This is a genomic window from Kitasatospora sp. NPDC058170 (assembly GCF_042883905.1).
Taxonomy (GTDB): domain Bacteria; phylum Actinomycetota; class Actinomycetes; order Streptomycetales; family Streptomycetaceae; genus Kitasatospora.
On record NZ_JBHVUV010000004.1, the window covers coordinates 170,550 to 225,119 of the forward strand.

Here is a 54,570-nt window from a genome sequence, read left to right on the forward strand (position 1 = left end):
CCGCAGTAGACGGAGGGATGGTCGAAGCCGCCGCCCTCATCGTCGTCCCGGTAGCGGTGGGCGTACAGACCGCCTCCGCAGGACCGCACGACGGGGCAGGTGCGGCAGGTCTCGCTCAGGCCGTCGAGCCCCGCCTGCCGGACGGCGATGCCGGGGTGCCGGGCGACCTGGTCGAGGCTGTGGGTGAAGACGTCGAAGCCGGTCGCGGGCGCGCCGTCGTAGGCGGTCTTGAGGCTGTCCGCCTGCTCGAAGGTGCCGTCCGTCTCCAGCACCACCAGGTCGGACGGCTCCAGGCCGAGCGACTCGGTGAGGCTGGACAGGCCGCGGAGCGTGCGGTGCACCGACTCGAACGTGCGGACGGCGAACGGACGGCCGTCGGCCTCCCACCGGTCGTAGACGGCCAGCAGCCAGTCCGCGTAGGGTGCCCGACCCGCCGTGGAGGGACGTTTCGGCGGTTCCTCCCAGGTGGCGTGCGGCAGCAGGAAGTCGACGGCCGGGGGCTGGAGTTCGGCCAGGGCGCGGTAGACCGCCACCGGGTCGTTCTCGACGTCGATGGTGCACAGCAGGCCGGCGAACAGGTGTCGGAACGCGGGTCGGCGCAGCAGCTCCACGGCCCGCAGCACCTGCGGGTGGCTGCTGCGGCCGTCGGCGTAGCGGCGGTGGCGGTCGTTGGCCGCGCGGTCGCCGTCCAGCGAGACGCCGACCTTCACCCCGAGTTCGTCGAAGAGTTCGCAGAACGCGCGGTCCAGCAGCACTCCGTTGGTGTGGATCCGCAGGTCGAGGGCGCAGTCGGGCGCGAGCGCGGCGCGGAACGCCTCGGCCGCGCGGCGCAACCGGTCCGGGCCGGCGAGCAGGGGCTCTCCCCCGTGCAGGACGACCCGGACGGCGGACAGCCGGTGCGTGGCCGCGTGCTCGCCGATGCGTTCGGCGGCCTTGGCCAGGACCTGGTCACCGATGACCTTGGGGCGCCCGCGCCAACTGGTGTCCGCGTGCTCGTAGACATAGCAGTGGTCGCAGGCGAGGTCGCAACGGCTGTGCATCTTGACCACGAATTGCGTCAATGGCAGCGGAATTCGCGTCATCACAGGATCTGATTCAGTTGGATTCGCTCCGGGGAAACCCGGCCCGGTAAATGGACGGGTCGATCAGATCGAGGAATTGAATGCCGCGACCGGCACCCGGCCGGAATCCGCGCCGGGGAGGGCGCGGTGCAGCCGGGCGGCGAGCTCCTGCGCGCCCAGCGCGGCCAGATCGGCGAGCGAGGGGCGGTCCAGCGAGATCTGAGGGTCCGTCAGTTCGCTGCCTGGCCTGGTGCTGGTTACCGGTGTCATATTCGTTCCTTCTGGCGCGGTTAGGCCCTGCCAAGGATGGGTAGCCTCGGGCGCCCCAATCTATCGCCAGCAAGGCCCGCGCGATGTCCATGCGCGGCACCTTCGCCCGGCAAGTTGGCATCCGCCCAGGAACTGGGCGCCTCGTCGCCCAAAATTCACTCGTTCAGCGGTCGCGCACTCGCCGTTTCACGCGCCGAGCGGCCCACCGGGCCCAGGATCGGACCCGGCGGACCTCTTGCTCAGTGCTGGCCGATGTACCCCCAGGCCGCGGTGGCGAGCTGGCTGCCCAGCGCGCCGGCGGCCCCGGCACAGGCCGCGATGACCATCGCGTCGCGGACCCGGCGCAGCAGCGCCGGTCGGCGCGGGTTGCCCGAAGGCTCCGGGGTCGGCTGGTCGTCGGCGCTTGTACCCTGTTCCATAGAGTGCCTTCCTGCAGAGATCGGTGCTCAGGGGGCCCTGTGACTGCCAGGCTGCAACCTGACCAGTCGTCAACAGGGCTCCCGCCCCTTTTCCCGAATGGAAAAGGACTGTCCTTTTTGCGGGTTCGCGGCGCCGCGTTCCTTCCCCAATTGTATTGCCACACAAGGGCCGCCGCCGCGGAGTCGGCCGCCGGCAGCCCCTTTTCACCCGAATTCGCGTACCGTCCGGGCGATCTCCTCGGTGAACTCCAGACCGCTCGGCGTGAGCTCACCGCACGCCGCCAAGGTACCCACCGCAGCACCCGTGTGCGCCCGCCATCGAACGTGCTCCCGCTCCGCCCGGGCCCCGCCCGGCGCCCCGGCGGCCAGCTCGCCCCGCCAGAAGTCGGCGACGCCCAGGTGCGCGTAGGTGCCCTGGAGCAGGGCGCCGACCGGGCGCAGGTCGGGGCGCCAGGGGGCGTGGTACACCGCGGCGCCGTTGGGGTGGTGCAGCGGCACGAGGTCCAGCAGGGCGCCCAGTTGGACGTGCAGGAACTCGTGCACCAGGGCCAGTGCCAGCAGCACCGGCTCGGCCGGGAGCGAGGTCGCGACCGCGCCGTACGCCCGGCGGGCCGCGGCGCTGACCGCCGATCCGTCCGGGGCCGGGTGCAGCGGCACGAGAGTGCTGACGCAGGCCGCCACCGCCTCCGCGTGCGGGCGGTGGCGGCGCACCAGGATCCGCCACGCCTGCGCCAACATCGCGTGCCACTGGGCCAGTTCGACCTCGCTCAGCGGTCCGGCGACCGGTCGGCCGTAGCCCGCCCGGCGCGGGCCGACGTGGTCGATCACCGGGGTCCAGTGCAGTCCGTCGCACTCCAGCGGCACGGGCTCCCCCGCCGGCCCGCCCCGGACGAACTCCCCCAGCACCGCGAGCGGCGCGGCCCGCCCGGCCGCCAGCGCGCGCAGGCAGTCGGCCGCCCAGGCGTCCAACTCCGGTCTCAGCAACACCTGTTCCCAGCCCGCCCGGTCGGTCGACCGCAGGGCACCGAGCTCGGCGTACGCCTCGGCGAAGGCCTTCTCACCGGCCGGCAGCGCCCGCCGCAGCGCCAGCAGCAGCAGCGCCCGTTTGCTCACCTGCCCGGCACGCAGCAGCCGTACGGCCCGCGGACCGCCGCGCGCCGCCGCGATCGCCCGGAAGACCTCCCGGTCCAGTCCGTGCCGCTGCAGCCCGTCCGCGGCTCTGGAGCCCGGCACCCCGGCCGCCACCGCCGCGCCCGCACCCGTGTCCACACCCATCGCCCACGCTCCTCAACCGGTCCCGAATCAGACCGAATCGGCCCGAATCAACCTGGATCAACCTGGATCAGTGGGGGTCGACCCGCCGCCTCCACCGCCGAGGCGGCGCCCAGCTCCGCGACGTCCGCCCGCAGCCGGGCCGCGATGTGGCGGATCAGCCGGTCCAGGTCCGCGCAGTACACCGACGGCTGGTCGAAGCGCCCGTCCCCGTACCGGTGGGCGTAGAGGCCGCCGCCGCACACGGCGGCCAGCGGGCAGGCCGCGCAGACCGGCCCGAGGCCCTCCAGGCCGCGCTGGCGGGCCTGGAAGGCAGGGTGGGCGGCGGCCTCCGCGAAGCCGTGCCGCCAGACGTCCAGGCCCGTCCCCGGCGCCCCGTCGTAGGCGGCCTTGAGGCTGTCGGCCTGCTCGATGACGCCGTCCGTCTCCACCACCACCAGGTCGACCGGTGCCAGCCCGACGGACTCGCTGGCGGCCCGGCCGCCGAGCAGCAGCACGGCCAGCTCCTCGAAGAGCCGGATGCCCGTCTCCCGGCGCGGGGCGCCGTACCAGCGGTCGAAGGCGGCGATCAGCCACTCCCCGTACGGGGCCGCCTCGGTGCCCGCCGGGGGCGCCGGCGGCGGTGAGCGCCGCACACCCGGCGGCTGGGCCTCCCACGTCCCGTGCGGCAGCAGCAGGTCGATCCGGGGCGGTGCGAACTCCAGCAGCGCCTCGTAGGTGGCGACCGGGTCCGCGGCGAGGTCCACCACGCACAGCAGCCCGGCGAACAGCTCCCGGTGCCCGGCCGAGCCCAGCAGCCGGACCGCCTCGGCCGTCCGCGCCCAGCTGCCGGCGCCGGACGGGAAGCGCCGGTGCCGGTCGTGGTCGGCGGCGGTGCCGTCCAGCGACACCCCCACCGCGACCCGGTACCGGTGCAGGACCTCCAGCAGCGCGGGCTCCTCCAGCAGCCGCAGCCCGTTGGTCTGCAGGCTGAACCGCACCCGGACCCCGGCGCCGTGGGCCAACTCGCCGAGCAGCGCGTCCAGATGGGCGGCGCCGACCAGCAGCGGCTCGCCGCCGTGCAGGATCACCCCGACCTCGTCGAGCCCGCACCGCTGCGCGTGCTCGGCGATCCGCCGGGCGGCCCGCCGGGCGGTGGCCAGCTCCATCCGCCGCGGCCGCCCGCGCCAACTCTGGTCCGCCGCCTCGTACATGTAGCAGTAGTCGCAGGCCAGGTTGCACCGACTGTGGATCTTCAGCAGATACTGCCGGAACGGCACCATGCCGGCGAGCCTAGCGCCCCCCTGACGGGCCGCCGGGGAGGCGTCGCGCGGACGCCTCCCCCTGGGCCGCGCAGGACCCGGCAGGACCTACACGGAGGGCGGTTCGATGTCCGAGTCCAGCCGCTGCCGCGCCTTCACCGCCACCGTGGTCGGGTGCTCCTCCCCCAGGGTCTGCCGGGCCCGCCGGACGCAGTCGGCGTGCAGCCTGGCCGAGCGCTCCCCCTCCCCCGCCGAGGCCAGCGAGAGGGCGAGGTTGGCGTTGATGCCGATGGTGTCGTAGTGGTCCGCGCCGAGCGTCGCGGCCATCATCGGCGCCCCCTGCTCCTCCAGCGCCAGCGCGGCCGGCCCCTCCCCCGCCAGCACCAGGTCGTTGGCGTGGTTCATCATCGCGATCGGGATGTACAGGTGGCTGTCGCCGAGGACCGCCCGGAACTGCCGCAGGGTGCGTGCGGACAGCTCGCGCGCCTCCACGATCCGCCCGGCCAGCCGTAGGTAGACGGAGAGGTTGTTGGCGCCGGCCAGGGTGACGGGGTGGTTCTCGCCGAGGTAGTCCCGGTAGCGGGCGAGGGCCCGCTCGGCGAGCTGGATGGCCCGGTCGGTGTCGCCGAGGGCGTTGAGGTCGCTGGCCAGGTTGGTCGCGGCGGCCAGGGTGTCGGGGTGCTCGGGCCCGTTGATGTCCAGGTACCGCTGGTAGATGTCCTCGTCGATCTCCAGCGCCTCGTTGTACCGGCCGGCCCGGCGCAGCGCGACGGCGAGGTTCTTGCGGGCGCGCAGGGTGTCGGTGTGGCCGTCGCCGATGGTCTGCTGGTAGATCCGGACGGTCTCCTCCAGCAGGTCCAGCGCCTCCCGCAGCCGCCCGGTCTCGCGCAGGTCGCGGGCGTAGTTGCTGGCCGAGGACAGCGCGTACAGGCTGTGCGCGCCCAGCGCGTCGCGCTGCTGGAGGTAGTTGCTGCGGTGCCGTTCGAGGGCGGCCCGGCGGTCCCCGGCGAGGTAGTCGGAGACGGCCAGGTTGTTGGTGATCATGAGGGTGCGCGGGTGGTCCGGGCCGAGGGTGCGCCGGGCGGCGTCCAGGGTCCTGCGGTCCATCGCCCTGGCCTCCTCGTAGCGGCCCAGGAAGCGCAGGTCGGCGCCGAGGCTGTTGGCGACGGCGAGGGTGTGCGAGTGCTCGGGCCCGAGGGTGGCGGTGAAGCGCTCCAGGATGTCCTCGTCCATCTCGTACGCCTCCTGGAGGGCGCCCTGGGAGCGGCGGATGTTGCTGAGCTGGGTGCGCAGCATCAGGGTCTGGGCGTCGTTCTCGACGTCGAAGCCGGAGCCGCCGTACCCGTCCTGGCGCCAGTGCTCCAGGGTGCGCTCGGCGAGCTCCCGGCCGGACTCGTGCAGGCTGCGCTTCCACTGGTAGCGGACCGAGTCGATGATCCACTGCCGGACGTCCTCGTCGCCGCTGCTGGCGGCGCCGGACGGCCAGAGGTGGGGCAGGAGTTCGGCGTACTGCGGCCAGTTGGCGGGGATGTCCGGGTCGCCGGGGTTGGCGGTGGCCAGCGCGGCGTGCACCACGGCGCGGATGTCGGCGCGCTGGCCGCCGCCGACCTGGTCCCGGAGCACGGCCTGGACCAGCCGGTGCACCGTGATGGTCTCGCTGCCCTGGTCGGTGCGGGCCAGCCCGTACCGGTTGATGGCGCGCAGGAACTCGCCGATCGCCAGCTTGTCGCGGGGCGCGCGCGGGGGCAGCCGCAGCGCGTGGGTGACGGCCCGGCTGTACAGCAGCCGCATCGGGATGGCGTCCGGGCCGAAGAAGGCGCAGATCTCCAGGATCTGGGCGGCGGGGGCGTTGACCCCGCGCAGCTCCTCGACCGAGATCCGCCAGGTCGCGGCGGCGGAGTGCGGGTACTCGGCGGGGCGCAGCCGGGTGCGTTCGAGCATCTCGGTGAGCGCGTCGTCGAGCAGTTCGAGGTAGGTGGAGACCGGCATGGAGGTCTCCTGCAGCCAGACGGCGGCCTGGCCGACGGCGAGCGGCAGGTCGCCGAGCCGGTCGGCGACCTGGTCGGCGTCGGCCTGGGCCAGGCCGGTGTTGAAGCGGCGCAGCAGCCGGATGCTCTCCTCGCGCAGGAAGACGTCGACCTCGACCAGGCCGGCGTGCTTGGACCAGCCCTGGTTGCGGGAGGTGATCAGCACGTGTCCGCCGGAGGAGCCGGCCGGCAGCCAGGGCGCCAGCTCGTCCGGGGTCCCGGCGTTGTCGTAGACCAGCAGCCAGCGCCGGTACGGGTGGCCGCGGCGCAGCGCGTCGAGCACGGCGGCCGCGGTGTGCGCGACGTCGTCGCTGCTCTGCACGCCGAGCCGGGGGGCGAGCTCGGCGAGCTTCTGCGGGATGTTGGCGGCCTCCTCGGCGGGCACCCACCAGACCACGTCGTAGGCGGCCTTGAAGCGGTGGGCGTACTCCGCGGCGATCTGCGACTTGCCGGCGCCGCCGAAGCCGTAGAGGACCTGGCTGAGCACGGCGGTGGGCCCGGCGGTGAAGCGGTTGCGGAGCAGTTCGAGCAGTCGGCCGCGCCCGGTGAAGGAGGCGTTGCGCGAGGGCGCGTCCTGGACCTGCGGGGCGGTGCCGGGGAACCGGGCCGGCGCAGCGAACTCGCCGCTCTCGTTGTCGGGTTGGCGGCTGGCTCCGGGCGGCGGGCCGAGTTCGCTGTAGAGCTGGGACTCGGCGAGGACGGCGGAGGAGCGGACCAGGTCGGGGGCGGCCGGGCCGATGAACGGGCGGGGCACCGGCTCGTCCGAGCCCTGCAGCCGCAGCGCGACCAGCAGCGGTGAGCCGCTGGTGAGTTCGTGCCCGCCCAGGAGCTGCCAGACCTCCGCGGCGCGGGGCAGCGCGGTGTACTCGGGCGAGAGCAGGGCGAGCACCCGGCCCTGGCCGTCGAGCGGCCCGGCGGCCTCGACGGGCAGGCCGCTGTGCGGTTCGGCGGCGTTGTGCAGCGAGGTCTGGTAGCCGAAGCCGGTGAGCGTGGCGGAGGCCCACTCGGCCCACATCCGGTCCTCGGGGGCGTAGCTGACGTACACCTGGCGGGGCATCGTGCGGGTGGCGCGCAGGTAGGCGCCGTACAGCCGGCGGCGGGCCTCTCCGCTGAGCGGCCGCAGCGCCCGGACCCGGCCGTCGGTGATCCACCCGGCCAGCCGTTCGAAGGCGTTGAGCAGGCTGCGCGCCTCCTGCGGCCGGTCGGCGACGGTGGCGGGCACCTCCTCGTAGGCGTAGAAGGGCTTGTACGGGACCTCGACGTCGCTCCAGTAGCCGGCCCGGCGGTCGGCGGGCAGCCAGCGGCCGAGGTAGGGGGCGAAGGCCTCGCGGGCGAAGTCCCGGCCGGCCTCCAGGCGCTCCTGCTCGGCGTCCTCGACCCGCATCGGGACGGGCATCACCCGGATGGCCCGCTCCTCGGCCTCGGCGATGGTGCGGGCGGCGTCGACGCCGCCGCGGATGTTCTGGGCGCTGAAGGTGAAGCAGTCGACGACGGTGTCGGGCATCAGCACGGTGCAGATCCCGGAGGTGTCGCTGACCCCGGTCCGGCTGTCGATCAGCACGTAGTCGTAGCTGCGGGCCCAGCGTTCGCGCAGCTCGCGCAGGAACTCCCCGCCGCGGATGTCCCGGCCGTGGTAGAAGCTGCGCCAGTTGAAGCTGGTGACGGCGGCGGAGTAGGCCGCGTTCTGCCGGCCGGCGGGCAGGAAGTCGAGCCGGCCGCCGGGCGGCAGGTCGAGGGCGAGGCCGCAGATGTAGCCGTCGAGGCGGCCGGGTTCGTCCAGCCAGGCGCCGGGGGTGACGCCGGAGGGCCCGGCGGCGGAGGGCAGCGCCTGCTTGACGTAGGAGCGCAGCAGGTCGATCAGGCCGTCGGTGGCGTGCAGCTCCGGGTCGACCAGCAGCGGGTGGTAGTAGCGGTGCAGGCCGGGCGCCTCCAGGTCCCAGTCGACCACCAGGACGCGCAGGCCGCGGCTGGCGAGGATCCAGCCGACGTTGGCCAGGGCCATCGTTCTGCCGGTGCCGCCCTTGAAGGAGTAGAAGGTGACGACCGAACCCGGTCCGGTCCGCTCCGACTCGACACCGGGCTCAGCGAACATCGTCCTGCTCTCCCCTCAGCGGCACGGCAGCGCCGTCCGGGCTGCGGCGCGGGCCTGGCGGCCACGCCGGGATGGCCAGCCCGGGCATCACCGGACCGGCTTCGTCACCGCCGGGGCCGAGGCCGAAGGCAGCGCCGTCGACATCGTCCCCCCAATCGAAGTTGTCGTCCATGAGCTTGTTCTGAGCAACCGTCACCATGATGGTGAGCTGGTCGTCGAAGCTCTCCCGGGGCACCGCGATGCGGAACAGGTGCTCCGGGTCGCTCCGGCGCAGCCAGTTGCGGCGGAACACGCCGCGCACGCCGGCCCACAGCGCGTCGCGCTCCGGACCGCCGGTCGGGTCGTCGCTGCCGGAGGGCACCATCACGCCGGTGACCGGGTGGTTCTGGTCGTCGTACTCGCGCAGCGCCGACCGGTAGCGCTCACTGCCGGCCATCCACGGGTCCACCAGCAGCACGCTGATCTGGTTGTCCTCGCGGGCCTGGTCGAGCTTCTCGCCGAGCCCGGTGCCGATCTCCTCCAGGGTGGTGGTGTGCCCGGCCGAGGTGATCACCTGCTGGGCGCGGACCACCAGGGACGGCTGGGTCGGCGGGTGGTAGGGCGCCCAGTGCCAGGGCTTGGGGCCGTACCAGCCCCCGCGGTGGGCGCAGCCGCCCTCCGGCGCGCCCGCGACGGCGGCGGGAGCGGCGGCCGGGGCGGGGACGACGGCCGCGGGGGCGGCCCCGGCAGGGGCGCGGCCGGCGGGCACGTCCGAGGCGCGGCCCGCCGCGACGAACAGCCGGACCATCCCGGCGGTGGGCGCGGGCCGCACCGGCGCGGCCACCGGGAAGTAGCCGCGGACCGCGCCGAGGTCGAAGTCGGGCAGCTCGGTGAGCCGGCGGGCGGCCGCGTCCCGGATGCGCTCGGCGACCACCCGGACGACCTGCCGGTACTCCGCCCCGAGCGGGTCGATCCGCAGCAGGTCGCGCAGTCCGGAGCGGACGTACGTCTCGCCCATCCCGAGCTGGACGTACTGGATCTTCAGGACCTCGTCGGGCAGTTCGTCCGGCAGGGACTCCCAGAGCACCGGGATCAGCGCCGGGACGATGTCCCCGGCCAGCTCCTGGTGGCGGCGGACCCGGCCGCGGAAGGCCGTCCACTCCTTGCCGCAGTACAGGCTGGCGAAGTACGCCGGGGAGTAGAGCGCGACCATCGTGCGGCAGCGGGCCAGCATCTGGGCCAGCTGCTGCTCCCAGTTGTCGCCCAGCCGCAGCCGCTCGGTGTCGCGGTACGCGAGCTCGTCGGCGCCGGCGGTGGGCTCGATCCGGCCGAGTTCGTCCCGCAGGTCGTTGAAGAACTGGTCGACGAAGGCGTCGCCCGCCTCGTAGTCCCGCCGCGCATAACTGAAGAAGAAGTACGGCCGCACTGCACCCCCCGGGCCCGTTCACGCTGCGACTGCGCTGCTGTCATACCCAGCATGTCGTGAACTCAGCCGGTCGCGCCGGGGAGTTGGCGAAGACCGTGGCCAGTGGCGCCGCGGGGCCCCCAGAAGGGGCCCAGACGGACGAGCCCTACAGGGCGGACTGGAACGCGGCGACCGGCTCGGCGCCGGGGACGAGGGCGTCGCCGACCACCCGGCGGAGCAGTTCGCCGAGGACGGTGTCGGGCAGCCCGTCGAGCTCGTCGAGGGGCAGCGCTGTGACGTCGACCAGGTCGGAGCCGAGCCCCGAGCAGGTTCCCGAGCCGATTTCCGCATCGGTGACGCCCATCAGTCCCTCACTCGGTCTCGCGGCCCAGCGGGCTCGGTTCGGATTCGGCCCGGTCCGCGACGCGCATCCTACACCTGACCGATCCTCAGAAGCCCTGTCACGCCGCGCTGCTGTCATCCGTCCAGCCGCCTGCGCCGCCGCCTCCGGGGGCGGGCTCACGGGCAGAGCCGTTCCACCCGCCAGCCCGTCGGGGAGGACGGGTCGGCGAGGTAGCGCAGCCGGTCGTGCAGCCGGTTCGCCCGGCCCTGCCAGAACTCCACGCTGGCCGGAACCACCCGGTAGCCGCCCCAGAACGGCGGCACCGGGACGCCCTCGCCCTCCGGGTAGCGCCGCTCCAGTTCGGCGTACCGCTGCTCCAGCACCTCGCGCCCGCCGACCGGGCTGGACTGCTCGCTCGCCCAGGCGCCGAGCTGCGAGCCGTGCGGGCGGGTACGGAAGTAGGCGGCGGTCTCGTCCCGGCCGACCTTCTCCACCCGGCCCTGGACGATCACCTGGCGGGCCAGCTCGATCCACGGGAAGAGCAGCGCGGCGTGCGGGTTGACGGCCAGCTCGGCGCCCTTGCGCGAGCCGTAGTTGGTGAAGAAGACGAAGCCGCGCGCGTCGAAGCCCTTCAGCAGGACGGTCCGCGAGCTGGGCCGCCCCTCGGCGTCCGCGGTGGAGAGCACCATCGCGTTGGGCTCCACCACCCCTGCGTCGTCCGCCTCGTGGAACCAGCGGGTGAACTGGCCGATCGGCTCGGCGGTGAGCTGCTCCTCCACCAAGCCCTCATGGCTGTAGTGCTCGCGCATGACGGTGAGGTCCGGCCCGGGCCGGACCTCGTCGGCCAGGTTCCGGGTGGCGGGGCTCAGGGGCGTCGGTTGGGCGCGTTCCGGGGTCTGCACGTCAACATCATCCCGTACGACAAGCAACCGGCACCGCTACGTCCGGACAAACCCCGGTGGGAGATAAGGTGTCTCGCCACCGCTCGACTGTCCGCCGTACGGTGAATTGTCCGGAAGCGAGCGTTTGGCTCCGGAGGATTCCCGGGCACGACCGGCCCTCGACGGAAAAGTCAAGCGGGCCCCGGGGAAACATCACCACGGTGGTGTATGGCGCAATGCACCCCGTGCCTGTCACTCTGGCACCCAGTGCCAACCACCCATCGGTCACCGGCGAACCGCCCCCACCACGGCGGCCCGTCCATCGCAGAACTGAAGGAGCCGTCGCATGTCCGACTTCGTACCCGGGCTTGAGGGAGTCGTCGCTTTCGAGAGCGAGATCGCCGAACCCGACCGGGAAGGCGGCGCCCTGCGGTACCGAGGAGTCGACATCGACGACCTGGTCGGCCACGTCTCCTTCGGCCACGTCTGGGGCCTGCTGGTGGACGGCAAGTTCAACCCCGGCCTGCCGGCCGCCGAGCCGTTCCCGATCCCGGTCCACTCCGGTGACATCCGCGTCGACGTGCAGTCCGCCCTCGCCATGCTGGCCCCGGTCTGGGGCCTCAGGCCGCTGCTGGACATCTCCGCCGAGCAGGCCCGCGACGACCTCGCGCGCGCCGCCGTCATGGCGCTGTCCTACGTCGCCCAGTCCGCCCGCGGCCAGGGCCTGCCGATGGTCCCGCAGAGCGAGATCGACAAGGCCGAGACGGTCGTCGAGCGCTTCATGATCCGCTGGCGCGGCGAGCCGGACCCGAAGCACGTCAAGGCCATCGACGCCTACTGGACGTCGGCCGCCGAGCACGGCATGAACGCCTCCACCTTCACCGCCCGCGTCATCGCCTCCACCGGCGCCGACGTGGCCGCCGCGCTCTCCGGCGCCGTCGGCGCGATGTCCGGCCCGCTGCACGGCGGCGCGCCGTCCCGCGTGCTCGGCATGATCGAGGAGATCGAGCGCACCGGCGACGCCACCGCCTGGGTCAAGAACGCGCTGGACAAGGGCGAGCGCCTGATGGGCTTCGGCCACCGCGTGTACCGCGCCGAGGACCCGCGCGCCCGCGTGCTGCGCCGTACCGCCAAGGAGCTCGGCGCGCCGCGCTTCGAGGTCGCCGAGGCGCTGGAGAAGGCCGCGCTGGAGGAGCTGCACAACCGCCGCCCCGACCGCGTGCTGGCCACCAACGTCGAGTTCTGGGCCGCCATCATGCTGGACTTCGCCGAGGTCCCGGCGCACATGTTCACGTCGATGTTCACCTGTGCGCGCACCGCCGGCTGGTCGGCGCACATCCTGGAGCAGAAGCGCACGGGACGGCTCGTGCGCCCCGCCGCGCGCTACATCGGCCCCGCGCCGCGCAGCCCGCGCGACATCGAGGGCTTCGACGCCATCGCGCACTGACACACCACCGCTGAGCAGCGGGTTCGGCCGTCCGCCGGGCCCGCTGCCGGTGCGTCCCGAGGCCGTGGAGATCACATCTCAGCGGGCGGACTGCCGTTCCGCCCGCGCAATCGCGGCCGGTAGGCTGCGGCCGTGGCTCAGATCCAGATCCCCGCTGACATCAAGCCCGCAGACGGCCGTTTCGGCTGCGGCCCGTCCAAGGTGCGCCCCGAGGCCCTGAGTGCCCTCGCCGCGACCGAGACCTCCCTGCTCGGCACCTCGCACCGCCAGGCCCCGGTGAAGAACCTGGTCAAGCGCGTGCGCGAGGGCGTGAGCAGCCTCTTCTCCCTCCCCGAGGGGTACGAGGTGGTGCTCGGCAACGGCGGCTCCACCGCCTTCTGGGACATCGCGGCCTTCGGCCTGGTGCGGGAGAAGTCCCAGCACCTCGACTTCGGCGAGTTCTCGTCCAAGTTCGCCTCCTCGGTCAAGGCCGCCCCGTGGCTGGCCGAGCCGACCGTCATCAAGACCGCCCCGGGCACCCACCCGCTGCCGGTCGCCGAGGCGGGCGTGGACGTCTACGGACTCACCCACAACGAGACCTCCACCGGCGTCGCGATGCCGATCAGGCGCCCGGTCGGCGCCGACCAGGGCTCGCTGGTCCTGGTGGACGCCACCTCGGGCGCCGGCGGCCTGCCGGTCGACATCACCGAGACGGACGTCTACTACTTCGCCCCGCAGAAGTCCTTCGCCTCCGAGGGCGGGCTCTGGCTGGCGGCCTTCTCCCCGGCCGCCCTGGAGCGCGCCGCCGAGATCGCCGGCTCCGGCCGGTACATCCCGCCGTTCTTCGACCTGCCGACGGCCATCGACAACTCGTCGAAGGACCAGACGTACAACACCCCGTCGATCGCCACCCTGTTCCTGCTGGCCGACCAGCTGGAGTGGCTGAACGGCAACGGCGGCCTCGACTGGGCCGTCGCCCGGACGGCCGACTCCTCGGGCCGCCTGTACGGCTGGGCCGAGAAGTCCTCGTTCGCGAACCCGTTCGTGGCGAACCCGGCCGAGCGCTCCCAGGTGGTCGGCACGATCGACTTCGACGACTCGGTGGACGCCGCCGCCGTGGCGAAGGCACTGCGTGCCAACGGCATCGTCGACACCGAGCCGTACCGCAAGCTCGGCCGCAACCAGCTGCGCGTCGCGATGTTCCCGGCCATCGAGCCGTCGGACGTCGAGGCGCTCACCGCCTGCATCGACTACGTGGTCGAGCAGCTCTGACCGGGCGGCACACACACGGCTGAGGGCCACCGCCTGCGGGCGGTGGCCCTTCGTCCTTCCCGGCCGCCCGCCCTTGCGGCCGCCGTCCTTGCAGCCGCCCGTCCTGCGGGCCGGCCGCCGTCGTCCTGCGGGCCGACCGGCTGTCCTGCCGCCCGCCGGGCCTGCCGGCCGCGCTATTTGCCGATCAGCGAGCCGATCACCACGACGGCCAGCAGCAGCACCAGGGCGCCGGTCACGATACGCATGCGAGTCTTGGGGTCCACGGTCAACGAGGGTACCCGCGCCCCGGCCGGGGCTAGTACCGCGTCAGGCAACCTTCGCCCCGTCGCGACGCCCGGCACGCACTCTCGCCGCACCGGCCGAAAGCCCAAGTACGTCCAGTACGAGGGCTTCCGGCCGGCACGCCGATAGCACGCACCGGACGCCGCTCCTTGACGGGCAAAAGTTGCCTGACGCGGCACTAGACGCCGAGGTTGGACCCGCCGGTGGCGTCGAGGTGCTGGCCGGTGATCCACCGGGCGTCGTCCGAGGCCAGGAAGGCCACGATGTCCGCCACGTCGGCGGGCTCGCCGACCCGGTCGAAGGCCGAGTACGCGGCGGCCCGGGCCCGCGCCGCCGGGTCCTCCAGCCAGGGGTTGATGTCGGTGGCGACGATGCCCGGCAGCACCCCGTTGACGGTGATCCCGCGCGGCCCGAGCTCCTGCGCGAGGGTCAGCGTGAAGGTGTTCAGCGCGCCCTTGGTCATCGCGTAGGAGACGGCCGTCGGGAACGCCACCCGGGTGACCCCGGAGGAGACGTTGACGATCCGGCCGCCGTCCCGCAGCCGTCCGAGGCCCTGCTGGACGATGAAGAACGGCGCCTTGACGTTCACCGCGAACACCCGGTCGTAGCCCTCCTCGGCCACCTCGTGGACCCGCCCGTTCAGGCCGATCCCGGCGTTGTTCACCAGGATGTCCAGGCCGCCCCGGGCGCCGGTGCGGGCCAGCCCCTCGTCGAACGCCGCCCAGAGCGCCTCGGCGTCCCCCGGCACACCGAGCTCGGCCCCGATCGCGAAGGCCCGCCCGCCGGCCCGCTCGACGGCCCCCACCACCTCGGCGGCGGCCGCCGCGTTGCCGCCGTAGTGGACGGCGACCAGCGCGCCCTCCCGCCCCAGCCGCTCGGCGATCCCCCGCCCGATCCCCCGGCTGCCGCCCGTCACCAGTGCCGTCCTGCCCGCAAGCGCGCCCATGGCCACGCCCCCTCATTTCTGTAGCGGTCGCTAATGAATGGAACCGTAGCACGCCTTCTGTAGCAGCCGATATAAAATGGCTGCCATGGCCACCAGCACCCCCCAGCGCGGACGCCCCCGCTCCTTCGACCGCGACGCCGCCCTGGAGCAGGCCCTGCGGCTGTTCTGGCAGCGCGGCTACGAGGCGACCTCGGTCGCCGACCTCACCGCCGCGATGGGCATCCGCCCGCCGAGCCTCTACGCGGCCTTCGGGGACAAGCGCTCCCTGTTCGACGAGGTGGTCGCCCGCTACCGGGAGAGCCACGGCGCGTACGCCACCCGCGCCCTGGCCGAGGAGCCCACCGCCCGGGCGGGCGTGGCCCGGATGCTGCACGAGGCCGCCGCCGAGGCCACCGACCCGGAACACCCCTGGGGCTGCCTGCTGATCAGCTCGACGGTGAACTGCACCTCACCGGAGGTCGCCGAGGCCGTCCGGGAGCTGCGCAACGCCAACGTCCGCGCCCTGGAGTCGCTGATCCGCGCCGACATCGCGGCCGGCCACGAGCCCCCCGGGACCGACCCGGCCGCCCTCGCCCGGTTCACCGCGACCGTCCTCCAGGGCATGTCCCAGCGCGCCCGGGACGGCGCCACCCGCGCCGAACTGGAGCGCGTCGCAGCCGACGCGATGCGCGTCTGGCCCTGACCGAAGAGCGCGGGCGGGCCCCCGGCTTATCCCGTTGACCGGCGCCGCACGGGTGCCGCTAGCATGCCCCCACGATCTAACGATCTTCACATTTTTCATGGGGGGACCTCACAGTCATGCGCGCTTCCCGCGCTGCGGCCTTCGCCGCGCTCATGCTCGCCGCAGGCACCGTCCTGCCGGCCGCGCCCACCGCCGCGGCCGCCACCAGCCAGGTCGGTCCGGCCAGCACCTGGTTCTCGATCTCGAACTACCGGATCCTGGACACCCGGGAGGGCAAGAACGCCCCCGTGGGCGCGGTCGGTCCCGACAGCGTCACCCGGCTCGACATCACGAAGATCCTCCACGGCATCACGCCGAACGCCGTGGTGATGAACGTGACCGCGGTCGACGCGACCGCGAACAGCTTCATCACCGCCTTCCCCGGCGGCCGCCCGATGCCGACCGTCTCCAACCTCAACGCCACCCCGAACCACAAGGTCACCACCAACCGGGTGACGGTCCAGGTCGGCGCCGACGGCGTGGTGAACCTCTACAACCACGTCGGCAACGTCCACCTGGTCGCCGACCTCCAGGGCTACTACACCGACCGCTACTCCGGCTCCGAGGGCAACGCCTTCGTCGTCGGCGAGCCCACCCGGCTGCTGGACACCCGCACCACCGTCGGCGGCCACCCGGGCAAGCTCGTCGGCGGCCCGGCGGGCGTCATCAACCTGGACGTCTCCCCGGCGCAGGTCCCGACCGACAACCTGGTCGTCCAGGCCACCGTCACGGAGCCGACCGAGAGCGCCCACCTCAGCATGTACCCGGCGGGGCAGAGCCCCTGGAGCACCTCCGACCTCAACTTCGACCCCGGGCAGACGGTCACCAACGTCTCCTACGCCTACACCACGGGCGACCACCGGCTCGCGCTCTACACCAACAGCGGCCAGGCCCACGTCGTGGTGGACTTCCTCGGCAGCTTCCAGCGGCGCACCGCCGACTCCGGCACCGCCGGCCTGTTCATCCCGACCGACCCGGCCCGCGTGCTCGACACCCGCGAGGGGCTGGGCGCCCCGGCGGCCAAGGCCGGCCCCGGCTCCACCACCCGGGTGAAGGTCACCGGCCTGAACGGCGTACCGGAGACCGTCGCCGCCGTCGTCCTCAACCTGACCGGCACCAACGCCGACGAGGACGGCCACGTCACCGCCTACCGGGCCGGGGCCGCGCGTCCGTCGACGTCCAGCCTCAACTACACCGGGAACGAGGACACCGGCGCCATGACGGTCGTCCCGGTGAGCACCGACGGCTACATCGAGCTCTACAACCCGCACGGCAGCGTGGACCTCGTCGCCGACGTCCAGGGCTACTACAGCAGCTGATCCGGACGCCTCGGGGAGGGGCGCACGCGCCTCTCCCCGAGGCGACTCAGCTCCAGTCGGCCAACGGCCAGGAGCGGACGGTCTCGTAGTGTGCGAAGCCGCCGTCGAGCTCGCTCTTCACCAGGTGCAGCTCGGCGGCGTCCCACTCCGGTCCGCGGTACTCCGCGAGCGCCGCGGCCAGGCCCTCCAGCTCCGCCGCCGCGCCCCGCTGGACGGCCCGCCGGTGCCCACGGGAGGAGCCGGCCCGGGCGAGGGTCAGGTGCGGGTGGAACGTGAACGCGTCCACCTCCCCGGTCAGCTCGGCGGTGGCCCCGCCGACCGCCTCGGCGAGCCGCCGCAGGGCCCAGGTCCGGCCCTCCACCCCGGCCCAGAGCACCCGGTCGCCGAACCGCCCGGCGCCCGCCAGCCGCAGCCGGTGCACCGGGTGGACCTCCGCCACCGCGGCCAGGGCCGCCTCCAGCTCGGGCAGCCGCTCGACCGGCACCTCGCCGAGGAACGCCAGGGTCAGGTGCCACCCGTCGGCGGCCGTCCAGCGCAGCCGGTCCGCGCCCGGCAACCCGCGCACCGGCGCCACCGCGTCGGCCAGCCCCTGCAATGCCTCGACCGGCGGGAGCACCGCCACGAACAGCCTCATGAGGCCATCTTCCCGCGCGCGGCCGACTGGGCTACAACGGTTTTCATGAAGATCCGCAACGGTGGCCCCGACGACGCCGCCGACCTCCTCGCCCTGCTCGACGGCGCCGTGGCCTGGCTGGCCGCCCAGGGCCGCACCCGGCAGTGGGGCGACCAGCCCTGGAGCAGCCGGCCGAAGGCCGTGGAGAAGGTCCACGACTACCTCGGCGCCGCCTTCCTGGTCCGGCTCGCGGTGGCGGACGACGGCCGGACGGTCGGCTCCTGCGTCCTCGCCGAGGAGCCGCCCGCCTACGTCGCCCCGGCCGGCGAACGCGAGCTCTACGTCCGCAACCTGGTGACCGACCGGTCCCGTTCGGGCTCCGGGATCGGCGCCGCCCTGGTCGCCGACGCGCTCGACGAGGCCCGCCGCCGGGGCATCGGCCTGGTCCGGGTGGACTGCTACGCCGGCGGCGACCGCCGACTGGTCGAGCGGTACCGGGCGCTCGGCTTCACCGAGACCGAGTACTTCGAGGCCGAGCAGCCGGACGGCGTCTGGGAGGGGCAGATCCTGGCCGTCAGGCCCTGACGCCCGGCCGGCCACGGGCGGCCCGTGCCGCCCGTGGCCGATGACGCGTCGTCAGCAGGCCGCGGCCAGCTGGGACTTGGTGCGCGGCGCGGTACGCGGCACCACGGCCACCACCCGTCCGCCGCGGCCCGGGTGCAGGTCCACCCGCACCCGCAGGTCCGCACTGCGGGCCAGCACCAGGCCGACCACCCCGGCCGCCAGCGCCGACACCAGGCCGCAGGCCAGCAGCCCCAGCCGGGGCCCGTACGAGGCCGTCACCCAGCCCACGATCGGGGCGCCGATCGGCGTGCCGCCGGTGAACACCAGCACCAGCAGGCCCATCACCCGGCCCCGCATCTCGGGGTCGGTGGAGAGCTGCAGCATGGAGTTGACCGAGGTGTTGAAGCTCAGCCCGAACACCCCGATCAGGGTCAGCAGCGCCGCGAAGGTCCAGTAGTCGGGCGCGAGGGCCGCCACCGCCTCCAGCGCGCCGAAGGCCAGCGCCGCGCCGACCAGTCGGCGCAGCCTCGGCGCGCCCCGGCGGGCCGCGAGCAGCGCACCGGCCAGCGAGCCGACCGCCATCGCGGTGTTCAGCAGGCCGTACTGCCCGGCGCCGACCTTGAAGGTGTCGTACGCGAAACCGGACAGCAGCGTCGGGAAGTTGAACCCGAAGGTGCCGATGAAGCCGGCCAGCACCATCGGCCAGAGCAGCTCGGGCCGCTCCTTCACGTAGCGCAGCCCCTCCCTCAACTGCCCCTTCCGGCGGGCGATCGGCGCGGTCGGACGCAGCTCCGACGGCCGCATCGCGAGCAGTCCGCCGATCACGGCGGCGAAGGACAGCGCGTTCACCGCGAAGGCCCAGCCGCTGCCGACCGCGGCGATCAGCAGGCCCGCGACGGCGGGGCCGATCAGCCGGGCGGTCTGGAAGTTGGCGGCGTTCAGGCTGACCGCGTTGGCGAGGTCCTTCGGGCCGACCATCTCGGAGACGAAGGCCTGCCGGGTCGGGTTGTCGACCACCGTGACCAGGCCGAGCAGCAGCGCGAAGGCGTACACGTAGTACGGGGTCACCACACCGCCGACGGTCAGGACGGCGAGGCCAGCGGCGAGCAGGCCCATCACGCCCTGGGTGTAGATCAGCAGCCGGCGCTTGGGCATCCGGTCGGCGAGCACGCCGCCGAAGAGGCCGAGCAGCAGCATCGGCAGGAACTGCATGGCGGTGGTGATGCCGACGGCGAGCGGACTGCCGGTGAGGCTGAGGACCAGCCAGTCCTGGGCGATCCGCTGCATCCAGGTCCCGGTGTTGGACACCACCTGGCCGGCGAAGAAGTAGCGGTAGTTGCGGACGCGCAGGGAGGAGAACATCCCCCCGGGCCTGGTGAAGCCGGCGCCGGTCGGGGACGGGGCCGCCGTGGGGCGGCCGGGAGCGGCGGGGTCTACCGCCGCGGTGCGTTCGTCAGGGTCGTCGTCGCCGTTGCCCGGCAGCCCCGTCGGGGCGGGTGCCTGGGCGTCGGCAGCAGCGGCGCCTGCCGCTGCGGGGTCGGTCGTCGGGTCGTCGGTACGGATGGCGGCGGCGCTGGCTGCGGCCGGCGGTGTCACGGTGTTCTCCCCTCGAGGCACGACGACCCGGCGGGGGGTCGTCGCGCTCCTGATGTCGGTCATGAGTCCTGCGGTGATGCGGTTCTCCTTCGTTCTCCGGCGGCTGACCGGAACGGGTGGCCCTCAGAGATGTGCGAGCTTGTACAGCACGGGCGCGGCCTCCCGGAGGACGGCCCACTCGTCCTCGTCGAGCCCCTCGGCGAGCTCGGCGAGCCAGGCGTTACGACGACGGCGGCTCTCCGCGAGGATCGCCTCCGCCTGCTCGGTGCTGCTGACGACCACCTGGCGGCGGTCCTCCGGGTGCGGTTCGCGCCGCACCAGGCCCTTCTCCTCCAGCATCGCGACGATCCTGGTCATGGAGGGCGGCTGAACGTGTTCCTTCCGGGCGAGCTCACCCGGCGTGGCCTTGCCACACCGCGCGAGGGTGCCCAGCACCCCCATCTCGGTGGGGCTGAGCGACTCCTCATCCCTTTGGTGACGCAGTCGTCGGGAGAGGCGCATGGTGGACGACCGCAGCTGACTGATCGCTGCGAGGTCCCGCTCGGACATCTCGGGCATGTCCTTAGCCTACGTCATTACTCTCGCTAAGGAAAATTCATTCCACCACCGGTCGCCACCGGCCGTCGGACAGCGCGCCCCGCACGCGCCGGCGCCCGCCCCCGCACCCCCCGGCGCGCCTGGCCGTGCCGGGCGGGACCGCCGGTGCGATGCTGGAAAAGGGTCATGATCCGATGCGCGCCAGCGCGCCGCCGACACCCCGCAGCAGAAGGGCCGACCAGACAATGTCCGACCTCGCCACCGAGCAGACCGAGCAGAACGACACCGGCTTCGCCCGGCTCGCCATGGTCACCATCGACTGCGCCGACCCGGTCGCGCTGGCCGCCTTCTACGGCGAGCTGCTCGGGTGGGAGACCCGGCACGTGGACGAGCACTTCGCGATCCTGGACAACCCGGAGGGCGGCAGCCCGCTCGGGTTCGGGCGGGTCACCGGGTACCGGCCCGAACCGTGGACCGAACCGGACGGCGGCAAGCACTTCCACCTGGACTTCTACGTGGACGACCTGGAGGAGGCCACCGCCCGGGCGCTCGCCCTGGGCGCCACCGAGCCGCAGTACCAGCACGGGCGCACCCTCAAGGTCCTGATCGACCCGGCCGGCCACCCGTTCGGGCTAGCACCGCTGGAGTGACCCCGCGAGGGGCGCCGAGGGCGCCGGGAGCAGTCGGCGGCGCCTTGCGCAGGCGCCGTCAGGACTTGGTGCCGAGATCTTGCCCGTCCCGTGAAGACCGGCTCTGACCTGCGATTTCACCAAATAGCCGAACATTGTCCGACCGGCCGGTAGTGGTTACTGTCCCTCGTTGTCAGGGGCACCACACGCCAGGCTCCCCCAGGCAGGACCTCGGCCCCGGCGCGAACCTCCGCGCCCCGACCACTCTTCATCGGCCCTCACCGGCCGCTTCCGCCGACGTGTCCGCCCGAGCCCTGGCGCCAGTCCTCCCCAATCGTCCAGGGAGATCCACGTGGGTGAGATCCACCATGCCGTCTACGGCTGGGTGACACCGGCAGTCTCGTACTTCATCGCCTGTCTGGGCGCCTTCGTCGCCCTGCGCAGCACCCGCTGGGCGCTGGTCTCCCGGGGCCGCACCCGGGCCGGCTGGCTGTTCTTCGCCTCGACCTCGCTCGGTGCGGGCATCTGGTCGATGCACTTCATCGCGATGCTCGGCTTCGCCGTCACCGGGGCCGAGATCAGCTACCGACCGGGGCTGACCACGCTCAGCCTGATCGTCGCCGTCGCGGTGGTGGGCCTCGGGATCTTCGCCGTCGGCTACAGCCGCCACCGCGTCCCCGCGCTGCTGCTCAGCGGGCTGACCACCGGCCTCGGCGTGGCCGCCATGCACTACCTGGGCATGGCCGCCGTGGTGCTGCCCGGGCACATCGCCTACGACCACACCACGGTGGCGGTCTCGGTCGGCATCGCGGTGTTCGCCGCGACGGCCGCGCTCTGGGCGGCACTGAACATCAAGGGCACCCTCGCCGTGCTGGCCGCGGCCCCGGTGATGGGCGTCGCGGTGTGCGCGATGCACTACACGGGCATGGCGGCGGTCTCCGTCCACCTCGACCCCGACTCCCCGCACGGCACGCAGGGCGGGGTGATGGCACTGCAGTTCATCTTCCCGCTGGTGGTCGGACTGGGCTGCTACATCTTCTTCGGCTCGCTGGCCTTCGCGGTGTCGCCGAGCAGGAACAGCGCCGCGCAGCCCGTCCTGGTGGGCCCCGCGGCCCCGCTGGCCGCACGTCGGCGGGCGGCGGCGGGCGGGCGCTGACAACGGGGCACCGACAACGGGGCGAGGACACCGCGGCGGGCCCGCGGTGTCCTCGCCCCTCGACTTCCTCCAGCGGCGGCGCCGCCGGGGTCACTCCGGCCGGCCGAGCAGCCCGGTCAGGTGCTCGGGGGTGGCGACCGGGCAGACCTTGTGCACGAAGGCGCGCCGCAGCTCGTGGTACGGCTCGCCGGCCCGGTAGAAGTTGCGGTGCATCCGCAGCAGTTCCTGCGCCCGGTACTCGGCCAGCGGCCGTGCCTCCTCGTCCTCCGCCCGGCGGCGCTTCTTCTCCGCCAGCCGTCCGGTCAGCTCCGGGGAACCGGCCAGCCGGGCCGCCTCCCGGGCCGTCCAGCGGCGGAACTCCGCCGCGCTGCCGCCCGAGGTCCGGTCCACCAGTCCGAGCCGCTCGGCCTGCGCCGCGCCGACCGGCAGCGCCTCCCCGGTCAGCCGCTCGGCCTGCTCGGCGCCGACCCGGCGCGGCAGGGTGTAGGTCCAGTACTCGGAGCCGTACAGGCCCATCAGGCGGTAGTGCGGGTTGAGCACCGCGGACTCCCGGCACCAGACCTCGTCGGCGGCGATGGCGAGCATCAGCCCGCCGGCCGCGGCGTTCCCGGCGAGCGCCGAGACGGTCAGCTTGTCGGTGGTGGTCAGGACCGCCTCGACCAGGTCGTCCATCGCGTTGATGTTCTCCCAGGACTCCAGCGCCGGGAAGCTCGCGCCCTCGATGACGTTGAGGTGGATCCCGTTGGAGAAGAAGTCCCGGGCCGCGCCGAGCACCAGCACCGAGGTCGGCCGGTCCGCCGCCTCCTGGTAGGCCGCCAGCAGCCGGCGGCACTGTCCGGTGCTCATCGCCCCGCCCGCGAAGGAGAACTCCAGGAAGCCGACCCCGTCCTGCTCGCGGTAGCGGATCTCCGACCAGGTCTCCCGGCCGGCCGCCGAGGCCGGCGTGACCGGCACCTCCCGGACGCGGTACAGGAGGTCGCCCAGCACCGTCGCGGCGGGCAGCTTGAAGGTGGCCGGACCGCCGGGCGTGCGGCGCGGGCGCAGCTGCGGGATCCAGACCGCGCCGTCCACGGTGGCCCGGCAGATCGCGCCGTCCCGGGTGGCGATCACCGCGCCCGGCCGGCTGCCGCGCAGCTCGTCCTCGGGGTGGCCGCCGTGCAGGAAGTACTCGCGCCCGTACAGCTCGTCCAGCACGCCGGGCTGCGAGTCGCCGGCGCGCAGCTTGCGCAGCACGGTGGCGGTGTCGTCGGCCTCCCAGTCGATCCGGCGGACGTCCTGGCGCAGCAGGGGGCGCAGCCGGCCGTGGACGTCCGGCCGGGCGTAGTCCAGCGGTTCGGGGGTGAACAGCTCCCCCTCGAAGCGGCGGACGGCCAGCAGGACGGCCTCCACGGCCGCGTCGGCCAGCTCGCCCCGGTAGAGCTCGCTCTTGCCGCAGTCGGCGACCGGGAGTTCGGCGGAGGCCCAGATGTCCCCGGCGTCCATCTCCTCGACGGCCTGCAGGACGGTGACGCCCCACTGCTCCGCGCCCTCGGTGATGGCCCAGTCGAGCGAGGAGGGACCGCGGTCGCCGGTGGGGCCGGGGTGCACGATCAGGACGGTCCGCTTCGACCAGATGTCCTCCGGGACGGCCTTGGTGAGCATCGGGCAGACGATCAGCTCCGGGTCGGTCCGGTCCACGGCCGCCCGCATCTGCTCGTCGCCGAGCGCGAGTTGGACGGCCACCTGGTGTCCGCGTTCACGGAGTCCGGTGTGGACGCGCTGGGTCAGGCTGTTGAACGCGCTGGCGATCAGGAGAATGCGCAAGGGGGCCTCCGGGCAGTGACTGACGTCGTGCGCGGAGGCGATGAAACCAGGGCATGGACACGTAATGATTACGGATCGGGCCTCACCGGCCGACCCTCACGCACCTCGCACACCTGTGGTCCCGGCCACGCGTGAACCCCGCTCGATCTCCCCACGACCTCCCGATCCGCCCAGTGACACCGCTGTGCGCGTGGACGCTCCGGAGCGTCCACGCGCACAGCGGTCGGACTAGTACTAGCGGGGGAAGGCCCGCCGGGCCCGCCAGGTGGTGTGCTCGCGCGAGACGGCGTCCTCGGCCTCGGCGGCCAGCCGGGCCCAGCGCGACTCGGCGTCGGGGGTCTTCAGGTCGATGTCGGAGAGCTGGTTGCCGACGTTCTCCAGCTCGCGCGCGGCCAGCTGGTACGCGGCGGCCAGCGGGCGCAGCTGCTTGAGCTGGGTCCAGGCGATCACCGCGGCGGCCGCGGCCGAGCTGGCGCCGAAGACGTGCACCGGCAGCGCGCCGACCGCCTGAGCGATCGCCGCCGCCGCACCGATGATGATCAGCGCGGCGATGCCCAGACCCCAGGAGACGGCCTGCGACTCGCAGGACTCGGCCCGCGAGCGGTACCAGGTGCGCTGGCCCTCCACCCGGGTGCGCAGGTAGAGCGTCCGGCGCGCGACCAGGGTGTCGGCCCGCACCCGGCGCATCTCCGGGGTGATCTCCGGGACGGTGCCCGGCGGCACGATCTCCGGGTCCTCGAAGGCGTGCAGCACGTCCTCCAGCTGGAGCAGGTAGCCGCGGTCCACCTCCGCCGACGCGGCCTCGCCGTCGAACGGCCGGGCCCTCATCGAGTACTTCCAGGCGAGCGTCTTGACCGACTCGGCCGCCGCCCGCGCCTCGTACCACCGCCCCTGCGGGTTGCTGCGGCGCAGCCGCGACCAGAAGTAGCCGGCCACCAGGAACGCCACCACCGAGAACAGCGGTGTGATGTCGCTGTCCCCCCGGTGCTCGGGCCCCGGCAGCGAGCCGACCACCGCGGCGACCACCAGCATCGCGATCAGCCACCGGTACCAGCGCAGCGTCTCGCGCTGGCCGTCCAGCGAGGCCTTGTCCGCCGTCCAGAACAGCTCCGGCAGGAGCTTCGCCTCGTCTCCCCCGGGCGGATCCTGTTGCACCATCAGCCGAGCCCCCTCCCCCTTCTCCCGTCCAGGCAGTATGCCCACCACCAACTCCCCTACACCGGCACCTTTTTGACATGCCGGTGCGGCGATGCTTGCCCTCCCCGATTCGTAACCTATATAAACGGTTACATGCCGCTGCACTGGAAGCTTGTCATCGACTGCGCCGACCCCCACCGCCAGGCCGCGTTCTGGGCCGCCGCCCTGGGCTACACCGTGGAGGACCACGGTGGCCTGATCGAGCGCCTGCTGGCCGTCGGCGCCACGGGCCCGGACGCGGTCACCGAGGTCGACGGCCACCCCGCCTGGCGGACCCTGGCCGCCGTCCGCCACCCCGACGACCCGTTCGACCCCGACACCGACACGGGTCTGGGCCACCGCCTCCTCTTCCAGCAGGTCCCCGAGGCCAAGCAGGTCAAGAACCGCCTCCACCTCGACCTCCACCCCGGCCCCGCCGACCGGGACGCCACCGTGCAGCGCCTGCAGTCCCTCGGCGCCACCGTGCGGCAGACCGTCAGCGAGCACGGCTCCACCCACGTGGTGATGACCGACCCCGAGGGCAACGAGTTCTGCGTGCAGTAGCCCCCGCCGGACGGCCGGCACTCCGAGGACAGCACAGTGGCCCCGCGCTCGGACGAGCGCGGGGCCACTGCTGTACCGCCTGAGCGGTCAGAGCAGGCCGAGGGCCGGCATCAGGTAGTAGAAGGTGAACACCGCGGCGACGGCGTACATCGCGATCGGGACGGTCCGGGCCCGGCCGGCCGCGACGCGCAGGACGCAGAAGGTGATGAAGCCGATCCCCAGGCCGTTGGTGATCGAGTAGGTGAACGGCATCATCACGATGGTGAGGAAGGCCGGGATGGCGATCGTGTAGTCGTCCCAGTCGATGTCGCGCACCGAGTTGGCCAGGATCAGGAAGCCGACCGCGACCAGGGCCGGGGTGGCGGCCTGGGCCGGGACCATGGTGGCCAGCGGGGTGAGGAACAGCGCGGCCAGGAAGAGCGCGCCGGTGACGATCGAGGCGAAGCCCGTCCTGGCCCCCTCGCCGACGCCCGCGGTGGACTCCACGAAGCAGGTGTTGGCGGAGGAGGAGGTGGCGCCGCCGGCGGCGGTGGCGATGCCGTCGACCATCAGGATCTTGTTGATGCCCGGCAGGTCGCCCTTGGCGTCCAGCAGGTGGGCCTCGTCGGCGACGCCGAGGATGGTGCCCATCGCGTCGAAGAAGCAGGACATCAGCACGGTGAAGACGAAGAGGCAGCCGGTCAGCGCGCCGACCTTGCCGAAGCCGCCGAACAGGCTGACCTCGCCGACCAGACCGAAGTCGGGGGCGGCCACCGGGTTGCCCGGCCACTGCGGGACGGTCAGGCCCCAGGCCAGGGCCGACAGGTCGGCGATCTGCTGGATGAGGACCGCCACGCCCGTCATCACGACGATGCTGATCAGGATCGCGCCGGGCACCTTGCGGATGATCAGCACCAGGGTCAGCAGCAGGCCGAGCACGAAGACCAGCACCGGCCAGGTCTGCAGATGGCCGTTGCCGCCGAGCTGGAGCGGGACGGTGGTGTGGGCGGCGTCCGGGATCCGGCTGACGAAGCCGGAGTCGACCAGGCCGACCAGGGTGATGAACAGGCCGATGCCGATCGCGATGGCCTTGCGCAGCCCGAGCGGCACGGCGGCCATGACCCGCTCGCGCAGGCCGGTGGCGACCAGCAGCATGATCGCGAAGCCGGCCAGCACCACCATGCCCATGGCGTCGGCCCAGGTCATCCTGGGCGCCAGCTGGAGGGCGACGATGGTGTTGACGCCGAGGCCGGCGGCCAGACCGATCGGCACGTTGCCGATCACGCCCATCAGCAGTGTGGTCAGGCCCGCGGTCAGCGCGGTGGCGGTGACCAGCTGGGCGCTGTTCAGGTGGGTCCCGTTCATGTCGACCGCGTTGGCCAGGATGATCGGGTTGAGCACCAGGATGTACGCCATGGTGAAGAAGGTGGCCACACCACCGCGGATCTCCCGCGGCAGGGTGGAGCCGCGCTCGGAGATCCGGAAGTAGCGGTCCAGGGCGCCGGTCGGGGGGTTCGGCGCGGGCTGGGAAGGCTCGGGCGACTCGGTGGTCGGCTGGGCCGTTGGCATGCGTGCGTCCTCGGGTGGGGGCGGAGGAGGGTTCGGCGCCCGGGGCGACGGTGGCCGGACGGGCCCGGCGGCGCGGGCGTGAACACAGGCATCCTGGGCATGGCACGGCCAACCGGAATCCTCAGTATGAATTCTCCGATCGCACACGCGCTATCTTCGCGCGTAGAACGAAAGCACCTCGTGCGTCATCGGACATCCGCCCGCAGACCCGTACGCTAGGCCCATGCCCAAGACGCCACTGCGCCCCTCACCTCCGCCGCTGGAGGCCAACGACGTCGCCATCGTCGGCGGCGGCACGGTGCTGTGGTTCGTCGCCTTCCTGGTGCTGCTCCCCTTCCAGGGGACGCTCTCCGACCACGGCCACGGCACCTGGCCGTGGATCTGCCTGGCCGGCGCCGGCCTCGGGCTGATCGGCCTCTGGTACTGCCGCGCCCGCCGCGACGCGATCGCCCGCGACCGCGCCGCCGCCGAGGCCGGGACCGGGAGCGGCGCCGGGAGCGGCGCCGACACCGACACCGGGAGCGACACCGGGAGCGGGACCGCCGAGCGGACCGCCGAACGCGCCTCCGGGGAGAACGGCGCGGGCCCGGCCACCCAGTCGGACTGAATAGTCCTTTAGTAGCACGCATCGGACATAAGGCGCCCGTAGAGTCGGTGCCATGACGCAGCCTGCGCACCCCTCGGAAGAGACGCCCGGCGACGGGCCCGACGGCGCTCATCCGCTCGGGCTGCTGCCCGGGCGGCGCGGCGGACTCAGCTCCGCCGAGGTGGCGGAGCGGGTCGCCCGCGGCGAGGTCAACGACGTCCCGGTGCGCTCCAGCCGCTCCACCCGGGAGATCGTCCGGGCCAACGTCTTCACCCGGTTCAACGCGATCATCGGCGTCATGTTCGGGATCATCCTGGTCGTCGGACCGATCCAGGACGGCCTCTTCGGCCTGGTGATCGTGGCCAACACGGCGATCGGGATCATCCAGGAGCTGCGGGCCAAGAAGACCCTGGACAGCCTGGCGCTGATCGGCGAGGCCCGGCCCCAGGTGCGCCGGGACGGCACCGTCCAGCAGATCGCGGTCGGCGCCATCGTGCTGGACGACACCGTGCTGCTCGGCATCGGCGACAAGGTGATCGTCGACGGCGAGGTCACCGAGGCGGACGGCCTGGAGATCGACGAGTCGCTGCTCACCGGCGAGCCCGACCCCGTCCTCAAGCAGCCCGGCGACCAGGTGATGTCCGGCAGCTTCGTGGTGGCCGGCGCGGGCGCGTTCACCGCCACCAAGGTCGGCCGGGAGGCGTACGCGGCGCAGCTGGCCGAGGAGGCCAGCCGGTTCACCCTGGTCAAGTCCGAGCTGCGCAGCGGCATCAACAGCATCCTGCGGTTCATCACCTGGCTGCTGGTGCCGACCGCGATCGGCCTGATCATCAGCCAGCTCGCGGTCGAGGGGCGCGACTGGAAGGAGGCCGTCCGCCGGATGGTGGCGGGGATCGTCCCGATGGTCCCCGAGGGGCTGGTCCTGCTGACCTCCGTCGCCTTCGCGATCGGCGTCGTCCGGCTGGGCCGCAAGCAGTGTCTGGTGCAGGAGCTGCCCGCGATCGAGGGGCTGGCCCGGGTGGACACCGTCTGCCTCGACAAGACCGGCACCCTCACCGAGGGCGGCATGGACGTCGTCGAGCTGCGCACCCTGCCGCAGTCGGCACCGGCCGACGACCACCTGCGCCCGGACGCCCCACTGGCCCGGCACGTCCTCGCCGACCCGGCCGTCGTGAAGCAGGCGCTCGGCGTGATGGCCGGCGCGGACGCCCGCCCCAACCCCTCGATGCAGGCCGTCATCGACGCGTACGGCACCGGCGACGACACAGGCGGCCCCGGCGGCACAGGCGGCGCGGGCGGCTCCGGCAGCGGCTGGCGGGTGATCGAGGCGATGCCGTTCTCCTCCGCCCGCAAGTGGAGCGGCGTCCAGCTGCTGGAGCCGCAGGGCGGCGAGGCCAGCTGGCTGCTCGGCGCGCCGGACGTGCTGCTGCCCGCCGGGCACCCGGCGCTCGCCGAGGTGGACGAGCTGGGCACCAAGGGCCTGCGGGTCCTGCTGCTCGGCCGCACCACCGTCCCGCTGGACGCCCCGGACCCGGCCGCCGAGCTCCAGCCGCTCGCCCTGGTGGTGCTGCAGCAGCGGCTGCGCGAGGACGCCGCCGACACCCTGCGCTACTTCGAGGGGCAGCAGGTCCAGGCGAAGGTGATCTCCGGCGACGCCGCCGTCTCGGTCGGCGCGGTCGCCTCGCACCTCGGCCTGCCCGGCGCCGACCACCCGCTGGACGCCCGGACGCTGCCGGCCGACCCCGGGGAGTTCGCCGACACCGCCGAGCGGACCACCGTCTTCGGCCGGGTCACCCCGCAGCAGAAGCGCGAGCTGGTCGGCGCCCTGCAGTCGCGCGGCCACACCGTGGCGATGACCGGCGACGGCGTCAACGACGTACTGGCGCTCAAGGACGCCGACATCGGCGTGGCGATGGGCACCGGCAGCGACGCGACCAGGGCCGTCGCCCAGATCGTGCTGCTGAACGACTCCTTCGCCACCCTGCCCTCGGTCGTCGCCGAGGGCAGGCGGGTGATCGGCAACATCGAGCGGGTGGCCGGGCTCTTCCTGGTGAAGACGGTCTACTCGGTGCTGCTCGCCCTGCTGGTGATCTTCACCCACTCGCCGTACCCGTTCCTGCCCCGCCACTCCACGGTGCTCTCCACCCTCACCATCGGCGTGCCGGCCTTCTTCCTGGCACTCGCGCCGAACAACGAGCGGGCCCGCACCGGCTTCGTGCGGCGGGTGCTGCGGCTGGCGATCCCCGGCGGCATCATCGCCGGCACGGCGACCTTCGTCGCCTACGCGCTGGCGCGGGCGAACCACGCCACCGACCTGGAGGCCGACACCAGCGTGGCCACCCTGACGCTGTTCCTGGTGGCGATGTGGGTGCTGGCGATCGTGGCCCGCCCGTACAACTGGTGGCGGCTGCTGCTGATCGCGTCGATGGGCGGCGCCTTCGCCCTGGTCCTGCTGGTGCCGTGGCTGTCGGACTTCTTCGAGCTCTCGCTGTCCGGCATCCGCGACCCGTGGACCGGCGTCGCGATCGCCGTGGCGGCGGGGCTGCTGCTGGAGGTGGTCTGGCGGATCATGCAGCAGAAGCAGGAGGCCTGACCCGGCTCCGGGAGCCGGTGCCAGGAGCCGGTGCCAGGAGCCGGTTCCAGGTGGGCTTCCTGCTGAGCGGGTTGCTCCAACAGGAAGCCCGGCCAGGTCAGCCCTCGAAGTCGCGGGCGGCGGAGAGCTCGTAGGCGCGGTCCGGCTCGGCGAGGGCCGCCAGCACCTCGAAGCGGCGGTGCCACTGACCGACCGACCAGGCCAGGCCTGCCGCCAGGCCCTCCGGAGTGGCGGCGTGCAGCAGTCCGGGCGCCGGCGGCAGCTCGAACTCGTCGTCCTCGTCGGCCTCTTCGGCGGATTCCGGGTCGTACGGCGCCTCCGGGGTGTCCGCCGCGGCGTCCCAGCGCCAGTCCACGGCGGCCTCCTCGCCGTCCGGGCCGACCACCAGCAGCTCCTCGTGCTCCTCGTAGGCGACCGGACAGCCCGGCAGCAGCTCCCGCACCACGGCGGGGACGCGGTGCAGAGCCCCTTCGGAGAGCACCCGGCCGCCGGCCACCTCGCTGGCGAGCGAGACGTGCAGCCGCTCGGCGAGGTCGGCGGCCAGCGCCGGGGCGACCGGCAGCAGCGGGTAGGAGTGCAGGAGTTGGACCAGGTCGGGGGCGTCCGCCACGACCGCCTCGGTGGCGTCCACGATCACCGTGTGCGCCGGGCGGCGGCCGGTCTGCGGGTCCAGCGGCGGCAGCGCCCGCACCACGTCCAGGGGGTCGATCCGCTCGGCGTCGACCCGGGCCAACGCGCTGTGGACACCGTGCAGTTGGCGGTGCCCGACGCCGGAGGCCGGGTCGGTGAGGCGGTCCAGCAGCTCGTCCGGGCCGTGCGGTTCGGCGAGCAGCGCGGCCAGCGTGGTGCGCACCCCCAGCGCGTGCAGGAACTGCTCGTCCAGCGTGGTCCGCGCCTCGTCGTAGAGGCCGCGCAGCAGCGGGTCGGCGCCGGCCGCGCGCAGGCCGGCCGGCTCGCGGCCGTCCAGGACCGGGTGGTCGCGCAGCCACCAGGCGGTGTACGGGGGCAGGTCCGCGTAGGAGCCGTTCGGCAGCAGGGTGCGGACGGGGTTGACCACCGCGTCGCGGTACGGCGGGCGGGCGAGCGCGGCGAGCGCCTGCGGCCAGGCGTCGTCGTCCACCAGGTCGAGGTCGCGGACGGCGAGCAGCTCGGCGGCGACCGGCGGCACCCCGGCGGTGTCGACGTCGTCGGCGTGCAGCGCCTCCAGGGCGTCCTCGGCCCACTCGGCGAGGCCGTCGGGCGCCTCGTCCAGCAGTCCGGTCGCCCGGCCGCCGGCCGCGCGGTCGGCGGGGGCGCTCGGGTCGAGCCGCTCCAGGTCGTCCGGGTCGAGCACCACGTCCTCGGCGCGGACCAGCACGAAGTCCGCCAGCACGCCCGTCGCGGTCAGGACCTCGGGGCCCCAGCGCTCCAGCAGCTCGTCGTCCACCCAGCCGGCGTCCTCCTCGCGGGCGAGCGCGGCGAGCGGGCTGTCGGGCAGGATCAGCTCGCCCGCGCGGGCCGGCTCGCCCTCGTCGTCCAGGAGCGCGAGGCGGGCCAGCCAGGGGTGCTCGCCGACGCCCGGGGCGGCCGCCTTGACCAGGGCCAGCACGGAGTCGGCCAGGTCGACGGCGGCGTCCAGGTCGTCCTCGGCCAGCTCGTAGGAGCGGGCGACGGCGGCCCGCACCTCGGGGGTGTCCAGCACCCCGGCCGGGGTGGCGGTGGCGGCGCCGAGCTTGGCCAGCAGCGGGTGCGCGGCCTCCGGGTGGGCGAGCCGCAGGTCGAGCAGCGCGAGGGCGCCGGCCAGCGACTCGGGGTACCCGGGGTAGGCGGCCCAGTCGGCGTCCTCCGAGGGCAGCAGGACCCGGCGCGGGCCGGTGACGGTCCGCCCGTCGGCGAGCGGGACGGGCAGCGCGCCGAGCGCCTCCGGGTCGGCCGCGCCGAGCGCCGCGTACAGGTTGCGCCACCAGGCGGGCTCGCGGTCCAGGCCACCGAGCTGGTCGACCACCTCGGCGAGCGGCACCCGGCGGACGTTCAGCACCCGCAGCTCGGTGCGGCGCTCCAGGCCGGCCGGCAGCAGCCCGGGGAAGATCGGCGCCAGCGCCTCCACCACCGAGCCGTCCGCGCCCTCCAGCAGTGTGGCGTCCCGGGGGCGCAGTGCGGGGGTGCCCTCCTCGACCGGTGCCGGGTGCGGCAGGAACGGCGTGCCGGGCAGCCGGCCGAGGACGGCGGCGCGCAGCGCGTTGTCCAGCGCGCCCTGGCCGAGCGGGCCGGGCACCAGGCCGAGCGAGCCGAGGTCCCCGCCGCGGGCGCGCAGCAGGTCGGCGTAGCTGTCGGCGGCGCGCTCGGTGAGGAAGTCGGCGAGCGGGCCGGGGGCGACGTGCCGCCGGGTGGAGTCCAGCGGGTAGGAGGCGATCAGCAGGGCGGGCAGGCCGAGCGGCTCGTCGCTGGGGGTGGGCGCGTGCAGCACGGGGGCGATCCCGGGCTGCTGCGGGGTGCCGTCGGCGGTGACCGGGACGGCCCAGGTCACCGTCCAGTACGGGCGGGCGCGTTCCTCGGTGGGGCGGTCGGCGAGCAGCGCGGCGTCGAGGGTGCCGGAGGCGCCGGCGGTCTGCCAGACGGTCTGCCGCAGCCGCCCGTCGGCGTCGTCGGTGACGACGACCTCGGTGACGCCCTCCGTGACGGCCTCGGCGGCGCCGTCGGGGCGCGGCCCGGCGGTGGAGCGGGTGAGGGTGCGGGTGCCGTCCGGGGTCTCCACCACGACCTCGGCGAGGCCGGGGAGGGTCAGCAGCAGGGCATCGTCGATGCCGGCCAGCAGGCGGCGGGTGAGGTCCTCGGCGGCGGCGTCGCGCAGCGGCAGCACCACCACGGTGTCGTACCCGTCGGGCGCCGGGCCCTCGGCGGCGAACGGCAGCCTCAGCAGCGGCACATGGCCGTCCCGGCGGCGCAGTTCGTCGGCCAGCGCGGGCTGTGCCTCGGCCAGCGAGCGGGCCTCCCCGAGCGACCAGCGCACACCGCCGCCGGCGCCGAGCACGGCGGGCTCGTCGGTGACGGCGAGGACGGCGGCGAAACCGACGCCGAACCGGCCCACGGTGGGCTGCTCGTCCACGCGCTTGGAGGACGCCCGCAGGGTGGAGAGCGATTCGACGGCGGCGGCGTCCAGCGGGGCGCCGGTGTTGGCGGCGGCCAGCACGCCGTCGGCGAGGGTGAGCCGCAGCCGGCCCGGGGCGCCGCCCGCGCGGACCGCGGCGTCGGCCGCGTTCTGCGCCAACTCGACGACCAGGCGGTCGCGGTAGCCGCCGAGGGCGAGTTCCTCCTCGGCGTTGGCGTCCTCCCGGAACCGGGCCGGGGAGGCGGCCCAGGCGTCCAGCACCCGTCGGCGCAGCCCGGCACTGCCGAAGTGGTCCGCGAGGTGCTCGTCCGTGCCGCTGCCGATGATCCGAGGTTCCACTGGACCTGCCGCCTTCCGCCGCCCTGTACTTCGTACTGGGGCATTCTTCCCTGCCGCAGGGACTGCTCCCGACCGGGGAGCCCGGCCACGGCCCGGACACCGGGCCCGGGCAGCGGAAACGACCGCCGCACCGGGAAGCACCGGAAAGCACCGGGAGGCACCGGAAACGGCCGCGGCCCGCCGCACCTGTCCGGTGGGCGGGCCGCGGCCGTACCGGGCTCAGGAGTGGCCGAGCTCCTCGGCGGGCGCGTCGGGCTCGACCGAACCGGAGGTGCGGTCCGGGTGGAGCTGGAGCGGCTCGACCACCAGCTCGTCCAGGATCAGCTCGGACGGCGCCGGCGGAGCCGGGATGACGGCCGCCTCGGAGTGCCCCCCGCAGCCGTAGGCGAACGAGACGATCTGGCCGTCGGCCGGACCGAACTCGTTGCCGCAGGCGCCGAAGGCCTGGCCGAGCGAACCGCCGATCGGGATCAGGAACCCGCAGCTGGCGCAGGACGCCGGAGCGGCCTGGGCCATCGGGGTCTGCGGGCCGTGCGCCTTCTCCCAGCGGTCGGCGGCCAGGTGCAGGCCGAGCCGGGAGAGCACCCGGGAACGCCCCAGGCCGAGCTCCGCGGCGATGGCGCCGATCTGGGCGCGCGCCGGAGCGGGCTGGATGTCGGGGTCGCTGACGACCACGTCCTCGTCGGCGACCAGGGCAGCCACGGAGTTCGGGGCCGGCTCGTCCTCGCCGGTCCAACCGGGCTCCAGGCGCAGGTCGTCGGCGTCGGTGGGCAGCAAGTCCCCCGGGCCCATGTCGCCCGGCTGCAGGCGCTCGCTCCACGGCACCCACTGCGGGGCCAGGACGGCGTCCGGGCCGGGCAGCAGGACGACCTCGTCCAGGGTCACGTTCTTGGCGCGCGGCGCCCGGGCGACCGTGACGGCCCAGTGCCAGCCCCGGTAAGCAGCGTCCAGGCACTCGAAGGTGTGGGTGACGACGCGTTCGGCGTCCGCCTGGACGCCGAGGTGGGCCCCCACGGTCTCTGCTCCGACGGCCTCGTCTGCTGCCTGCCGGGCGATTTCGACTGCCTCGGCACAGAGCCGATCAGGGGTACGGCTTCGCATCGCAGCACTCACGGCGTCGATTCTCTCCCAGTTCTTCTGTTGCCCACGGCGTGTTGCCTGTCCGTCGCGGCGCGGTGTCCCTCGTCCATTCTGCGCGACCACGGGCCGCTGCGGGTACCGGCCGCGCCGCTCATCCGCTCCGGCCGGCGACCCGGCAGCGCTGAGGCGGACCCTGGGCAGGCTACCCGTCGGTCGGCCACCCGGCACAGTCCGGGGCGGCGGCCGGCCCGCGGAGGCCGCGCCGAGCGGAGCGGAATCCCGCGTTGCCGTCCCGATTCTGGGGCAGGATGGGCTTGTGGCGGACGAAAAACCGCCGCAGCACGCACTGCGCGCCTCGCAGGCCGGCAGCCCCGACGAGGCGGGTGCCGTGCCGCGGCAGCAGCCTCCGGTCCACTCTGCGGGCGAACCGCAGCCGGTGGACGGCTCCGGGCCGCCCGCACCGCTCACCACCGGTCCCGCGGATCCCCCCGGAGCGGTGGACCTCGTCAAACACCAGGCCGACTCCCCCGACGGGCCCGACGCAGCCGACGCAGCCGACGCAGCCGAGGATGCCGAGGAGGAGGAGCCGCGCCGCAACCTGCTGGTCCGCACCGCCTCCGCCGCCGGCGCCCGCACCGGCCGGGTGGTGCACGGCACCGGCCGGCGGATCCGCAAGGCCACCTCCGCCGAGGGCGCCGGCGAGTCCGGTCTCGCCAAACTGATCGAGCTGCACGCGCTGAACTCCTTCGGCGACATGCTGATCACCATCGCGCTGGCGTCCACCATCTTCTTCTCGGTGCCCACCGGCGAGGCCCGCGGCCGGGTCGCGCTCTACCTGCTGATCACCATGGCGCCGTTCGCCCTCCTCGCCCCGGTGATCGGCCCGCTGCTGGACCGGCTGCCGCACGGCCGCCGGGCCGCGATGGCGATGTCGATGCTGGCCCGCGCGGTGCTGGCCTGGACGATGGCCGGCACGGTGTCCGGCGGCGGGCTCGCGCTCTACCCGGAGGCACTGGGCGTGCTGGTGGCGTCCAAGGCGTACGGGGTGGTGCGCAGCGTCGTGGTGCCCCGGCTGCTCCCGAGCCGGCTGTCCCTCGTCAAGGCCAACTCCCGGGTCACCCTGGCCGGGCTGCTGGCCACCGGGCTGGCCGCCGGGGTGGGCGGGCTGCTGCACCTGATCGGCCCGGGCTGGCCGCTGCGCGGCGCCTTCCTGGTGTTCGTGGTCGGCACCCTGATGGCCTTCCACCTGCCGCACGCCGTGGACTCCGCCAAGGGCGAGGAGCGGGCCGTCCTGCACTCCGAGGTGCACGGCACGCAGCCGCCGAAGGCCACCCTGCGCACGGTCGGCCCGTCCGTGATCCTCGGTCTGCGGGCGATGTCGGCGCTGCGCTGGCTGGTCGGGTTCCTGGTGATGTTCCTGGCCTTCCTGCTGCGCGACGACCCGATCGGCGGGCTCCAGCCGACCGTGGCGCTGGGCCTGGTGGCGCTGGCGGCCGGGACGGGCAACACGCTCGGGTCGGTCCTGGGCTCGTGGCTGCGCACCAGGGGCTCGGAGGTGATCCTGACCAGCATGCTGCTGCTGGCCACGATGGCGGCCACGGCCGCGGCGCTCTGGTACGGGGTGGTGACGGTGGTGGCGGTCGCGGCCGTCGCCGGGCTGGCCGCCTCGCTGGGCAAGCTGGCGCTGGACGCGGTGATCCAGCGGGACGTCCCGGAGGCGGTGCGGACCTCGGCGTTCGCCCGGTCGGAGACGCTGCTGCAGCTGTCCTGGGTGGTGGGCGGCACGGTCGGCATCCTGCTGCCGCTGGACGGCGCGCTGGGGCTGTGGGTGGCGGTCGGGGTGGTCGGACTGGTGCTGCTGTGGACGCTTCGCTCGCTGGTCAAGGTAGGGGTGCGCCGCCGGGCGGCCGCGCCCCGGGTCGCCTGAGGCGTCCGGCCCGCGGACCCCTCGGGCTCCGGCCCCGGCCCCGGCCGGGTGGGCACAACACGCGGTTGCCGACCCCCGCGTAGCGTGATCGGCAAAGCCCGGTAGCCTCTGACGCATGAGCCTCAGCACCCGTGTCATCGCCGCCCTCGGCGCCGTCGTCGTGATCGGCGCCGGCACGGTCGGCGGGTCCATCGCCTTCGCGACGGGCCAGGACCAGCCCAGCGACCACCGCGCGACCCTCACCGTCGGCACCTCGTCGACCGAGGTGGAGCCGTTCTGCTTCAACGACGGCAAGCCGCTCACCGAGGAGCAGCAGGACGAGTGCCAGACCAAGGCCGGCGAGGCCCTGGAGAAGGGCGGCCTGCCCACCTCCGACGTGGTCTCCAGTGACCGGATCGGCGTCGGCGTGACGCCGACCGTGGCGGACCGCGGCTGGTGGGCCAACACCAACGGCGGCGGCCAGGCCCAGGGCGGCCGGTTCATCCTCGCCCCGGCGGCCAAGGGCGCCACGTTCTCCGGCTCGGTGCCCGCGAGCAACGCGCTGAACGCCTCCGGCAAGACCGTGATCACCGTGGTCGAGTCGGACCCGAAGCAGCCGGACGCGATCTACGCGGTCTGGTACTTCCGGCTGAACACCAAGGACGCCTGACGGCTCCCCGATGACCGTCCACGCTTTCGACGACGAGCAGTCGGGCCCCGAACAGGCCCGGCTGCTCGTCGTCGTCGCGGTGCCCGCCGAGGCGCAGGCGGTGCTGCGGGGTCTGCGGGAGCCCGCCCTCGTGCTGCCGGTGCCGGGCGGGGAGCTGCACCGCGCCGAACACGCCTCGGGCGTGCCGGTGGACGTGCTGGCCGGCGGGGTCGGCCCGGCCGCCGCCGCCTCGGCCGCGTCCGCCGCGCTCGGCGCCCGCCGCTACGGCCTGGTGGTCTCGGCCGGCATCGGCGGCGGTTTCGCCCCACACGCGCCGGTCGGCTCCACCGTGGTCGCCGACGCGATCGTCGCCGCCGATCTGGGCGCCGAGACCCCCGAGGGCTTCGCCGACGTCACCGAGCTCGGCTTCGGCACCGTCCGGCACACGCCCGCCCCGGCCGCGGTGGCGCTCGCCGCGGACGCCCTGGGTGCCGTGACCGGCACCGTTCTCACCGTCTCGACCGTGACCGGCAGCGCCGAGCGCGCGGCCGCCCTCACCGCCCGCCACCCGCACGCGGTGGCCGAGGCGATGGAGGGCTTCGGGGTGGCCGAGGCCGCCGCCCGGCACGGCCTGCCGGTGTTCGAACTGCGCACCGTCTCCAACCCGGTGGGCCCGCGCGACCGGGCCGCCTGGCGGATCGGCGAGGCGCTGGCCGCGCTGGAGCGGGCCTTCGGCGCGCTGCCCTGCCCGGAGCTGCTGAAGGAGGCCCGCCGTGGCTGAACGGCTGAGCATCGCCTACTCGCCCTGCCCGAACGACACCTTCGTGTTCCACGCCTGGGCGCACGGCCTGGTGCCCGGCGCGGACGCGCCCGAGGTCTCCTTCGCGGACATCGACATCACCAACGGCCTGGCCGAGCGCGGCGAGCTGGACGTCCTGAAGATCAGTTACGGCGCGCTGCCCTGGGTGCTGGAGGAGTACACCCTGCTGCCCTGCGGCGGCGCGCTGGGCCGCGGCTGCGGCCCGCTCGTGCTGACCCGGCCGGAGGCCTCGGACGACCTCAGCGGGAAGACCGTGGCCGTCCCCTCCGAGCGCTCCACCGCCTACCTGCTGTTCCGGCTCTGGGCGGCCGGCGCGGTGCCCGGCGGGCTGGGCAGGATCGTCGTCCTCCCGTTCCACGAGATCATGCCGGCCGTCCGGGACGGCCGGGTGGACGCCGGCCTGGTCATCCACGAGGCGCGTTTCACGTACCAGCAGTACGGGCTGCGCAGCCTGGCCGACATGGGCGAGGCCTGGGAGCGGGAGACCGGCCTGCCGATCCCGCTCGGCGCGATCGTCGCGCGGCGCTCGCTCGGCGCCGAGCGGCTGCGCGCGATCACCGAGGCGATCCGCGCCTCCGTCCGGCAGGCCTGGGCGGACCCGTCGGCGAGCCGGGAGTACGTGCTGGCGCACGCGCAGGAGATGGACCCGGACGTCGCCGACCAGCACATCGGGCTGTACGTCAACGAGTTCAGCGCGGACCTCGGCGAGGAGGGCTACGCCGCCGTGCGCGCACTGCTCACCCGGGCCGCCGCCGAGGGGCTGGTACCCCCACTCGACCCGGGTGCGCTGGACTTCTAGGACCTCTGGTACTTCCGGACCTCCAGGAGTTCCGGGCCGTTTCCCAGCCGGTCCTCCGGGCCGGGACGGGCCCCGCCGCCCGTCGGCGTCACACGTCGAACTGTTCCGCCACCCCGCGCAGCAGGACGGCCAGCTTCTGAGCGGTCGGCTTGGCCGGGTAGCGGCCGTGCTGCAGGCCCGGCAGTACCGCGTCCATGGTGGTGATCAGATCCTGGACGAGCGCCGCCATGTCGTCCGGGCTCTTGCGCTGGGCGGCGGCCACCGACGGCAGGGCGTCCAGCAGCTGCACGCCCATCGCCTGGTCGCCCCGGTGGCCCGCGACCACGCCGAACTCGACCCGCTGGCCCGGCTTCAGCACGGTGACACCGGCGGGCAGCGCCTTGGTGTGGACGAAGACATCGCCGCCGTCGTCGCGCGACAGGAAGCCGAAGCCCTTCGTCTCGTTGAACCACTTGACCTGGCCGGTGGGCATCTCGAACAGTCCTCGATGTGGGTGTGAGGGATCCCGGCCCTGGCCGGGGATCTCTGGGTGGTGGGGAGGGCGGGCCGACCGCCGGTCCGCCCTGGGGGCGCTCATGGTCAGCACGCTGTAGAGAGCAGACTAACGGTCCGTCACTGCCTCATCCGCGTTCCGCGGAAGATCCGTGCGGGGCTCTGGAGGCCGCGGGCGACCAGGGGCTGGCATGGCCGGGGCGCGGCTTCGCGCTTTCCACTGGCTCACACCCCCGGTCTGAGGAGACGGGGCGCAGGTGTCGCACCCCTCGGCACAGCCTGCATACCCCCGCCCAGCAGGGATCAAAACTCCCAGCTGCCGGGAAACTGCGCAACGTGACGACCCGGACGGCCCGGACGCCCCGCGGGGCCGTCCGCGGCCTCTGCGAGACTGGACCCGCCCGTGGGGCAGACCGACCGCAGAGGAGAGCGACCCGATGAGCAGCCAGAGCACCGACCGAGGCGACGCCTACGTCAAGGCCGGAACGATCGTCTTCGGGCTGGGCGCGCTCGCCACCCTGGTCACCTTCGTCCCGCTGTTCCTGGACCTCACCCCGCTGCCGACGGCCGCGTACTGGCTCAGCATGCTGATGCCGCTGGGCTTCCTGCTGGCGCTGACCGGGCTGCTGCTCTCCGCGCGCGCCCAGCGCCGCCGGGTCCGCGCCCGGGCCGAGGCCCGCGCCTAGCCCGGATCGCCCGGGTCGCCCGGGTCCAGGGCGCCCGGGTTCAGCCCGCCACCGTCGCCAGGTGTCCGGCCAGCCAGTCCGGGAACTCCGTGAGGTCCGTCAGCACCACGTCCGCGCCCGCCGCCAGCAGCTCCGCGGCGCCGTACGGGCCGGTGGCCACCCCGACCGCGACGGCGTCGGCGTGCCGGGCGCCCCGGATGTCGCCGAGGTGGTCGCCGACGTAGACGCTCGCGCCGTGCTCGCGCAGCGCGTCGCCCTTGGTCTCCGCCCAGAGGTCGCCGACCAGCGCGTCCGCGTGCAGGCCCGCGTGCTCCAGGTGCAGCCGGGCGTTCGGCTCGTACTTGCCGGTGATCACCGCGATCCGGCCGCCGTGCGCGCGGACCGCCTCGACGGCGGCGTACGCGCCGGGCAGCGCCACGGTGGGGGCGAACGCGTGGTCCCGGTACAGCTCGCGGTAGCGGTCGGCGATCGCCGGCACCCGCTCGGCCGGGAACCAGTTGCGCAGCTCGTCCAGGAGCGGCGGGCCGAGCCGGGTCACCACCAGGTCGGCGTCGATGTACGTCCCGGTCTCCGCCGACAGCGCGACGTACGTCGCCCTGATGCCGGGCCGGGTGTCCAGCAGGGTCATGTCGAGATCGAAGCCGACGGTGAGCGGGGCGTCCGGGAACGTAGGCATGGCGCCAGGCTATCCAACGCGGTCGGGCAGGCGATTTGCCCCGGCTTCTGCAGGGAACTTAGGTTTGCCTGAGCTATCTGCGAGAGCGAGCCCATGACCGACACCATCGCGCCGGCGCCCGTCCCCGGGCCCCGCCCCGCGCCGGCGGCCGCGCCCGGCAAGCGGCGCCTGCTGCGGCGCCGAATACTGTGGCTCGCCGCCGCGCTGACCCTGCTGGTCGCCGCGGTGCTGCTGAGCCTGGCGGTCGGCAGCCGCACCATCCCGTTCAGCGAGACCGTCGACGCGCTGCTGCACGGCGGCGACTCCGCCAACGCCGTGGTGATCCGCGAGCTGCGGGTGCCGCGCACGGTGGTGGGCCTCGCGGTCGGCGCGGCGCTCGGCCTGGCCGGGGCCGTGATGCAGGGCATCACCCGCAACCCGATCGCCGACCCGGGCATCCTCGGCGTCAGCCAGGGCGCGGCGGCCGGCGTGGTGCTGGCCATCTCCGGGTTCGGGGTCTCCACGCTCACCGGGTACGTCTGGTTCGGCTTCGCCGGCGCCGTCCTCGCGACCGTGCTGGTGTACGGGCTGGCCGGGCGCGGCCGGGGCGGGGCCACCCCGATCAAGCTGGCGCTGGCCGGCTCCGCGATGTCCGCGGTCATCGCCTCGCTGAACACCCTGGTGCTCACCACCGACGCCGCCACCATGGACCAGTTCCGCTTCTGGCACGTCGGCTCGCTCTCCGGGCGGACCGCCGACGTGGCCTGGCAGCTGCTGCCGTTCCTGCTGGTCGGCACGGTGCTGGTGTTCTCGGTGGCGCGGGGCCTGGACGCGCTGGCGCTCGGCGACGACACCGCCAAGGGGCTCGGCGCCAGGACCGGGCTGGTCCGGGCGGTGGGCGCGCTCGGTGCCACCGTGCTGACCGGCTCGGCGGTCGCCGCGGCCGGACCGATCGCCTTCGTCGGCCTCGCCGTCCCGCACGCCGCCCGCGCGGTGGCCGGCGCCGACCACCGCTGGGTGCTCGGCCTCTCCGCCGTGCTCGGCCCGGCGCTGCTGCTGCTCGCCGACGCGCTCGGCCGGGTGCTCTTCCCGCCGTCCGAGGTGCCCGCCGGTGTGATGACCGCCCTGGTCGGGGTGCCGGTGCTGGTCGCCCTGGTCCGGCGCCGCAAGGTGGTGGCGGCGTGAGTGCGATCTCCCTGCGCGGCTACACCGTGCTGCGCGCCGGCCGCGCCTCCTTCCTGCTGCACCGCCGCTCCGCCCTGGCGGCCGGCGGGCTGCTGCTGGCGCTCGCCGCCACCGTGGTCGCCTCGCTCTGCCTGGGCGAGTCCGCCGTCCCGCCCGCCGAGGTGCTGAAGGTGGTGCTCGGGCAGCCCAGCCCGCACGAGCTGGTGGTCGGCGAGTTCCGGCTCCCCCGGGTGGTGGTCGGCCTGCTCGTCGGCACCGCCCTGGGCCTGGCCGGCGCGCTGATCCAGACCGTCGCCCGCAACCCGCTGGCCAGCCCCGACGTGGTCGGGGTCTCCTGGGGCGCCACCTCCGTCGTGGTCGGTCTGATGGCGTACGGCGTGGTCGACTCCACCGGCCAGGTGCCGTACGCGGCCGTGGCGGGCGGTCTCGTGGCCGGGCTGCTGGTGTACGCGCTGGCCTGGCGGCGCGGTCTGCACGCCCAGCGGTTCGTGCTGATCGGCATCGGCATCAGCGTCGCGCTCTCCTCGCTCACCTCCGTCTTCCTCACCAAGGGCGACGGCTTCCAGGCGCAGGCCGCCAAGGTCTGGATGACCGGCAGCCTCAACGGCTCCGGCTACGACCAGGCCGGCTGGCTCGCCTGGGTGCTGCTGGCCGCCGTGCCGGTGGCGCTCTGGGCGGCGCGGGCGCAGCGCTCGATCTCCTTCGACGACGCCACCGCCGTCGGGCTGGGCCTGCGGCTGGACCGGATCCGGCTCGGCATGGCGCTGCTCGGCATCGTGCTGGCCTCCTGCGCGGCGGGCGCGGCCGGCCCGGTCGACTTCGTCGCGCTGATGGCCCCGCAGATCGCCCTGCGGCTGACCCGCTCGGCCCAGATCCCGCTGCTCTGCTCGGCGCTCACGGGCGCGCTGGTGGTCGTGCTGGCCGACCTGCTGGCCCGGCGGCTGCTGGCGCCCACCGAGCTGCCGGTCGGCGTGGTGACCGGCCTGGTCGGCGCGCCCTACCTGATGTGGCTGCTGATCCGCTCCCGCACTCCGTTCCGCCGTGGAGGTTCCTGATGTCCGCCCAGCCGACGGCCGCCCGCCCGGTGCCCGCCCCCCGTCTCGAAGCCCGCGGCCTGACCCTCGCCTACGAGGCGCGCACGGTCGTCGAGGGGCTGGACCTGGTGGTGCCCGAGGGGCGGGTCACGGTGATCGTCGGGCCGAACGCCTGCGGCAAGTCGACGCTGCTGCGGGCGCTCGGGCGGCTGCTGAAGCCGGTGCGCGGCGCGGTCCTGCTGGACGGCGCCGAGCTGGCGCGCGTGCCCACCAAGCGGATCGCCCAGCGGATCGGGCTGCTCCCGCAGTCCCCGACCGCGCCGGAGGGCATCTCGGTGGCCGACCTGGTCTCGCGCGGCCGCCAGCCGCACCAGAGCTGGTGGCAGCAGTGGTCGGCGGACGACGAGGCGGCGGTGACCGAGGCGCTGGAGCGCACCTCGACCGCCGAACTGGCCGAGCGCAGCGTGGACGAGCTCTCCGGCGGCCAGCGGCAGCGGGCCTGGATCGCGATGGCGCTCGCCCAGGGCACCGACATCCTGCTGCTGGACGAGCCGACCACTTTCCTGGACATCGCCCACCAGGTGGAGGTCCTGGACCTGGTGCGCCGACTGAACGTCGAGCGCGGACGGACGGTGGTGGCGGTCCTGCACGACCTCAACCAGGCCGCCCGGTACGCCGACCACCTGATCGCGATGCGCGACGGGCGGATCGTCGCCCAGGGCGCGCCGGGCGAGGTGGTGACGGCCGAGCTGGTCCGCGAGGTGTTCGGGCTGGACTCGGTGGTCGTCCCCGACCCGGTCACCGGCACCCCACTGGTCGTGCCGGGCGCGCCGTGGGCGGTGAAGACGGACGCCTAGCGGGCAATTCGGACATAATCGACGCGCCGACAGCCGCGTCCGTCCCTGTCCGCACCCCGCCGTCCGAATCCGTCGGAGGACCGCCGATGCCCCCGATCTCCCGCCGCACCCTGCTCGCGGGGCTCGGGGCGGCCGCCCTCACCGGGTGCAGCGCACGGCACACCGCGCCGCCGCTCGACAGCGCGGTGCCGGAGGCGTCGCCCAGCCCCACGCCACTGCCCGACGTCACCGTCGCCGCGGCCACCGGGCCGGTCGCCGTGCCGGGCGCGCCGATGCGCGTGGTCGCCCTGGACACCGCCGAGTTCGACTCCGCGCTGACCCTGGGCATCACCCCGGTCGGCGTCGCGCTGGCGGCCGCGGACTCCGGGTTCCCCGGGTACTGGCCCGCCTCGCGGCTCGCCGGGATCACCCGGGTCGGCGACATCGGCGCCCCGGACCTGGCCGCGATCCGCGCCCTGCGGCCCGACCTGATCCTCTCCAACCAGACCAGGGACGGCTCCCGCTACGACCAGCTGCGGGCGATCGCGCCCACGGTGCTGAGCCAGACCACGGGCGCGCCGTGGAAGGCGAACTTCCAGCTGCACGCCCAGGCCCTCAGCCGGCAGGAGGCGGCCGCGGCCTTCGTCGGCTCCTACCAGCGGCACGTCTCCCAGACGGTCCAGGCGCTGGCCTCCGCCAAGGCGTCCGGGCGCAGGGTCAGCGTGGTCCGCTTCGTCGAGGGCGCCCCGATCCGGCTGTACGGGCGGCAGAACTTCCTCGGCACGGTGCTCGCCGACGTCGGGCTCGGCCGCCCGGACGCGCAGAACGTCGACCAGTTCGACGTGGAGGTCCCGCCCGACCAGATCGCCCGGGCCGACGCCGACCTGCTGGTGTACGCCACCTACGGCGACCCGGGCCGGGCCGGTACCCCCGGTGTGCTGGCGAGCCCCGGCTGGCAGGGGATGGGCGCCGTCCGGGCGCACCGGGCGTTCGAGGTCGACGACCGGCTCTGGTTCCAGGGCATCGGCTACACCGGGGCCAACTTCGTCCTCGCCGAGCTCCAGCGGTTCCTGGGGGCCTGAGCGGGGCCCCTGCCGGTCCGGGCCTACCGGTCGAGCCCTGGTGGTGGAGCCGCTCCCGGCTCCGCCGCACCTGACGGGCCCCTCGCCGATCGGCGGGGGGCCCGTCGGCGTCAGCCCTCGTCGCCGGTGCGCAGCTGCTCGGCCGACTCCCGGTAGGCCTCGGCGGCGCGCTCGAAGTAGTCGAAGAGCGTTTCGAGCTGCTCGGGCGAGTAGCCCCCGAGGATCTCGCCGATCCGCCGCCGCGCGGGGCCCATGACGCGGTCGAGGTCGGCGGGCCCGCCGAGCGGCTCGACGATGACCTTGCGCCGGTCGCCGGGGTCGGGCGCGCGGCGCACGTAGCCGGACTGCTCCAGCCGGTCGATCAGGCGGGTGGTCGGACCGGTCGTCAGGCCGGTGCGCGCGCTCAGCTCGCCGGGGGTCATCGCCCCGGCCAGTTCGAGGATGTTCAGCGCGTACAGGTCGGTGGCGCCGAGTTCGCACGCCCGGGCGCTCGCGTGGCCGTGGAGCATCACCGCGCTCAGGTACCGGCGGTAGACCTCGCTCGCGTCGGATCGCATGGCAGGCGTTGACACGGGATCCCCCTCTCCATAATCTCTTCCCCAGAGAAGAGAAATCTTCGACACAGTAACTTCCTCAAGGAAGTTACCACGGGAGGGACCCACCATGCCTGTCACCACCGACGCTCCGACCGGGCCCGTCGAACCGGCCGAGCCCACACCCGCCGGGGCGCCCGCGGTCGGCCCGCTGCCCCACAGCCACGCAGGTGGCCGCACCCGCCGCCGCACCGTCAAGCGCGTCCTCGGCGCGACCGCGCTGGCGCTGGCCGTGGCCGCCGGCTCCGGCTACCTGTGGCTCGACGCCACCTCCGAGGTGCAGAACCTCGGCCAGAGCGACTGCACCGCCGTCGCCCCGGCCGTCACCCCCACCCCCGCCGGAGCGGCCGCCGCCGAGGACCAGCGGGCGGTCTGCGACACCCTGCACTCGCTGGCCGAGGCCTGGGGGGCCGGCGACGCCACCGCGTACGGCGGGCACTTCACCGCCGATGCCACCTACACGACCTACGTCGGCACCCACTACCAGGGCCGCCGCGACATCACCGAGGCCCACCGGGCGCTGTTCGGCGGGTTCCTGAAGGACACCAGGCTGGCCGACTCCTTCCTCGGCATCCGCTTCTACGGCCCCGACACCGCGGTGGTCACCAGCCGCGGCGACACCTACACCGGCACGCCCAAGAAGCCCGCCGAGCTGTCCAAGACGCAGTCGTACACGCTGGTCCGCCAGAACGACCGCAGCTGGCGCATCGCCGCCTTCCACAACACCCAGCGCCAGTCCGTCATGGAGCGCATCTCCTTCCTGTGGGACCCGTCGACCAGGCCGGAGGCCGAGAAGTGAGCACGCACACCCCCGCCACCCCCGCCCGGGAGGCCGACGCCGCCGCGATCCGCGCCCTGCTGGAGCGCAGCCGCACCGCCTGGGGCCGCGGCGACGGCGCCGCCTACGGCGAGCAGTTCACCGCGGACGCCACCGACGTCACCTACACCGGCACCATCTACCGGGGCGGGCCCGAGATCGGCCGCGCCCACCAGGCCCTGTTCGACGGCTTCCTCAAGGGCACCAAGCTGAGCCTGGAGATCACCGAGCTCCGCCTCCTCGGCCCGGACACCGCCGTCGTCCTCACCCGCGGCGACGTCCACAAGGGCCGCCCGAAGCGCCTCGGCAAGCTCGCCACCTACACGGTCGTCCGGGAGCCGGGCGGCGGCTGGCGGATCGCCGCCGTCCAGAAGACCGGGCGCAAGCGCCTCCTGGAAGCCCTCTCGTTCCGCCTCCAGCCCGCCACCCGGCCGGCCGCGCACTGAGCGGCGCAACCGCGAGATGGACGGCACAACCACGGATAATCCGAGCTCAGCACATGTGATCGACCTTCCAGCGGAGATCGTCGACTGGACTGGTCAGTAATCAGCGACGCTGCAACGGACAGGCCGGTGGCATCTCGCCAGTCGGACTGAACGTCCGGGGACAGGACACAGCGGCCACCGATCGGAGCTGTTGGCCACGAGTCCAGTACGTCCACACCACATCGTGCGGGAAAGTGCCGAGAAACGTCCGGGCATGGTCCAGCCGGACTGCCGATGCAAGGTCGGTTTCCAGCGCCGGGGAGCCTGCAAGCTGCCTGCCCAACCACTCCAGCACCTCCGCCGGTTCACCAGTCGTGATCCTGATCTGCGCCGCCGGTTTGGCGAGCCAGTGCATGAGCTCCAGCGGAGGCGCCAGGCCCGGCCAGAGAGGCCTCGCGCCATTCTGCAGCTCGGGGGGACGCCGCTCGATGTCCTCGGGCCGCCTACTGCCGACCCATGCGTACCCGTGCCAGTGAAGGCCAGGCCTGTTCCAGTGGTCCATGCACGCCCAACCTCGGGAAGGGCTGGTCGCTGCCCCCCACTGGTGTGGGGAGCAGCGACTCAACCTGCCTGCACGATGCGTCAGACGGCGGTGTCGAACCTGGACGGGTCGATTCCCGCCGCCTCCAGTTCGGCAGTGCTGAACCTCAACTCGGCACCGGGACGCTTGGTGTCGCCCATGACCCACAGGCCACCCGTCACGCCGGGGACCTCGCGCAGGGTGGCGCAGGTCTCGTGCTCGGACTGCTGGTTGCCGCCGCACGCCTTATAGGCGGTCAGCCCCGGCTGAATTTCGATCTCGTACAGGCCACTCACTGCAGTGCCCTTCCTGTTCGACACCGCGGGGAATCCGTCCCCGCGCGGTGGCGCACCGCAGACAGCCTGGCTCCAAGTACGCAGCTCTCGGCACAGAACTACCGTCAGTGATGCTCCATCACTACGACGGTATGGCGGCCCGGCCCGGCACATGGTTGGTGATTCCCAACGATTCTCACGCCGTAGCGCGGCGGCGAGCACGGGCAAGGAGCCTGTGCGCGTCAGGGCCGTAGGCGGCACTCGTCTCCAGCTCATCCCACGCCCGACGGTGAAGCGCCACGTCCTCCGGATCGTCCAGCCACATCTCCGCATGCCAGGACTCGGTAATGACCAGCTCATCGTCATGGATCGAGAAGCCGACGCCGGCGGGGACACTCAGCGCGGCGTCGAGGGGAATGACCCCCAACCGAACTCGCCCCGGGACCAACCATGGCACCAGGCACTCCAGCTGGTCTGCGAGCACCACGGGTGGGCACAGCCGGGAGATCAAGGCCGCTTCCCACACCAGGAAGTGAAAGGACCGACCACGGTCCTTGAGCACCCTCTGGCGGGCCATGCGGGCCTGCACCGCGGCCTCGACATCACGGATAGCCGGATGCACCGTCGTATACCTCGACAGCACACCACGGGCGTACCCGGCAGTCTGCAGCAGGCCGGGAATCAGCGTCGGGTCGAAGGACCGGCGGACACGAGTTCTTCCGCCTTGCGCAGCGTGCGCCTCCTGCACTGGGAGATATCCGCCGGCGAGCTGCCGGCGCCATGACCGGTACTGCGTCTCAAGGGTCCGCAGGCGGCCCACCAGCTCGTCGGCCGCATCCGGCCGGCCCGTGCCCTCCACCCACGCTCGCACGTCGGCGAGCGTGGGCGTCTGCTTGCCGGTCTCCAGCTTGCTGACCTTCGACTGCGGCCAGGCCAGGCGGGCTGCCAGGGCACGCCCCGAAAGGCTGCTCTCAGCACGGAGCTCGCGCATCCGGGTACCGAGAGCGACCCTTGCCTGCTGGTAGTCGGTGCTCACATGGCGGAAGTTACCTGACCGAGGAAGTCCGCGTAGGGCACCGCGTGGTGCCAGGCTGCGTCCCGGACCTGGCAGGCCCGGAGGACCTCCAAGGGGTCCGTGACCAGTTCCATCCCGACCGTCCGATCGCCCTCGAAGTGGAAGCGGGCCACCGTGCGGGAGTCGAAGAGCCAGAAGTCGGACAGTCCGGCCAGACCCGCCGCCTCGGCATCGGAGCGCCACATGCAGCGGATGTCCTCGCCGGCCGCCACGTTCGTCCGGGCACAGGCCAGGAGGTAGCGCTGCCCCTCGGTCGGCGGGTTGTCCACCAGGCGCACGCGCTCGAACCGCTTGCCCTTGCCGATCATGCGGCGCACATTCCCGAACCAGGGGTGCCCGACCTCCCCGGCGGTGTCCCCCGTCCGCAGGAACTCAGCGTAGGAGGGCATCAGCTGGTCGGACAGGTAGCCCGTCCTGGTCTCCAGCCGCCAAGCGGTGTGCTCGAAACCGTCGTTGATGAATTCGGTGATCTTCTGCTGCGGGACGAACTCCGGCACTGACGTTGACTCCTTCGGTGGGGGCCTCGTCGTCGTTGACGTTCCCGGTTTTCCTGCCGCTCATGGCGGCGGGCCCCCGCCTCGGTGGCGGGGGCCCGTTGCCGTGGGTGGGGTCAGGTGGGTATGCGGTGGCGGCCCTGGGGGGTGGGGTTGGTGGTGTTGCGGTGGTGGGTTTCGGGGCCGTAGTGGCCGGCCTGGCGGGCGATCCAGGCGTACTCGGTGGTGCCGTCGGGGAGTTGGCGCAGTTCCCAGCGGCCGTGGCGGGTGATCGGCTTGGGCGGCGCGAGGGTGTGCGGGTCGTCGTTGACCTTGAGGGCGGTGATGACGCCGAGGGCGACGGTGGCCAGGGCCAGCGCAAGGAGGGTGAGGAGGGCGGCGCCGACGAGGAAGCTCGCGGTGCCGGTTCTCATCGGCGGATCCCGATGACGCGCTGGCCGAGGTGGGCGGCGAGGGCGTCGAGGAGGTCGTGGGCCTGGTCGCGGGTGAGCGGGAGGGCGAGGTGCTCGCCGGGGCCCGCCTGGATGTCGAGGTCGACGGCCACCCGCAGCTGGACGGCGGCGTCGGGGGCCTGCTCGACGGCGAGGTAGGCGATGGTGGTGCGCTCGGTGTGGATCGCCTCGGTGACGAGGGGGATCAGGACTCCCACAGGTCGTTCCTCTCGGTGTCGCGGAGGAGGTGGAGGAGGTTGAGGAGGGTGGCGACGGGGGCGTTGCCGAAGTCGATGAGGATCCGGCCGTCGACGGTGCCGCCCAGGGTGGCGGCGGAGCCCCAGCGGATGCCGAACTTCGCTCCCCGGGTGTGGAGTTCGCCGAGGAGGGTGGTGATCTGGGCGTCGGTGTAGTCGCGCATCCGGGGGTCGTCCGGGGCGATCGGCTCGCGGCGGGCGGCGCTCATGCGGCGCAGTCCAGCTCGAACCAGACGCACTTGCCGTTCTTACGGGGGTTGGCGCCGAACCGGTGGGTGAGGGAGCGGACGAGGTGCAGGCCCCGGCCGGAGAGCTCGTAGGGGTCGGCGGCGAGACGGGGCTCGGGCAGGACGGGGCTGTCGTCCGCGACGGAGACCCGCAGGGTGCGGGTGGCACCGAGGAGGACGACGACCACGGTCGGGGCGGGGCTGCCGGCGTGGCGCCAGGCGTTGACGTACAGCTCGTGAAGGGCGAGTTCGGCGTCGGCGATCAGGCCGTCCGGCCAGTCGGCGAGGGAGAGGGCGTCACGCAGCTCCTCGCGGGCGGCGGACCAGTCGGGCGGGTTGTGCGGGTTGTGCTGGCTGAAGGCGCACATGAGGGAACCTCCGGATGAGGTCAGTGGAGTGGGGTTCGTCGATCACCGGCGGATGCGTCACCGTGAGCCAGGCCAGGACATGGCTGCTCTGCGGTGCGAGGGCAGCAGGCGCCTACTGCCCTGAAAACAGGCGTTACTGACGATCCATCGGACGATGTTCCATGACCGTATCGCACGATCATGGTAAATTTTCCATGGATTCGAGATATTCCCTCTAACGTGGCAACTGCGGGACTGGATAGACCCGTGCGCGGCCAGCGCGGCAGACTGGGACCACCCTTGTCCGGAAGGAACCCATGGCCCGCACGAACCCAACACTCCGTCAACGCAGGCTGGGCGTTGAGCTGCGAAGGATGCGTGAGCAGGCTGGTTTCGGCGGGAGCCAGCTCGGCAGAGCCGTCGGGATGAACCCAGCCCAGGTGACGCAGATGGAGTCGGGAAAGATCGGCATCAGCGTGGAGCGCCTGCGCACCATCGCCGCAACGTGCATGTGCGCCAACCAGCCACTGGTCGATGCGCTCGCCGACATCATCACTGATCGTGGGAAGCCCGGCTGGTGGGAGGAGTACCGCGAACCCTTGGCAACAGACTTCCTTGAGGTCGCAGAGCTTGAGAGCCATGCCCGGAGACTCTTCACGTACACGACCACCTTCATCCCCGGACTTCTTCAGACAGGCGCATACGCCTCAGCGCTTTTCGCCCAGGCATACCCGCCGCCAGCTCGCCATGAGGTTGATCTCCGAACCGCCTTTCGCATGCAGCGACAGCGTGTGGTCCGCTCTGGAGCTGTGCCCTACTCTGCCTTCATCCACGAGGCGGCACTTCGCATGAAGTTCAGCGACCTGAAGACCCATACCGATCAGCTCGCCGCCCTCATCGAAGACTCCGAGGACTCCAGAGTCTCCGTCCGCGTGGTCCCCTTCCACGCAGATGCGATCCCAAGTCCCAGCGAGAATTTCACCTATGCAGAGGGGCCAGTCACCGAGCTGGACGCCGCTCAGATGGACACCGGTCACGGCATTCAACTCTTCGATGCCCCAGCGCATCTCGCAAGGTTTCGAGTGCTCCTCGCCCGGATGGAGTCCACGGCATTCTCGGAGGAGAAGTCACGGGACTTGATCCAGCTCATCAAGAAGGAGATGGAAAGCAAGCATGACTAGTTCCGTGTGGCAGAAGTCAAGCTACTCCGGCGCGAGTGACAACTGTGTCGAGGTGCGCACGGCCGACGGCCTGGTCGAACTCCGCGAATCCGACGACGGCGACATCATCATCCGCACCACCCTCGCCAAGTTCGCCACGTTCCTCCAAGGCGCCAAAGCTGGCGAGTTCGACCATCACACCAACCCCACCACCTGACACTGCCCCTTCACCCCTTGGAGTGGGAAGTCGGACCCGCCGACTTCCCACTCCAAGGCCCCCAACAAGCGCGGCCCTCGCTCAGCGAGCGAGGGCCGCGCCGCAAACACCTGACCAGGTGAGGGGTCCCGCCGTGCCCGGATGCGGAGATCAGACAGCGGTCAGGCTCTTCGCCATGACCCGCTCCCGGCCGACGCCATCGGGCAGAAGATCGCCGGGCTCACCCGTGTCCGTGAAACCGCGCCGCTCATAGAGCGCGGTTGCCGTGCGATTGTCCGGCATGACGGCCAACCGCAGCGTCGTGGCGCCGCGCTCCACCGCCCACCGCTCGACCGCCTCGATCAGGCAGTCGCCCACACCCTTGCCCCGAGCCGTGGGGCTGACCCACATCGAGATCAACTCCACCTTCTCCGCCCCCTCGCCCGGCACTCCGCTGGCCATACCCACCGGAAGGCCGTCGAGGAGCGCGACGAGATCGTGCGCGCCGGGAATCGACAGGCGGGCACGCCAGCGCTCCTCCAGGTCTCCGGATCCCTGCCACTGGGCCAGTGTCGATCCGAACGCGTAGGGCGCCTCAGCAAGGGCAGCCAGTCGCAACTCCCGCCAAAGGGGCCAGTCGTCTGATGTCAAGGCGCGTAGTTCAAGCATGATCCAGAGCCTGCCCGCCCGCCGGGGCGGGCAGCAAGTCGATTACCACCGTGCAAACGAGGTCGTTCAGCCCTGCGACCAGCCGGAACCAGGGAGCACCGGTGGACGGCGGTGGGCACGGCGAAAGGGGGCGGGCGTGCTCAGGGCTCGAAGACGATGTCCACTGTCCTGGGCACGAGCCGCGGCCCGAGCCGGGCCAGGACACGCTCGTCCGACATCGAGCCCCCGAGGTCGAGGCGGTGCCACGCCGTCGCGGCCGAGGCACCCGAGATCCCCATCTCGAACGCCTCACAGAGGATGTCGAACATGAAGTACGTCTTCCGGGGGGTGCCGTCGTCGGCGCCCAGCTCGACGGACAGCCACCACAGCGTGTCGAGCGTCGATCCGCTCTCCCTGCCGTGGTCCCGCAGCCGCAGGATGAAATCGCGGCGGTCGAAACCCGGCTCGTGGAACGCGGGCATGATGTGGCTCCTTCCCATGGGTCCGTCACGGCCCTGCTCCGTGGGGTTGCCCCGTTCGCGCGGCCCCCGCTCAGCGAGCGAGGGCCGCGCAAACACCCCATCCATCACCCGAGACCCAAACGCTCGCCGACAAGCGAGAGCGATTCTCGCAAGCTGATCCACAAGGTTGCACGCGACCTCTGAGAAGCGCCGTTGTCGTACCGATCATGGTGGACATCGGGTCGGTTGAGGCGACTCGGTCGAGTGATCTCCAGCCGGTTCGCGCATGATGATCGACGCGCAGTGCCCGCGCACGGCGGTCACGGTACCGGCGTCCTCACGCGGATGGGCCGGCGCGAAGAAGGTCCCCGGACGCAGGTGGCGGTGGGCTCGGCGTTCGGTCAGGCCGCCGCGACGCGGGTGCAACTCGGCGCGACCGGGCGGCCGGTCACGCCGGCGCTGCTGTGCGGCGCCGGGTGGCACCTGGTGGTGCCGGGCGACCGCCACAACGGACGCCACCGCTCCCACGGCCAGCAGGGCCACGGCCGCCAGGGTCGCACCGTCGGGGTGGACGAGCGACTGGCCGCGCAGCGCTTGCCAGGTCAGGATCGCCAGCACGCCCGCGTACGTCCCGGCCCCCACCAGGACCAGGCGTAGGCGCGTCCGCTCGTCGGCCAACCGCGGGAACCGTCGGGACAGTCCGATCAGCAGCCAGGCGAGGAGCGGGACGGCCTGCAGCGCGTGCATTCCGACGAAGTGGGGGATGCGCAGGTCACCACCGGTACTGCTCCAGCCGGTCATGGCTATGCCGGGCGAGTCGTCGGCGACGCCGACGCTGTGCGCCCCCACGATGCCCACGGCGGCCCCGCTGCGCATGGCACCGACTTGGGCAGGGGTCGGGCTGGTCATGAGGAAGCCGAGCGCCATGCCCACCAGTGCGAGGAGCAGGCCGAGCCGGACGGACCAGGTGGCCGCGCGGTCCCCCGCCCGCTCGCGGAACACCCTGGCCGCGATGCCGAGGTTGGCCAGCCACAACGTGACGATCGAGGCGGCCATCGCGAACCAGAGGCCGGCGTCCAGCGGTGTGGCGATGTTGAAGTGGCTCCGCCTGCCGCGGAGCACCTGGCCGACGACGACCACCATCTCGATCACGTTGACGGCGACGATCGTCGTCCCGAGCCACCGGACCCAGCGGGGGACCGGGCGGCCCAGGGACAGCATCCACGCGAGGGTCACCGAGTAGATCGCGATGGAGAGGGAGAACTTGAAGGGCTTCAGCCAGATCGGCTCCCCGGCCAGGATCCGGTCGTCGACCGCGAGGCCGACGGCGGACGCCAGGGCGAGGGCCGCCATGGCCGCGGCGAGCAGTACCAGCGGGCGGTGCCAGAGGCGGATCGTCATCGTTTCCTCGGAGAGTGGACTGCACCGCGTCGCTCCACGCCACGCTGCGCTCAGAGTTGATTCGCTGAGCGCGCTTCGGCCCGCTCCTGACCTCGCCGCAGGGGCTGCACGGCCCGGCAGCCGATGCCGCGCACGTGGCGCTACCGGCTGAGCCGCGCCCGCCACCACTCGACGGTTGCCCCCAGCGCCTCGTCGATCGGGGTCGCCACCT

Annotated in this window: 56 protein-coding genes (2 of these 56 running past the window's edge); 25 read left to right on the plus strand and 31 right to left on the minus strand. The window is 73.3% G+C overall.

Annotated elements, in window-relative coordinates; translation table 11 throughout:
• From ACFVVX_RS06865 to pdxH, 9 genes are all read right to left on the minus strand, one after another.
• Positions 1-1,040: the beginning of an FxsB family cyclophane-forming radical SAM/SPASM peptide maturase gene (locus ACFVVX_RS06865; RefSeq protein WP_387942202.1), read on the minus strand. 1,309 nt of this gene lie to the left of the window's left edge; only the first 1,040 of its 2,349 coding nucleotides appear in the window; the start codon lies at positions 1,038-1,040; the stop codon falls past the left edge of the window.
• 105 nt (positions 1,041-1,145) lie between these two features.
• Entirely contained in the window at positions 1,146-1,331 is a 186-nt protein-coding gene (gene fxsA / locus ACFVVX_RS06870; RefSeq protein WP_387942204.1) for an FxSxx-COOH cyclophane-containing RiPP peptide, read from the minus strand.
• 239 nt (positions 1,332-1,570) lie between these two features.
• Positions 1,571-1,750 (minus strand): hypothetical protein, encoded by a 180-nt coding sequence (locus ACFVVX_RS06875; RefSeq protein WP_387942206.1) that lies wholly within the window; start codon positions 1,748-1,750, stop codon positions 1,571-1,573.
• A gap of 204 nt (positions 1,751-1,954) precedes the next feature.
• The gene (locus tag ACFVVX_RS06880; RefSeq protein WP_387942208.1) at positions 1,955-3,025 is read right to left on the minus strand and encodes an aKG-HExxH-type peptide beta-hydroxylase; all 1,071 of its coding nucleotides are present in this window, start codon (positions 3,023-3,025) and stop codon (positions 1,955-1,957) included.
• A gap of 47 nt (positions 3,026-3,072) precedes the next feature.
• Positions 3,073-4,284, minus strand: a complete 1,212-nt coding sequence (locus ACFVVX_RS06885; RefSeq protein WP_387942210.1) for an FxsB family cyclophane-forming radical SAM/SPASM peptide maturase — start codon at positions 4,282-4,284, stop codon at positions 3,073-3,075.
• An 87-nt stretch (positions 4,285-4,371) separates the two neighbouring features.
• Positions 4,372-8,382 (minus strand): FxSxx-COOH system tetratricopeptide repeat protein, encoded by a 4,011-nt coding sequence (fxsT, locus tag ACFVVX_RS06890; RefSeq protein ID WP_387942212.1) that lies wholly within the window; start codon positions 8,380-8,382, stop codon positions 4,372-4,374.
• On the minus strand, positions 8,372-9,787 hold the full coding sequence (locus ACFVVX_RS06895; RefSeq protein WP_387942214.1) for a TIR-like protein FxsC: 1,416 nt from the start codon (positions 9,785-9,787) through the stop codon (positions 8,372-8,374). Before ACFVVX_RS06895 ends, fxsT begins: the two co-directional genes overlap by 11 nt.
• Before the next feature lie 145 nt (positions 9,788-9,932).
• Entirely contained in the window at positions 9,933-10,130 is a 198-nt protein-coding gene (gene fxsA, locus ACFVVX_RS06900) for an FxSxx-COOH cyclophane-containing RiPP peptide (RefSeq protein WP_387942216.1), read from the minus strand.
• 155 nt (positions 10,131-10,285) lie between these two features.
• The gene (gene pdxH / locus ACFVVX_RS06905; protein ID WP_387942531.1) at positions 10,286-10,918 is read right to left on the minus strand and encodes a pyridoxamine 5'-phosphate oxidase; all 633 of its coding nucleotides are present in this window, start codon (positions 10,916-10,918) and stop codon (positions 10,286-10,288) included.
• Positions 10,919-11,336: 418 nt separating this feature from the next.
• On the opposite strand from pdxH, the gene ACFVVX_RS06910 reads away from it, so the two are divergent.
• Both ACFVVX_RS06910 and serC read left to right on the plus strand, forming a co-directional pair.
• Positions 11,337-12,437 carry a citrate synthase 2 gene (locus ACFVVX_RS06910; protein WP_387942218.1) on the plus strand — a complete coding sequence of 367 codons (1,101 nt, stop codon included), beginning with the start codon at positions 11,337-11,339 and terminating at the stop codon, positions 12,435-12,437.
• A gap of 132 nt (positions 12,438-12,569) precedes the next feature.
• Positions 12,570-13,688, plus strand: a complete 1,119-nt coding sequence (serC, locus tag ACFVVX_RS06915; RefSeq protein ID WP_387942220.1) for a phosphoserine transaminase — start codon at positions 12,570-12,572, stop codon at positions 13,686-13,688.
• Between the two features lie 460 nt (positions 13,689-14,148).
• Here the strand turns inward: serC and ACFVVX_RS06920 are convergent, their stop codons facing one another.
• Positions 14,149-14,916 (minus strand): SDR family oxidoreductase, encoded by a 768-nt coding sequence (locus ACFVVX_RS06920; protein WP_387942222.1) that lies wholly within the window; start codon positions 14,914-14,916, stop codon positions 14,149-14,151.
• A gap of 85 nt (positions 14,917-15,001) precedes the next feature.
• On the opposite strand from ACFVVX_RS06920, the gene ACFVVX_RS06925 reads away from it, so the two are divergent.
• Positions 15,002-15,598, plus strand: coding sequence for a TetR/AcrR family transcriptional regulator (locus ACFVVX_RS06925; protein ID WP_387942224.1), 597 nt, complete (start codon positions 15,002-15,004; stop codon positions 15,596-15,598).
• Between the two features lie 116 nt (positions 15,599-15,714).
• Entirely contained in the window at positions 15,715-16,956 is a 1,242-nt protein-coding gene (locus ACFVVX_RS06930) for a hypothetical protein (RefSeq protein ID WP_387942226.1), read from the plus strand.
• Positions 16,957-17,002: 46 nt separating this feature from the next.
• Here the strand turns inward: ACFVVX_RS06930 and thpR are convergent, their stop codons facing one another.
• Positions 17,003-17,590, minus strand: coding sequence for an RNA 2',3'-cyclic phosphodiesterase (thpR, locus tag ACFVVX_RS06935; protein WP_387942228.1), 588 nt, complete (start codon positions 17,588-17,590; stop codon positions 17,003-17,005).
• Between the two features lie 45 nt (positions 17,591-17,635).
• On the opposite strand from thpR, the gene ACFVVX_RS06940 reads away from it, so the two are divergent.
• Positions 17,636-18,154 (plus strand): GNAT family N-acetyltransferase, encoded by a 519-nt coding sequence (locus ACFVVX_RS06940; protein ID WP_387942230.1) that lies wholly within the window; start codon positions 17,636-17,638, stop codon positions 18,152-18,154.
• 51 nt (positions 18,155-18,205) lie between these two features.
• On the opposite strand, the gene ACFVVX_RS06945 is transcribed toward ACFVVX_RS06940, so the two are convergent.
• Together ACFVVX_RS06945 and ACFVVX_RS06950 are read right to left on the minus strand one after the other, a co-directional pair.
• Positions 18,206-19,792 (minus strand): MFS transporter, encoded by a 1,587-nt coding sequence (locus ACFVVX_RS06945; protein WP_387942232.1) that lies wholly within the window; start codon positions 19,790-19,792, stop codon positions 18,206-18,208.
• Positions 19,793-19,852: 60 nt separating this feature from the next.
• Positions 19,853-20,287 (minus strand): MarR family winged helix-turn-helix transcriptional regulator, encoded by a 435-nt coding sequence (locus ACFVVX_RS06950; protein WP_387942234.1) that lies wholly within the window; start codon positions 20,285-20,287, stop codon positions 19,853-19,855.
• A gap of 224 nt (positions 20,288-20,511) precedes the next feature.
• Between ACFVVX_RS06950 and ACFVVX_RS06955 the strand changes: the two genes are divergently transcribed.
• Complete coding sequence (locus tag ACFVVX_RS06955; RefSeq protein WP_387942236.1) at positions 20,512-20,916, plus strand: VOC family protein; 405 nt, start codon at positions 20,512-20,514, stop codon at positions 20,914-20,916.
• A 331-nt stretch (positions 20,917-21,247) separates the two neighbouring features.
• Positions 21,248-22,051 (plus strand): MHYT domain-containing protein, encoded by an 804-nt coding sequence (locus ACFVVX_RS06960; protein WP_387942238.1) that lies wholly within the window; start codon positions 21,248-21,250, stop codon positions 22,049-22,051.
• Between the two features lie 90 nt (positions 22,052-22,141).
• On the opposite strand, the gene ACFVVX_RS06965 is transcribed toward ACFVVX_RS06960, so the two are convergent.
• Together ACFVVX_RS06965 and ACFVVX_RS06970 are read right to left on the minus strand one after the other, a co-directional pair.
• Complete coding sequence (locus tag ACFVVX_RS06965; RefSeq protein ID WP_387942240.1) at positions 22,142-23,854, minus strand: hydrogenase maturation protein; 1,713 nt, start codon at positions 23,852-23,854, stop codon at positions 22,142-22,144.
• Positions 23,855-24,088: 234 nt separating this feature from the next.
• Positions 24,089-25,012 (minus strand): DUF4231 domain-containing protein, encoded by a 924-nt coding sequence (locus tag ACFVVX_RS06970; protein ID WP_387942242.1) that lies wholly within the window; start codon positions 25,010-25,012, stop codon positions 24,089-24,091.
• 132 nt (positions 25,013-25,144) lie between these two features.
• Here ACFVVX_RS06970 and ACFVVX_RS06975 point away from each other — a divergent pair, with 132 nt between their 5' ends.
• Complete coding sequence (locus ACFVVX_RS06975) at positions 25,145-25,594, plus strand: VOC family protein (protein WP_387942244.1); 450 nt, start codon at positions 25,145-25,147, stop codon at positions 25,592-25,594.
• A gap of 87 nt (positions 25,595-25,681) precedes the next feature.
• On the opposite strand, the gene ACFVVX_RS06980 is transcribed toward ACFVVX_RS06975, so the two are convergent.
• Positions 25,682-27,142: an NCS2 family permease gene (locus ACFVVX_RS06980; protein ID WP_387942246.1), complete on the minus strand. Its 1,461-nt coding sequence runs from the start codon at positions 27,140-27,142 to the stop codon at positions 25,682-25,684.
• Between the two features lie 223 nt (positions 27,143-27,365).
• Here ACFVVX_RS06980 and ACFVVX_RS06985 point away from each other — a divergent pair, with 223 nt between their 5' ends.
• Complete coding sequence (locus ACFVVX_RS06985; protein ID WP_387942248.1) at positions 27,366-27,749, plus strand: DUF2530 domain-containing protein; 384 nt, start codon at positions 27,366-27,368, stop codon at positions 27,747-27,749.
• A 52-nt stretch (positions 27,750-27,801) separates the two neighbouring features.
• On the plus strand, positions 27,802-30,321 hold the full coding sequence (locus ACFVVX_RS06990; RefSeq protein WP_387942250.1) for an HAD-IC family P-type ATPase: 2,520 nt from the start codon (positions 27,802-27,804) through the stop codon (positions 30,319-30,321).
• A 97-nt stretch (positions 30,322-30,418) separates the two neighbouring features.
• Here ACFVVX_RS06990 and ACFVVX_RS06995 read toward each other — a convergent pair whose 3' ends face one another.
• Positions 30,419-33,748: a sacsin N-terminal ATP-binding-like domain-containing protein gene (locus ACFVVX_RS06995; RefSeq protein WP_387942252.1), complete on the minus strand. Its 3,330-nt coding sequence runs from the start codon at positions 33,746-33,748 to the stop codon at positions 30,419-30,421.
• A gap of 219 nt (positions 33,749-33,967) precedes the next feature.
• Positions 33,968-34,849: a DUF3027 domain-containing protein gene (locus tag ACFVVX_RS07000; RefSeq protein WP_387942533.1), complete on the minus strand. Its 882-nt coding sequence runs from the start codon at positions 34,847-34,849 to the stop codon at positions 33,968-33,970.
• 577 nt (positions 34,850-35,426) lie between these two features.
• Between ACFVVX_RS07000 and ACFVVX_RS07005 the strand changes: the two genes are divergently transcribed.
• The 4 genes from ACFVVX_RS07005 to ACFVVX_RS07020 all read left to right on the plus strand — a co-directional run bounded on the left by ACFVVX_RS07005 (position 35,427) and on the right by ACFVVX_RS07020 (position 39,002).
• Entirely contained in the window at positions 35,427-36,755 is a 1,329-nt protein-coding gene (locus tag ACFVVX_RS07005; RefSeq protein WP_387942535.1) for an MFS transporter, read from the plus strand.
• A 115-nt stretch (positions 36,756-36,870) separates the two neighbouring features.
• Positions 36,871-37,404: a hypothetical protein gene (locus ACFVVX_RS07010; protein WP_387942254.1), complete on the plus strand. Its 534-nt coding sequence runs from the start codon at positions 36,871-36,873 to the stop codon at positions 37,402-37,404.
• Between the two features lie 10 nt (positions 37,405-37,414).
• Entirely contained in the window at positions 37,415-38,164 is a 750-nt protein-coding gene (locus tag ACFVVX_RS07015) for a futalosine hydrolase (RefSeq protein WP_387942256.1), read from the plus strand.
• Complete coding sequence (locus ACFVVX_RS07020) at positions 38,157-39,002, plus strand: 1,4-dihydroxy-6-naphthoate synthase (RefSeq protein ID WP_387942258.1); 846 nt, start codon at positions 38,157-38,159, stop codon at positions 39,000-39,002. The genes ACFVVX_RS07015 and ACFVVX_RS07020 overlap by 8 nt, the downstream gene beginning before the upstream one ends.
• A gap of 88 nt (positions 39,003-39,090) precedes the next feature.
• On the opposite strand, the gene ACFVVX_RS07025 is transcribed toward ACFVVX_RS07020, so the two are convergent.
• Positions 39,091-39,474 (minus strand): cold-shock protein, encoded by a 384-nt coding sequence (locus ACFVVX_RS07025; protein WP_387942259.1) that lies wholly within the window; start codon positions 39,472-39,474, stop codon positions 39,091-39,093.
• Positions 39,475-39,931: 457 nt separating this feature from the next.
• Here ACFVVX_RS07025 and ACFVVX_RS07030 point away from each other — a divergent pair, with 457 nt between their 5' ends.
• A complete protein-coding gene (locus ACFVVX_RS07030; RefSeq protein WP_387942260.1) occupies positions 39,932-40,180 on the plus strand; it encodes a hypothetical protein in 249 nt (82 codons plus the stop codon).
• A gap of 40 nt (positions 40,181-40,220) precedes the next feature.
• On the opposite strand, the gene ACFVVX_RS07035 is transcribed toward ACFVVX_RS07030, so the two are convergent.
• Positions 40,221-40,856: an HAD family hydrolase gene (locus tag ACFVVX_RS07035; RefSeq protein ID WP_387942261.1), complete on the minus strand. Its 636-nt coding sequence runs from the start codon at positions 40,854-40,856 to the stop codon at positions 40,221-40,223.
• 93 nt (positions 40,857-40,949) lie between these two features.
• On the opposite strand from ACFVVX_RS07035, the gene ACFVVX_RS07040 reads away from it, so the two are divergent.
• The 4 genes from ACFVVX_RS07040 to ACFVVX_RS07055 all read left to right on the plus strand — a co-directional run bounded on the left by ACFVVX_RS07040 (position 40,950) and on the right by ACFVVX_RS07055 (position 44,972).
• The gene (locus ACFVVX_RS07040) at positions 40,950-42,020 is read left to right on the plus strand and encodes a FecCD family ABC transporter permease (protein ID WP_387942263.1); all 1,071 of its coding nucleotides are present in this window, start codon (positions 40,950-40,952) and stop codon (positions 42,018-42,020) included.
• Positions 42,017-43,075, plus strand: a complete 1,059-nt coding sequence (locus ACFVVX_RS07045; protein WP_387942265.1) for a FecCD family ABC transporter permease — start codon at positions 42,017-42,019, stop codon at positions 43,073-43,075. Before ACFVVX_RS07040 ends, ACFVVX_RS07045 begins: the two co-directional genes overlap by 4 nt.
• Entirely contained in the window at positions 43,075-43,911 is an 837-nt protein-coding gene (locus ACFVVX_RS07050; RefSeq protein ID WP_387942267.1) for an ABC transporter ATP-binding protein, read from the plus strand. The genes ACFVVX_RS07045 and ACFVVX_RS07050 overlap by 1 nt, the downstream gene beginning before the upstream one ends.
• Before the next feature lie 86 nt (positions 43,912-43,997).
• Positions 43,998-44,972 (plus strand): ABC transporter substrate-binding protein, encoded by a 975-nt coding sequence (locus ACFVVX_RS07055; RefSeq protein ID WP_387942269.1) that lies wholly within the window; start codon positions 43,998-44,000, stop codon positions 44,970-44,972.
• A 110-nt stretch (positions 44,973-45,082) separates the two neighbouring features.
• On the opposite strand, the gene ACFVVX_RS07060 is transcribed toward ACFVVX_RS07055, so the two are convergent.
• Positions 45,083-45,529 carry a MarR family winged helix-turn-helix transcriptional regulator gene (locus ACFVVX_RS07060; protein WP_387942271.1) on the minus strand — a complete coding sequence of 149 codons (447 nt, stop codon included), beginning with the start codon at positions 45,527-45,529 and terminating at the stop codon, positions 45,083-45,085.
• Between the two features lie 106 nt (positions 45,530-45,635).
• On the opposite strand from ACFVVX_RS07060, the gene ACFVVX_RS07065 reads away from it, so the two are divergent.
• Together ACFVVX_RS07065 and ACFVVX_RS07070 are read left to right on the plus strand one after the other, a co-directional pair.
• Entirely contained in the window at positions 45,636-46,364 is a 729-nt protein-coding gene (locus ACFVVX_RS07065; RefSeq protein WP_387942273.1) for an SgcJ/EcaC family oxidoreductase, read from the plus strand.
• Positions 46,361-46,828 carry an SgcJ/EcaC family oxidoreductase gene (locus tag ACFVVX_RS07070; RefSeq protein WP_387942275.1) on the plus strand — a complete coding sequence of 156 codons (468 nt, stop codon included), beginning with the start codon at positions 46,361-46,363 and terminating at the stop codon, positions 46,826-46,828. The genes ACFVVX_RS07065 and ACFVVX_RS07070 overlap by 4 nt, the downstream gene beginning before the upstream one ends.
• Before the next feature lie 621 nt (positions 46,829-47,449).
• Here ACFVVX_RS07070 and ACFVVX_RS07075 read toward each other — a convergent pair.
• From ACFVVX_RS07075 to ACFVVX_RS07105, 7 genes are all read right to left on the minus strand, one after another.
• On the minus strand, positions 47,450-47,683 hold the full coding sequence (locus ACFVVX_RS07075; RefSeq protein ID WP_387942277.1) for a DUF397 domain-containing protein: 234 nt from the start codon (positions 47,681-47,683) through the stop codon (positions 47,450-47,452).
• A 175-nt stretch (positions 47,684-47,858) separates the two neighbouring features.
• Positions 47,859-48,698, minus strand: a complete 840-nt coding sequence (locus ACFVVX_RS07080) for a helix-turn-helix domain-containing protein (RefSeq protein WP_387942279.1) — start codon at positions 48,696-48,698, stop codon at positions 47,859-47,861.
• Entirely contained in the window at positions 48,695-49,234 is a 540-nt protein-coding gene (locus tag ACFVVX_RS07085; protein ID WP_387942281.1) for a DUF6879 family protein, read from the minus strand. The genes ACFVVX_RS07080 and ACFVVX_RS07085 overlap by 4 nt, the downstream gene beginning before the upstream one ends.
• A gap of 113 nt (positions 49,235-49,347) precedes the next feature.
• Entirely contained in the window at positions 49,348-49,644 is a 297-nt protein-coding gene (locus ACFVVX_RS07090; RefSeq protein WP_387942283.1) for a hypothetical protein, read from the minus strand.
• Entirely contained in the window at positions 49,641-49,880 is a 240-nt protein-coding gene (locus ACFVVX_RS07095) for a hypothetical protein (RefSeq protein WP_387942285.1), read from the minus strand. Before ACFVVX_RS07095 ends, ACFVVX_RS07090 begins: the two co-directional genes overlap by 4 nt.
• The gene (locus tag ACFVVX_RS07100; protein ID WP_387942287.1) at positions 49,868-50,128 is read right to left on the minus strand and encodes a hypothetical protein; all 261 of its coding nucleotides are present in this window, start codon (positions 50,126-50,128) and stop codon (positions 49,868-49,870) included. Before ACFVVX_RS07100 ends, ACFVVX_RS07095 begins: the two co-directional genes overlap by 13 nt.
• Positions 50,125-50,514 carry an ATP-binding protein gene (locus tag ACFVVX_RS07105; protein ID WP_387942289.1) on the minus strand — a complete coding sequence of 130 codons (390 nt, stop codon included), beginning with the start codon at positions 50,512-50,514 and terminating at the stop codon, positions 50,125-50,127. Before ACFVVX_RS07105 ends, ACFVVX_RS07100 begins: the two co-directional genes overlap by 4 nt.
• A 296-nt stretch (positions 50,515-50,810) precedes the next feature.
• Between ACFVVX_RS07105 and ACFVVX_RS07110 the strand changes: the two genes are divergently transcribed.
• Positions 50,811-51,674, plus strand: a complete 864-nt coding sequence (locus ACFVVX_RS07110; protein WP_387942291.1) for a helix-turn-helix domain-containing protein — start codon at positions 50,811-50,813, stop codon at positions 51,672-51,674.
• Positions 51,667-51,870, plus strand: a complete 204-nt coding sequence (locus ACFVVX_RS07115; RefSeq protein ID WP_387942293.1) for a DUF397 domain-containing protein — start codon at positions 51,667-51,669, stop codon at positions 51,868-51,870. The genes ACFVVX_RS07110 and ACFVVX_RS07115 overlap by 8 nt, the downstream gene beginning before the upstream one ends.
• A gap of 150 nt (positions 51,871-52,020) precedes the next feature.
• On the opposite strand, the gene ACFVVX_RS07120 is transcribed toward ACFVVX_RS07115, so the two are convergent.
• Together ACFVVX_RS07120 and ACFVVX_RS07125 are read right to left on the minus strand one after the other, a co-directional pair.
• Positions 52,021-52,518 carry a GNAT family N-acetyltransferase gene (locus ACFVVX_RS07120; RefSeq protein ID WP_387942295.1) on the minus strand — a complete coding sequence of 166 codons (498 nt, stop codon included), beginning with the start codon at positions 52,516-52,518 and terminating at the stop codon, positions 52,021-52,023.
• 140 nt (positions 52,519-52,658) lie between these two features.
• Complete coding sequence (locus tag ACFVVX_RS07125; RefSeq protein ID WP_387942297.1) at positions 52,659-52,979, minus strand: hypothetical protein; 321 nt, start codon at positions 52,977-52,979, stop codon at positions 52,659-52,661.
• 243 nt (positions 52,980-53,222) lie between these two features.
• Between ACFVVX_RS07125 and ACFVVX_RS07130 the strand changes: the two genes are divergently transcribed.
• Positions 53,223-53,615 (plus strand): hypothetical protein, encoded by a 393-nt coding sequence (locus ACFVVX_RS07130; protein WP_387942299.1) that lies wholly within the window; start codon positions 53,223-53,225, stop codon positions 53,613-53,615.
• 268 nt (positions 53,616-53,883) lie between these two features.
• Complete coding sequence (locus tag ACFVVX_RS07135; RefSeq protein WP_387942301.1) at positions 53,884-54,201, plus strand: hypothetical protein; 318 nt, start codon at positions 53,884-53,886, stop codon at positions 54,199-54,201.
• A gap of 298 nt (positions 54,202-54,499) precedes the next feature.
• On the opposite strand, the gene ACFVVX_RS07140 is transcribed toward ACFVVX_RS07135, so the two are convergent.
• Positions 54,500-54,570, minus strand: the final stretch of a protein-coding gene (locus ACFVVX_RS07140; protein ID WP_387942303.1) for an NAD-dependent epimerase/dehydratase family protein. The gene runs 580 nt beyond the window's last position; the window shows 71 of its 651 coding nt (coding positions 581-651); its start codon lies off the right edge, out of view; its stop codon occupies positions 54,500-54,502.

Excerpts from the sequence above, each read along its gene's own strand:
- ACFVVX_RS06985 (WP_387942248.1), top strand. The coding sequence starts at position 27,366 with ATGCCCAAGACGCCACTGCGCCCCTCACCTCCGCCGCTGGAGGCCAAC.
- ACFVVX_RS07120 (WP_387942295.1), bottom strand. The coding sequence starts at position 52,518 with ATGCTTGAACTACGCGCCTTGACATCAGACGACTGGCCCCTTTGGCGG.
- ACFVVX_RS07060 (WP_387942271.1), bottom strand. The coding sequence starts at position 45,529 with ATGCGATCCGACGCGAGCGAGGTCTACCGCCGGTACCTGAGCGCGGTG.
- ACFVVX_RS06875 (WP_387942206.1), bottom strand. The coding sequence starts at position 1,750 with ATGGAACAGGGTACAAGCGCCGACGACCAGCCGACCCCGGAGCCTTCG.
- ACFVVX_RS06955 (WP_387942236.1), top strand. The coding sequence starts at position 20,512 with ATGTCCGACCTCGCCACCGAGCAGACCGAGCAGAACGACACCGGCTTC.
- ACFVVX_RS07035 (WP_387942261.1), bottom strand. The coding sequence starts at position 40,856 with ATGCCTACGTTCCCGGACGCCCCGCTCACCGTCGGCTTCGATCTCGAC.
- ACFVVX_RS07015 (WP_387942256.1), top strand. The coding sequence starts at position 37,415 with ATGACCGTCCACGCTTTCGACGACGAGCAGTCGGGCCCCGAACAGGCC.
- ACFVVX_RS06930 (WP_387942226.1), top strand. The coding sequence starts at position 15,715 with ATGCGCGCTTCCCGCGCTGCGGCCTTCGCCGCGCTCATGCTCGCCGCA.
- ACFVVX_RS06910 (WP_387942218.1), top strand. The coding sequence starts at position 11,337 with ATGTCCGACTTCGTACCCGGGCTTGAGGGAGTCGTCGCTTTCGAGAGC.
- fxsA (WP_387942216.1), bottom strand. The coding sequence starts at position 10,130 with ATGGGCGTCACCGATGCGGAAATCGGCTCGGGAACCTGCTCGGGGCTC.
- pdxH (WP_387942531.1), bottom strand. The coding sequence starts at position 10,918 with ATGCGCGAGCACTACAGCCATGAGGGCTTGGTGGAGGAGCAGCTCACC.
- ACFVVX_RS07065 (WP_387942273.1), top strand. The coding sequence starts at position 45,636 with ATGCCTGTCACCACCGACGCTCCGACCGGGCCCGTCGAACCGGCCGAG.
- ACFVVX_RS07050 (WP_387942267.1), top strand. The coding sequence starts at position 43,075 with ATGTCCGCCCAGCCGACGGCCGCCCGCCCGGTGCCCGCCCCCCGTCTC.
- ACFVVX_RS07125 (WP_387942297.1), bottom strand. The coding sequence starts at position 52,979 with ATGCCCGCGTTCCACGAGCCGGGTTTCGACCGCCGCGATTTCATCCTG.
- thpR (WP_387942228.1), bottom strand. The coding sequence starts at position 17,590 with ATGAGGCTGTTCGTGGCGGTGCTCCCGCCGGTCGAGGCATTGCAGGGG.
- ACFVVX_RS06885 (WP_387942210.1), bottom strand. The coding sequence starts at position 4,284 with ATGGTGCCGTTCCGGCAGTATCTGCTGAAGATCCACAGTCGGTGCAAC.
- ACFVVX_RS06945 (WP_387942232.1), bottom strand. The coding sequence starts at position 19,792 with ATGACCGACATCAGGAGCGCGACGACCCCCCGCCGGGTCGTCGTGCCT.
- ACFVVX_RS06920 (WP_387942222.1), bottom strand. The coding sequence starts at position 14,916 with ATGGGCGCGCTTGCGGGCAGGACGGCACTGGTGACGGGCGGCAGCCGG.
- ACFVVX_RS07115 (WP_387942293.1), top strand. The coding sequence starts at position 51,667 with ATGACTAGTTCCGTGTGGCAGAAGTCAAGCTACTCCGGCGCGAGTGAC.
- ACFVVX_RS07000 (WP_387942533.1), bottom strand. The coding sequence starts at position 34,849 with ATGCGAAGCCGTACCCCTGATCGGCTCTGTGCCGAGGCAGTCGAAATC.
- ACFVVX_RS07055 (WP_387942269.1), top strand. The coding sequence starts at position 43,998 with ATGCCCCCGATCTCCCGCCGCACCCTGCTCGCGGGGCTCGGGGCGGCC.
- ACFVVX_RS07090 (WP_387942283.1), bottom strand. The coding sequence starts at position 49,644 with ATGAGAACCGGCACCGCGAGCTTCCTCGTCGGCGCCGCCCTCCTCACC.
- ACFVVX_RS07010 (WP_387942254.1), top strand. The coding sequence starts at position 36,871 with ATGAGCCTCAGCACCCGTGTCATCGCCGCCCTCGGCGCCGTCGTCGTG.
- fxsA (WP_387942204.1), bottom strand. The coding sequence starts at position 1,331 with ATGACACCGGTAACCAGCACCAGGCCAGGCAGCGAACTGACGGACCCT.
- ACFVVX_RS06880 (WP_387942208.1), bottom strand. The coding sequence starts at position 3,025 with ATGGGTGTGGACACGGGTGCGGGCGCGGCGGTGGCGGCCGGGGTGCCG.
- ACFVVX_RS07105 (WP_387942289.1), bottom strand. The coding sequence starts at position 50,514 with ATGTGCGCCTTCAGCCAGCACAACCCGCACAACCCGCCCGACTGGTCC.
- ACFVVX_RS06970 (WP_387942242.1), bottom strand. The coding sequence starts at position 25,012 with ATGGTGCAACAGGATCCGCCCGGGGGAGACGAGGCGAAGCTCCTGCCG.
- ACFVVX_RS06940 (WP_387942230.1), top strand. The coding sequence starts at position 17,636 with ATGAAGATCCGCAACGGTGGCCCCGACGACGCCGCCGACCTCCTCGCC.
- ACFVVX_RS06925 (WP_387942224.1), top strand. The coding sequence starts at position 15,002 with ATGGCCACCAGCACCCCCCAGCGCGGACGCCCCCGCTCCTTCGACCGC.
- ACFVVX_RS06975 (WP_387942244.1), top strand. The coding sequence starts at position 25,145 with ATGCCGCTGCACTGGAAGCTTGTCATCGACTGCGCCGACCCCCACCGC.
- ACFVVX_RS06980 (WP_387942246.1), bottom strand. The coding sequence starts at position 27,142 with ATGCCAACGGCCCAGCCGACCACCGAGTCGCCCGAGCCTTCCCAGCCC.
- ACFVVX_RS06950 (WP_387942234.1), bottom strand. The coding sequence starts at position 20,287 with ATGCCCGAGATGTCCGAGCGGGACCTCGCAGCGATCAGTCAGCTGCGG.
- ACFVVX_RS07025 (WP_387942259.1), bottom strand. The coding sequence starts at position 39,474 with ATGCCCACCGGCCAGGTCAAGTGGTTCAACGAGACGAAGGGCTTCGGC.
- ACFVVX_RS07100 (WP_387942287.1), bottom strand. The coding sequence starts at position 50,128 with ATGAGCGCCGCCCGCCGCGAGCCGATCGCCCCGGACGACCCCCGGATG.
- ACFVVX_RS07135 (WP_387942301.1), top strand. The coding sequence starts at position 53,884 with ATGCCCACCAGTGCGAGGAGCAGGCCGAGCCGGACGGACCAGGTGGCC.
- ACFVVX_RS07110 (WP_387942291.1), top strand. The coding sequence starts at position 50,811 with ATGGCCCGCACGAACCCAACACTCCGTCAACGCAGGCTGGGCGTTGAG.
- ACFVVX_RS07040 (WP_387942263.1), top strand. The coding sequence starts at position 40,950 with ATGACCGACACCATCGCGCCGGCGCCCGTCCCCGGGCCCCGCCCCGCG.
- fxsT (WP_387942212.1), bottom strand. The coding sequence starts at position 8,382 with ATGTTCGCTGAGCCCGGTGTCGAGTCGGAGCGGACCGGACCGGGTTCG.
- ACFVVX_RS07030 (WP_387942260.1), top strand. The coding sequence starts at position 39,932 with ATGAGCAGCCAGAGCACCGACCGAGGCGACGCCTACGTCAAGGCCGGA.
- ACFVVX_RS06990 (WP_387942250.1), top strand. The coding sequence starts at position 27,802 with ATGACGCAGCCTGCGCACCCCTCGGAAGAGACGCCCGGCGACGGGCCC.